The organism is Streptomyces xingningensis, assembly GCF_054957865.1.
In genome coordinates this window covers 1-53,429 of sequence record NZ_JBDJPF010000053.1, presented here as the reverse complement: position 1 = coordinate 53,429, position 53,429 = coordinate 1, and the positions used below count along the sequence as shown (strand labels likewise).

53 protein-coding genes and 1 pseudogene are annotated in these 53,429 nt (G+C 71.0%); 27 read left to right on the top strand and 27 right to left on the bottom strand.

The window, feature by feature from the left end; genetic code table 11:
- The first annotated feature begins 84 nt into the window (after positions 1-84).
- The 7 genes from ABCR83_RS24395 (at position 85) to ABCR83_RS24365 (ending at position 5,993) form a co-directional block, all read left to right on the top strand.
- Complete coding sequence (locus ABCR83_RS24395; RefSeq protein WP_462697304.1) at positions 85-723, top strand: HAD family hydrolase; 639 nt, start codon at positions 85-87, stop codon at positions 721-723.
- Positions 724-829: 106 nt separating this feature from the next.
- A complete protein-coding gene (locus ABCR83_RS24390; RefSeq protein ID WP_462697303.1) occupies positions 830-1,990 on the top strand; it encodes a helix-turn-helix domain-containing protein in 1,161 nt (386 codons plus the stop codon).
- Between the two features lie 401 nt (positions 1,991-2,391).
- Positions 2,392-2,913 carry a hypothetical protein gene (locus tag ABCR83_RS24385; RefSeq protein WP_462697302.1) on the top strand — a complete coding sequence of 174 codons (522 nt, stop codon included), beginning with the start codon at positions 2,392-2,394 and terminating at the stop codon, positions 2,911-2,913.
- Between the two features lie 256 nt (positions 2,914-3,169).
- Positions 3,170-3,469, top strand: coding sequence for a putative ATP-grasp-modified RiPP (gene tgmA, locus ABCR83_RS24380; protein WP_462697301.1), 300 nt, complete (start codon positions 3,170-3,172; stop codon positions 3,467-3,469).
- 6 nt (positions 3,470-3,475) lie between these two features.
- Complete coding sequence (gene tgmB, locus ABCR83_RS24375; protein WP_462697300.1) at positions 3,476-4,441, top strand: ATP-grasp ribosomal peptide maturase; 966 nt, start codon at positions 3,476-3,478, stop codon at positions 4,439-4,441.
- Positions 4,438-5,652, top strand: coding sequence for a methyltransferase domain-containing protein (locus tag ABCR83_RS24370; RefSeq protein ID WP_462697299.1), 1,215 nt, complete (start codon positions 4,438-4,440; stop codon positions 5,650-5,652). Before tgmB ends, ABCR83_RS24370 begins: the two co-directional genes overlap by 4 nt.
- A gap of 62 nt (positions 5,653-5,714) precedes the next feature.
- Positions 5,715-5,993 carry a CopG family transcriptional regulator gene (locus ABCR83_RS24365; protein WP_462697298.1) on the top strand — a complete coding sequence of 93 codons (279 nt, stop codon included), beginning with the start codon at positions 5,715-5,717 and terminating at the stop codon, positions 5,991-5,993.
- 71 nt (positions 5,994-6,064) lie between these two features.
- On the opposite strand, the gene ABCR83_RS24360 is transcribed toward ABCR83_RS24365, so the two are convergent.
- The 12 genes from ABCR83_RS24360 to ABCR83_RS24305 all read right to left on the bottom strand — a co-directional run bounded on the left by ABCR83_RS24360 (position 6,065) and on the right by ABCR83_RS24305 (position 16,248).
- A complete protein-coding gene (locus tag ABCR83_RS24360; RefSeq protein ID WP_462697297.1) occupies positions 6,065-6,817 on the bottom strand; it encodes a sirohydrochlorin chelatase in 753 nt (250 codons plus the stop codon).
- A 10-nt stretch (positions 6,818-6,827) separates the two neighbouring features.
- Positions 6,828-7,697: an ABC transporter permease gene (locus ABCR83_RS24355; protein WP_462697296.1), complete on the bottom strand. Its 870-nt coding sequence runs from the start codon at positions 7,695-7,697 to the stop codon at positions 6,828-6,830.
- Positions 7,684-8,487 carry an ABC transporter ATP-binding protein gene (locus ABCR83_RS24350; RefSeq protein ID WP_462697295.1) on the bottom strand — a complete coding sequence of 268 codons (804 nt, stop codon included), beginning with the start codon at positions 8,485-8,487 and terminating at the stop codon, positions 7,684-7,686. The genes ABCR83_RS24355 and ABCR83_RS24350 overlap by 14 nt, the downstream gene beginning before the upstream one ends.
- 35 nt (positions 8,488-8,522) lie before the next feature.
- On the bottom strand, positions 8,523-9,620 hold the full coding sequence (locus ABCR83_RS24345; RefSeq protein ID WP_462697294.1) for an aliphatic sulfonate ABC transporter substrate-binding protein: 1,098 nt from the start codon (positions 9,618-9,620) through the stop codon (positions 8,523-8,525).
- A gap of 113 nt (positions 9,621-9,733) precedes the next feature.
- Positions 9,734-11,059: a sulfate adenylyltransferase subunit 1 gene (locus ABCR83_RS24340; RefSeq protein ID WP_462697293.1), complete on the bottom strand. Its 1,326-nt coding sequence runs from the start codon at positions 11,057-11,059 to the stop codon at positions 9,734-9,736.
- Between the two features lie 68 nt (positions 11,060-11,127).
- Positions 11,128-12,036, bottom strand: coding sequence for a sulfate adenylyltransferase subunit CysD (gene cysD / locus ABCR83_RS24335; protein ID WP_462697292.1), 909 nt, complete (start codon positions 12,034-12,036; stop codon positions 11,128-11,130).
- On the bottom strand, positions 12,033-12,617 hold the full coding sequence (gene cysC / locus ABCR83_RS24330) for an adenylyl-sulfate kinase (RefSeq protein ID WP_462697291.1): 585 nt from the start codon (positions 12,615-12,617) through the stop codon (positions 12,033-12,035). Before cysC ends, cysD begins: the two co-directional genes overlap by 4 nt.
- Positions 12,614-13,324 (bottom strand): phosphoadenylyl-sulfate reductase, encoded by a 711-nt coding sequence (locus ABCR83_RS24325; protein ID WP_462697289.1) that lies wholly within the window; start codon positions 13,322-13,324, stop codon positions 12,614-12,616. Before ABCR83_RS24325 ends, cysC begins: the two co-directional genes overlap by 4 nt.
- Positions 13,311-13,487: a hypothetical protein gene (locus ABCR83_RS24320; RefSeq protein WP_462697288.1), complete on the bottom strand. Its 177-nt coding sequence runs from the start codon at positions 13,485-13,487 to the stop codon at positions 13,311-13,313. Before ABCR83_RS24320 ends, ABCR83_RS24325 begins: the two co-directional genes overlap by 14 nt.
- Before the next feature lie 85 nt (positions 13,488-13,572).
- Entirely contained in the window at positions 13,573-15,267 is a 1,695-nt protein-coding gene (locus ABCR83_RS24315) for a nitrite/sulfite reductase (protein ID WP_462697287.1), read from the bottom strand.
- Between the two features lie 199 nt (positions 15,268-15,466).
- Positions 15,467-15,550: a putative leader peptide gene (locus tag ABCR83_RS24310; RefSeq protein ID WP_462697308.1), complete on the bottom strand. Its 84-nt coding sequence runs from the start codon at positions 15,548-15,550 to the stop codon at positions 15,467-15,469.
- A 104-nt stretch (positions 15,551-15,654) separates the two neighbouring features.
- Positions 15,655-16,248 (bottom strand): GNAT family N-acetyltransferase, encoded by a 594-nt coding sequence (locus ABCR83_RS24305; protein ID WP_462697286.1) that lies wholly within the window; start codon positions 16,246-16,248, stop codon positions 15,655-15,657.
- A gap of 111 nt (positions 16,249-16,359) precedes the next feature.
- On the opposite strand from ABCR83_RS24305, the gene ABCR83_RS24300 reads away from it, so the two are divergent.
- The 4 genes from ABCR83_RS24300 to ABCR83_RS24285 all read left to right on the top strand — a co-directional run bounded on the left by ABCR83_RS24300 (position 16,360) and on the right by ABCR83_RS24285 (position 20,913).
- Positions 16,360-17,550, top strand: a complete 1,191-nt coding sequence (locus tag ABCR83_RS24300) for a YihY/virulence factor BrkB family protein (RefSeq protein ID WP_462697285.1) — start codon at positions 16,360-16,362, stop codon at positions 17,548-17,550.
- Positions 17,551-17,743: 193 nt separating this feature from the next.
- Entirely contained in the window at positions 17,744-18,835 is a 1,092-nt protein-coding gene (gene rsgA, locus ABCR83_RS24295) for a ribosome small subunit-dependent GTPase A (RefSeq protein ID WP_462697284.1), read from the top strand.
- 93 nt (positions 18,836-18,928) lie between these two features.
- Complete coding sequence (locus ABCR83_RS24290) at positions 18,929-20,416, top strand: DNA-3-methyladenine glycosylase 2 family protein (protein WP_462697283.1); 1,488 nt, start codon at positions 18,929-18,931, stop codon at positions 20,414-20,416.
- Positions 20,417-20,418: 2 nt separating this feature from the next.
- Positions 20,419-20,913, top strand: coding sequence for a methylated-DNA--[protein]-cysteine S-methyltransferase (locus ABCR83_RS24285; protein WP_462697282.1), 495 nt, complete (start codon positions 20,419-20,421; stop codon positions 20,911-20,913).
- Here ABCR83_RS24285 and ABCR83_RS24280 read toward each other — a convergent pair.
- Positions 20,856-21,635, bottom strand: a complete 780-nt coding sequence (locus ABCR83_RS24280; RefSeq protein WP_462697281.1) for a helix-turn-helix transcriptional regulator — start codon at positions 21,633-21,635, stop codon at positions 20,856-20,858. The genes ABCR83_RS24285 and ABCR83_RS24280 overlap by 58 nt on opposite strands.
- A gap of 103 nt (positions 21,636-21,738) precedes the next feature.
- Here ABCR83_RS24280 and ABCR83_RS24275 point away from each other — a divergent pair, with 103 nt between their 5' ends.
- Entirely contained in the window at positions 21,739-23,217 is a 1,479-nt protein-coding gene (locus tag ABCR83_RS24275) for a protein phosphatase 2C domain-containing protein (RefSeq protein ID WP_462697280.1), read from the top strand.
- Positions 23,218-23,552: 335 nt separating this feature from the next.
- Positions 23,553-23,999: an ATP-binding protein gene (locus ABCR83_RS24270; protein ID WP_462697279.1), complete on the top strand. Its 447-nt coding sequence runs from the start codon at positions 23,553-23,555 to the stop codon at positions 23,997-23,999.
- 72 nt (positions 24,000-24,071) lie between these two features.
- Here ABCR83_RS24270 and ABCR83_RS24265 read toward each other — a convergent pair whose 3' ends face one another.
- Both ABCR83_RS24265 and ABCR83_RS24260 read right to left on the bottom strand, forming a co-directional pair.
- Entirely contained in the window at positions 24,072-25,136 is a 1,065-nt protein-coding gene (locus ABCR83_RS24265; RefSeq protein WP_462697278.1) for a DUF2637 domain-containing protein, read from the bottom strand.
- 198 nt (positions 25,137-25,334) lie between these two features.
- Positions 25,335-26,138: a (2Fe-2S)-binding protein gene (locus tag ABCR83_RS24260; protein ID WP_462697277.1), complete on the bottom strand. Its 804-nt coding sequence runs from the start codon at positions 26,136-26,138 to the stop codon at positions 25,335-25,337.
- Between the two features lie 115 nt (positions 26,139-26,253).
- Here ABCR83_RS24260 and ABCR83_RS24255 point away from each other — a divergent pair, with 115 nt between their 5' ends.
- Complete coding sequence (locus tag ABCR83_RS24255; protein ID WP_462697276.1) at positions 26,254-27,063, top strand: GntR family transcriptional regulator; 810 nt, start codon at positions 26,254-26,256, stop codon at positions 27,061-27,063.
- On the opposite strand, the gene ABCR83_RS24250 is transcribed toward ABCR83_RS24255, so the two are convergent.
- Together ABCR83_RS24250 and ABCR83_RS24245 are read right to left on the bottom strand one after the other, a co-directional pair.
- Positions 27,060-27,848 carry a hypothetical protein gene (locus ABCR83_RS24250; protein WP_462697306.1) on the bottom strand — a complete coding sequence of 263 codons (789 nt, stop codon included), beginning with the start codon at positions 27,846-27,848 and terminating at the stop codon, positions 27,060-27,062. The genes ABCR83_RS24255 and ABCR83_RS24250 overlap by 4 nt on opposite strands.
- A 488-nt stretch (positions 27,849-28,336) precedes the next feature.
- Positions 28,337-29,161, bottom strand: coding sequence for an endonuclease/exonuclease/phosphatase family protein (locus ABCR83_RS24245; RefSeq protein ID WP_462697275.1), 825 nt, complete (start codon positions 29,159-29,161; stop codon positions 28,337-28,339).
- A gap of 330 nt (positions 29,162-29,491) precedes the next feature.
- Between ABCR83_RS24245 and ABCR83_RS24240 the strand changes: the two genes are divergently transcribed.
- A complete protein-coding gene (locus ABCR83_RS24240) occupies positions 29,492-30,289 on the top strand; it encodes an SGNH/GDSL hydrolase family protein (RefSeq protein WP_462697274.1) in 798 nt (265 codons plus the stop codon).
- A 66-nt stretch (positions 30,290-30,355) separates the two neighbouring features.
- On the opposite strand, the gene ABCR83_RS24235 is transcribed toward ABCR83_RS24240, so the two are convergent.
- Together ABCR83_RS24235 and ABCR83_RS24230 are read right to left on the bottom strand one after the other, a co-directional pair.
- On the bottom strand, positions 30,356-32,302 hold the full coding sequence (locus ABCR83_RS24235) for a hypothetical protein (RefSeq protein ID WP_462697273.1): 1,947 nt from the start codon (positions 32,300-32,302) through the stop codon (positions 30,356-30,358).
- Between the two features lie 63 nt (positions 32,303-32,365).
- A complete protein-coding gene (locus ABCR83_RS24230) occupies positions 32,366-34,066 on the bottom strand; it encodes a PucR family transcriptional regulator (protein ID WP_462697272.1) in 1,701 nt (566 codons plus the stop codon).
- 255 nt (positions 34,067-34,321) lie between these two features.
- On the opposite strand from ABCR83_RS24230, the gene ABCR83_RS24225 reads away from it, so the two are divergent.
- The 5 genes from ABCR83_RS24225 (at position 34,322) to ABCR83_RS24205 (ending at position 40,803) form a co-directional block, all read left to right on the top strand.
- The gene (locus tag ABCR83_RS24225) at positions 34,322-35,212 is read left to right on the top strand and encodes an FAD binding domain-containing protein (protein ID WP_462697271.1); all 891 of its coding nucleotides are present in this window, start codon (positions 34,322-34,324) and stop codon (positions 35,210-35,212) included.
- Entirely contained in the window at positions 35,203-35,691 is a 489-nt protein-coding gene (locus ABCR83_RS24220; protein WP_462697270.1) for a (2Fe-2S)-binding protein, read from the top strand. The genes ABCR83_RS24225 and ABCR83_RS24220 overlap by 10 nt, the downstream gene beginning before the upstream one ends.
- A gap of 1 nt (position 35,692) precedes the next feature.
- Complete coding sequence (gene pucD, locus ABCR83_RS24215) at positions 35,693-38,080, top strand: xanthine dehydrogenase subunit D (protein WP_462697269.1); 2,388 nt, start codon at positions 35,693-35,695, stop codon at positions 38,078-38,080.
- Between the two features lie 121 nt (positions 38,081-38,201).
- Positions 38,202-39,668, top strand: a complete 1,467-nt coding sequence (locus ABCR83_RS24210; RefSeq protein ID WP_462697267.1) for an NCS2 family permease — start codon at positions 38,202-38,204, stop codon at positions 39,666-39,668.
- A gap of 1 nt (position 39,669) precedes the next feature.
- The gene (locus ABCR83_RS24205) at positions 39,670-40,803 is read left to right on the top strand and encodes an XdhC family protein (RefSeq protein WP_462697265.1); all 1,134 of its coding nucleotides are present in this window, start codon (positions 39,670-39,672) and stop codon (positions 40,801-40,803) included.
- Here the strand turns inward: ABCR83_RS24205 and ABCR83_RS24200 are convergent.
- From ABCR83_RS24200 to ABCR83_RS24185, 4 genes and pseudogenes are all read right to left on the bottom strand, one after another.
- Positions 40,800-41,660: a hypothetical protein gene (locus ABCR83_RS24200; protein ID WP_462697264.1), complete on the bottom strand. Its 861-nt coding sequence runs from the start codon at positions 41,658-41,660 to the stop codon at positions 40,800-40,802. The genes ABCR83_RS24205 and ABCR83_RS24200 overlap by 4 nt on opposite strands.
- A gap of 65 nt (positions 41,661-41,725) precedes the next feature.
- Positions 41,726-42,166 (bottom strand): N-acetyltransferase family protein, encoded by a 441-nt coding sequence (locus ABCR83_RS24195; protein WP_462697263.1) that lies wholly within the window; start codon positions 42,164-42,166, stop codon positions 41,726-41,728.
- A 159-nt stretch (positions 42,167-42,325) separates the two neighbouring features.
- Positions 42,326-43,357, bottom strand: a complete 1,032-nt coding sequence (locus ABCR83_RS24190) for a hypothetical protein (protein WP_462697309.1) — start codon at positions 43,355-43,357, stop codon at positions 42,326-42,328.
- A 126-nt stretch (positions 43,358-43,483) separates the two neighbouring features.
- Positions 43,484-43,696: pseudogene (locus tag ABCR83_RS24185) on the bottom strand (helix-turn-helix domain-containing protein); the annotation flags it as partial.
- Positions 43,697-43,870: 174 nt separating this feature from the next.
- Here ABCR83_RS24185 and ABCR83_RS24180 point away from each other — a divergent pair.
- The 4 genes from ABCR83_RS24180 (at position 43,871) to ABCR83_RS24165 (ending at position 45,851) form a co-directional block, all read left to right on the top strand.
- Positions 43,871-44,203: a hypothetical protein gene (locus ABCR83_RS24180; protein ID WP_462697262.1), complete on the top strand. Its 333-nt coding sequence runs from the start codon at positions 43,871-43,873 to the stop codon at positions 44,201-44,203.
- A 36-nt stretch (positions 44,204-44,239) separates the two neighbouring features.
- On the top strand, positions 44,240-44,539 hold the full coding sequence (locus ABCR83_RS24175; protein ID WP_462697261.1) for a hypothetical protein: 300 nt from the start codon (positions 44,240-44,242) through the stop codon (positions 44,537-44,539).
- Between the two features lie 102 nt (positions 44,540-44,641).
- Positions 44,642-45,346, top strand: coding sequence for a phytanoyl-CoA dioxygenase family protein (locus ABCR83_RS24170; RefSeq protein ID WP_462697260.1), 705 nt, complete (start codon positions 44,642-44,644; stop codon positions 45,344-45,346).
- A gap of 43 nt (positions 45,347-45,389) precedes the next feature.
- On the top strand, positions 45,390-45,851 hold the full coding sequence (locus ABCR83_RS24165) for a hypothetical protein (protein ID WP_462697259.1): 462 nt from the start codon (positions 45,390-45,392) through the stop codon (positions 45,849-45,851).
- 55 nt (positions 45,852-45,906) lie between these two features.
- Here the strand turns inward: ABCR83_RS24165 and ABCR83_RS24160 are convergent, their stop codons facing one another.
- Positions 45,907-47,160, bottom strand: coding sequence for an MFS transporter (locus ABCR83_RS24160; protein ID WP_462697258.1), 1,254 nt, complete (start codon positions 47,158-47,160; stop codon positions 45,907-45,909).
- Between the two features lie 150 nt (positions 47,161-47,310).
- Here ABCR83_RS24160 and ABCR83_RS24155 point away from each other — a divergent pair, with 150 nt between their 5' ends.
- On the top strand, positions 47,311-47,853 hold the full coding sequence (locus ABCR83_RS24155) for a class I SAM-dependent methyltransferase (RefSeq protein WP_462697257.1): 543 nt from the start codon (positions 47,311-47,313) through the stop codon (positions 47,851-47,853).
- A gap of 233 nt (positions 47,854-48,086) precedes the next feature.
- Here the strand turns inward: ABCR83_RS24155 and cyaB are convergent, their stop codons facing one another.
- From cyaB to ABCR83_RS24140, 3 genes are all read right to left on the bottom strand, one after another.
- Positions 48,087-48,683, bottom strand: a complete 597-nt coding sequence (gene cyaB, locus ABCR83_RS24150; RefSeq protein WP_462697305.1) for a class IV adenylate cyclase — start codon at positions 48,681-48,683, stop codon at positions 48,087-48,089.
- 115 nt (positions 48,684-48,798) lie between these two features.
- Positions 48,799-49,338: a flavoprotein gene (locus tag ABCR83_RS24145; RefSeq protein ID WP_462697256.1), complete on the bottom strand. Its 540-nt coding sequence runs from the start codon at positions 49,336-49,338 to the stop codon at positions 48,799-48,801.
- Positions 49,335-50,678, bottom strand: coding sequence for a hypothetical protein (locus ABCR83_RS24140; protein ID WP_462697255.1), 1,344 nt, complete (start codon positions 50,676-50,678; stop codon positions 49,335-49,337). The genes ABCR83_RS24145 and ABCR83_RS24140 overlap by 4 nt, the downstream gene beginning before the upstream one ends.
- Before the next feature lie 140 nt (positions 50,679-50,818).
- Here ABCR83_RS24140 and ABCR83_RS24135 point away from each other — a divergent pair, with 140 nt between their 5' ends.
- Both ABCR83_RS24135 and ABCR83_RS24130 read left to right on the top strand, forming a co-directional pair.
- Positions 50,819-51,352: a hypothetical protein gene (locus ABCR83_RS24135; RefSeq protein WP_462697254.1), complete on the top strand. Its 534-nt coding sequence runs from the start codon at positions 50,819-50,821 to the stop codon at positions 51,350-51,352.
- A 114-nt stretch (positions 51,353-51,466) separates the two neighbouring features.
- Complete coding sequence (locus ABCR83_RS24130; RefSeq protein WP_462697253.1) at positions 51,467-53,272, top strand: trypsin-like serine peptidase; 1,806 nt, start codon at positions 51,467-51,469, stop codon at positions 53,270-53,272.
- The last annotated feature ends 157 nt before the right edge of the window (positions 53,273-53,429 follow it).

The window sequence follows — 53,429 nt, the reverse complement described above, 5'->3', positions numbered from 1 at the left end:
TCCGTCTCGTGTTCGCCATGACTCCCAACTTCCCTTGCACTCACGGTCTCTACGCTACGAGGGGAAGGCCATAAGCTGCGTGGCGTGATCGAAACAGTGGTGCTGGATGTCGGAGAAACGATCGTCAAGGACGACCGTGGCTGGGCCTCCTGGGCCGACTGGCTCGGAGTCCCCCGACATACGCTCTCCGCACTCGTCGGTGCTGTCGTGTCCCAAGGACGAGACAACGCCGACGCCATCAGGCTGATCCGGCCCGGGATCGATCTGAAGTCCGAGATCCAGGCCAGGGAGGCGGCCGGCTTCGCCGAGCACCTGGACGATAGTGACCTGTACCCAGATGTTCGGCCGGCGCTCCAGTCACTTCGTTCCGTCGGCCTGCGAGTCTTCCTCGCAGGCAATCAGACCGCCCGCGCCGGGGAATTGCTGAGTGCCATGAACCTGCCCGTCGATGGCATCGCCACTTCGGCGGAATGGGGGGTGGCCAAGCCAGCAGCAGCCTTCTTCGATCGCGTGATTGACCTTGCCAAGACGGCACCCGATCGAACCGTCTACGTCGGAGACCACCCAGCCAACGACTGCGTCCCGGCAGCCGCCGCAGGGCTGCGCACGGCGCACCTTCGACGCGGCCCCCTGGGCCATCTGTGGGCGGACAGCTCAGAGGCCGCCGCGGCTGACTGGCGTATCGAGTCCCTGACGGAGCTGGTCGGCCTTCTCCGGCCGTAGCCCATGGGATCGAGATAATGAGACGACGGTGCACCGGCGAATCCGTGGGTGCCGTGCAGGCAAGCGCTTCGAACGGAGACTCACTGTGCCCTCATCACATAGTGGGGTGGGGAAGTACGTTGCCTATCAGCGTCGCCTTGCCAAACTGACCCAACAGCAGCTTGCCGACGGGGCAGGGCTGGCGCTCGGGACTCTCCGCAAGATCGAGCGGGACGAGCGCGGGGCCAGCGACACGGTCCTTGAAGCTCTTGCCGAGGCGATGGGCGTCGACCTGTCCAAGCTCCTTCCCCAGCGATCTCATGCCGACGCTCGCGTCCACAACGCCATGCCTGCCCTCTCGGCAGTCCTCGCCACGTACGACATGCCCGAGGACGGGCCGGTCCGATCGTTCCCGGAGCTGCGGGATGCCGTGGCGAAGGCGGAGTCTTGGCGGCTCGGCGCCCAATACATCTTGATCGCCCGCAAGTTGCCCGGTCTTCTCGCTGAACTCTCGCGGGTGCTGCACACGGCACAGCACGCGGAGCGCCGGGAGGCGGCCGGCCTGTTGGTATCGGCTTACCGCACCGCGGACGCCGTCGCCTTCAAGTACGGTGCCCGGGACCTGTCGGCCCGGTTGATCGGCCTCATGAAGTGGGCCGCGGGCGCGGCTGACGACCAATTGTTGGACGCCACCGTCGCGTACGTGGGTACCGAGATCTACTTTGCTGCACGCACATATCGGACTGGTCTCCGAGTCCTGGAGACTGCTATTGACGCTTCGCCTCCGCCCACAAGTGCCGGTGTCACAGCCGCACGTGGGGCCCTTCACATGCGCGCTGCGGTCATCGCCGGCAGGGCGGGCGACGCCGATGCCGCCGAACTGCATCTCCGCGAGGCCCGGACGCTTGGCGATCGTGTGTGCGAAGGCGTCTACGCAGGTACTGCCTTCGGTCCGCATTCCGTGCGCACTCATCAAGTGTCCGTAGCTGTAAGTCTGGGCGGCAATTACCTCCAGGGTGCATTGGATGTGGCCCGTGAGTGGGCTCCGCCGCAGGACATGCCAGCAGAGCGGCGCTCCGGGTTCTACATCGAACTGGCCCGTGTTCAGCTGTGGACAGGACGGCCCGATGACGCCTTCGAATCCTTGAAGGTCGCTCGCCACATCGCTCCCCAACATACGCGGGAGCACCCCTGGGTTCGTGAAGTCGCTGGCACCTTGCGGCGGTTGAGGCGGGCCGACGCCGAATCTCTCACCCACTTCGCCGAGTGGTGTCACGCCACCGGATAACCGTACCGGCCTACCCCTCGCAGGGGTACTTGTCCCATCCACGGTGGGTCACCATCTCCATGCCCGCGCATGAACGGGCAGGTAGGAGAGGCAATGACCAAAGTAGTGCTCGTGACCCGTCGTCCTGCCCTGCACATCACTGAGGATTGCCGGACCAGCCGCCACCGCTCGTGCCACGGTGCCACGAGTATCCGCTGTATCTCCGGCGACAGCTCCGACCGCTGCACCGAGTCGTTGCCGTGCACCTGCTCGTGTCATCAGCAGGTGCACGGATGACCGACGGCACTGGCCGCTTGACGCCACCCGAAGATCTCCGCGCTGCGCCGGCCTCCCTCGCCAAGTGCGGGCGGAGCCCGCATGAACCGCAACACGTTCCCTCCACCTCAACAAGAGGCATTCCCATGATGGTTCATCCCCCTTTCTTCGACCCCTTCGCGCTCACCAACGACGCCGGTTTCCTCGACCACAAGTCCGCCCAGTGGCTCACGTCCGGGGAAGCGCACCCGTACGACGTGCTGAGCACATGGCGCAGGAAACTGCCCGCCACACTGCGCAGCGGTCACCGCTTCGACGTCGTTCACCTGCCTGCCGCGCTCGTCGAGGCCGGAATCGACGGCGTCCAGGACAAGGACACGATCGAAGCCCACTTTCGCGCCGTCGGCATCACCAACTCGGTGACCGTCTCCCGCACCGGCCACCAATACACCGTTCTCGTCCCGCCCGGCACCACACAGCAGTGGAAAGAGCCGGGCACCACCATTGCAGGCGAACTCGGCTATGTCTCCCTGCCCACACCCGTCCGCCACGGGCCGCCCGGCGCCTACTGGCTGCTTCCAGCGCCGGAGGACGAGAGCATGCTCTGTGACCCGGTGAACCTCCGGCTGCTCATCGGCCAGAGCAAGGCTCGGGGGCGCGAGAGGTAGCCGGTTCATCCGTCCCACGACAGCACGGGCAGGGCCGTCGTGATCCGTCTCCCGCACACGGAGCTTTCGTCTTGTGCGGGGCCCGCGTTGTCCGGCGTTGGGTCAGGCCGTCGAAGACCGGACGAGAGGATCGGTATGACCTTCCTGCCTTCGGTGGATCCCTCACGGCGACGCTGCCCGTACCAGGCGTTCGCGGGGAACAGCCCGGCAATCTAATCCCCGTCCTATCGACCAACAACCAACGAGAGAACTGCAAATGACCACTGTTACGCACCCGCGGGAGGCGTTCCCGCTTGTTCCCGAGGGAGGACGGCTCATCAACAGCAGTGAGCCCCCGACCCACTTCACCACCCGCCCGTGGCTCCTGCGATTCGCGGTAGCCCCTGACCCCACAACGGCCACCGTCAAACCGTCCGCAATCTACGACGAGCAGGCGCAGATGTCCGTCGGCCTGTATGACGGACCGCTGCCCTACATGGGCAATACGCACAGCCCCACCGTCCCGGACGGCAGCGCCGAAAACCCGCCGCCCCTCGACGAGGGACCCAAGGACTGAGTGACCGTGACCCCCGTCCTCGTGATCGCAGCCCAAGACGACTGGCCCACGGACCGTGTCGTGAAGGTGCTCACTGAGCGCGGGGTGGAGGTGTTCCGTATGGACACCGCCGAGTTTCCGCAACGACTCACCCTTGCAGGGCGTATCGATGCCCGGCAAGGGTGGGCCGGCGGACTCTCCACCCCGCACCGCACCGTCGACCTCGCCGAGATTGGTGGCGTCTACTACCGCACACCGAACATGTTTCGCCTCCCGGAGGGCATGTCCGAGCCAGAACGCAGGTTCGCCGCAGCTCAGGCCAGAGCAGGACTCGGCGGCATCGTCTCGGCCCTGGACTGCCGATGGGTCAACCACCCAGCCGCCATGTCGCGTGCCGAATACAAGCCACTCCAGCTCGCCGCAGCCCGCGAGTGCGGTCTCATCATCCCCCCAACCCTGATCACCAACAGCCCCGACGCCATCCGTGCATTCGCCGACGACGTCGGTGGCCCTCTGATCTGCAAGCCCATCGCCTCTCCCGTGTTCATCGAGGCCGACGAGCTCAAGCTCGTCTACACCCACAAACTCACCAGGCACGACCTCGCCGACCTACGTGGCATCGACACAACCGCCCACCTCTTTCAGGCATGGGTTGACAAGGCGTATGAGGTACGGCTGACCGTGGCCGGTGACCGACTGCTCGCCGCCGAGGTCTACGCCGGTAGTGCTCAGGCGCACACGGACTGGCGCAGTGACTACCGTTCGTTGACCTACCGGGCGACCGATACCCCCGACGACACGGCGGAAGGGGTGCGGCGCTTGATGAGGCGGCTTGAACTCCGGTTCGCAGCAATCGACTTCATCGTGTCACCCACCGGAGAGTGGACGTTCTTGGAAGCGAACCCTTGCGGGCAGTGGGACTGGATACAGCACGCCACGGGCCTGCCCATCGCCGAAGCCATCGCCGACGAACTGACAGGAGTCGCCGCGTGACCGCTCCCACCCTTGAAGCCGCACGCCCGTACATGGCCGCGCTCGCCGTCGAGCTCAGGAAGGCCGGCGCGGTCCGGTCGCCCCAGTGGGCCGATGTCTTCGCCGCCGTGCCTCGGCACGTCTTCGTCCCGGTGTGGTACGAGCAGGAGACCAACGACAGGGGCATCACCGTATGGCGTCGGCATCAAGCAACCACAGCCGACGCTCAGTTGGTCCGTGTCTACCGCGACACCACGCTTGTCACCGCGCTGGACCCCGAGACCGCCGAGCAGATCGACGAGACGGCATGGACCGGCATCCCCACTTCGTCCAGCACGCTCCCAAGCCTCATGGCCAGGATGCTGGAAGAACTCAGTGTTGAGGACGGGCACCGCGTTCTCGAAGTCGGCACCGGCACGGGGTATAACGCGGCTCTTTTGTGCGCGCGCCTCGGGGATCGTGCCGTGCATTCCGTCGACATTGCCCCCGCGCTTGTCCACGCCGCGGAAAGCCATCTCGCCGAGATCGGCTACCGCCCGCTGCTCGCCGCCGACGACGGGCAGGCCGGCCACCCTGCCGGAGGCCCGTTTGACCGGATCATCTCGACGTGCTCGGTACCGGCCATCCCCCAGGCATGGATCGAGCAAGCCAGGCCCGGGTCCGTCATCCACACCGACGTCGCTCTGGGCATCGAAGGCGGACTCGTCCGTCTCACCCTCGACGGGGAGTCCCGCCTCCGCGGAAGGTTCACCAGCACCACCGGTCGGTTCATGGCCGCACGCAGCGACGCCAGTGCCTATCCCCGCCCCCAACAACACACCCTAGCCGCACCTGAAGTCGGCACTTGCCCGACTCCCGTCACGGCGCGCGACATCCAGGCCCACTACCCCTTCCGCCTGCTATTGGCCTTCCGCCTTCCCGGAACCAGGCTCGTCTACCACCTCGACGACACCGGCACGACGTCCTTCCAACTCCAGGGCAGCGACGGCTCATGGGCCCGTGCTCCCCTCACCGGAAGCGGCACCGGGACCGTGACATATGGCGGTACTGCTGACCTCTGGCGGCAGGTCGAGACCGAGTGGAGGTGGTGGACCCGCAACGGCCGCCCTGCCCCGGACCAGTTCGGGTACGTCCGCGAAGCTGACGGCCGTGCGTCCGTATGGCACATCCCCGGGGGCCGACGATGGGAACTCCCCCCTGCTGACCAACAGCCCGCAGCTGTGTACCCCTGAATCGGCTTGTGATCCCCTGATCTGCTGGTAAGGGGAGCGACACCAAGAGCATGGTCTCTTATATGGCGACGAAGAAAGTAACGGTGACGATCCCTGAGGATCTTCTGGACGAGATCCGCGCGGAGGCGGCGGAGCGGGGCCTGTCGGCGTACGTTGCCGAGGCGCTGCGCTTCAAGCGTGACCGGGACCGGCTTGCTGAACTGGTCGACTGGCTGCAGGAAGAACACGGGCCCGTCACTGAGGACGAGCATGCGGCAGTGCTCGACGAGCTGGAGGAACTCGACGCCGAACACGAGCGGCGCCGCACCGACGGACAGCGCAACGCCGGAGAAGCTGCGTGAAGAAGCGAACCGGTGAGCGGCCGCTCCGTGTTTTCGTGAAGGTATAGATCCGACCCGCGCTGGTCTCAGTCTCACGCCGACGCCGCCCGCACCCCCAACACCCCGGCCCGCACCGCCTCGTCGTAGCGGCGCAGTACCACCGACACCACTTCGTCCGCCGCCCCCAGCACCCCTGCCAGGATCTCCGCGCCCCCCGCCCGGGCTCCGGCCGTGATGCGGTCCGGGAGGCGGCCGGGGGCCAGGACGTAGGGGGCGACGGCCACTTGGCGGCAGCCCGCGGCGCGCAGGGCGCGTACCGCGTCCTCGGTGCGCGGCGCGGAGGCGGAGGCGAACGCGGGGCGTACGGCGCGCCAGCCGGTGTGCTGCCACTCCCGCGCGATGTCTGCGATCACCGCGATCGCCTCCGGGTCGGAGGAGCCCGCCGAGGCCAGTACGACCCCGGTCGAGCGCCGGTCGCCGGGGCGCAACCCGGCCTCGTACAGCCGTCGTTCGAGGGCGGCGGTCAGCAGGGGGGAGGGGCCCAGGACGGCGGCCCGGTGCACGGTCAGGCGGGGCAGCCGGGAGGTGGTCGCGCGCAGGATGGCGGGCAGGTCGGTCTTGGCGTGGTAGGCGCGGGTCAGCAGGAGGGGGAGGGCGACCACGTCCCGTATCCCCTCCGCGGACAGGCGTTCAAGGGCCTGGGGGACGGTGGGGACGGCGAAGTCCAGGAAGGCCGCCTCCACCCGGAGCCCCGGCCGCCGGGCCGCGATCCGGGCGCGCAGGGCGGAGACGGTGGCGGCGTGGCGGGGGTTGCGGCTGCCGTGGGCGATGAGGAGCAGGACCATGGTGGCTCCCTCAGCGGAGCCCGCGGGAGCGCAGCACATGGCGCTCCAGGGGGCTGAAGACGATGAGGTCGATGGCGATGCCGACGAAGAGGATCAGGATGATGCCCAGCAGTACGCCCGGCATGTCGGAGTCGGTGCGGGCGTTCTCCAGGTACTGGCCCAGGCCGAGGCCCAAGTCGGGGGAGGAGGCGATGAGTTCGGCGGCCATCAGGGAACGCCAGGAGAACGCCCAGCCCTGCTTGAGACCGGCGAGATAGCCGGGCAGGGCGGCGGGCAGCAGGATGTGCCGGGCGCCGCGCGCGCCCGTGGCGCCCAGGGTGCGTCCGGCGCGCAGATACAGCGGGGGCACCTGGTCGATGCCGGAGACCAGGCCGTTGGCGATGGAGGGCACGGCACCCAGCAGGATCACCGTGTACATCGCCGAGTCGGTGATGCCCAGCCAGATCACGGCCGCCGGCACCCAGGCCACCGAGGGCAGCGATTGCAGGCCGGAGAGCAGCGGGCCGAGGGCCGCCCGGACGAACGGGACGCGGGCCACCAGGAGCCCGAGCGGGGTGCCGATGGCGAGCGCGGCGAGGAAGCCCAGCAGGCCGCGCGAGACGCTGGTCCAGATGATGTCGAACAGGGTTCCGTTCAGCCAGAGTTGGTGCAGGCTGTGCCAGACCGCGGAGGGGTCGGGGAGCTTGTAGTCGTCGGTGACCTCGGCGAGGACCAGGAGCTTCCAGACGACGAGCACCAGGATGACGGCCGTCACCGGCGGCAGGACCTTGGCCAGCAGGATCCGGCGCAAGGGGGTGCGCTCCACCGGTACCGCGTCCAGCGCGTCGAGCCCGGCCTCCAGGCCCGCCAGGTGGGGCTCGGTGGTCTCAGTGCTTGCCATAGCGGCGGATCTCCCCACGCAGTTCCTCGGTTATCTCCACGGACAGGTCCGCGACGGCCGCGTCCTCGATGCGGCGCGGCTGCGGCAGGTCGACCGTCCACTGCCGGGCCACCCGGCCCGGCCGGGAGGACAGCAGCACCACCCGCTGGCCGAGCCGTACCGCCTCGCGGACGTTATGGGTGACGAACAGCACCGACAGGGAAGCCTGCGACCAGACGCGGGTGAGCTCGTCGTGCAGCACATCCCGGGTGATGGCGTCGAGTGCGGCGAACGGCTCGTCCATCAGCAGCAGTCGGCTGTCCTGGGCGAGCGCGCGGGCCAGCGCCACGCGCTGGCGCATGCCGCCGGACAGTTCGTGCACCCGCTTGCCGTGCGCCCCGCCCAGACGGACCAGGTCCAGCAGCCGTTCCGCCTCGGCCCGCCGCTCGTCCCGGGGCACGCCGCGCAGCCGCAGCGCGAGCTCGATGTTCCGGCCCGCGGTCAGCCAGGGGAAGAGGGCGTGCTCCTGGAACATCAGGGCCGGGCGGCCGCCCGCCACCTCGATGCTGCCCGCGGTCGGCTTGTCCAGCCCGGCGACCAGGTTGAGCAGGGTGGACTTGCCGCAGCCGGAGGCGCCCAGCAGGCAGACGAATTCGCCGGGGCGGACATCGAGGGAGATGTCCTCCAGGACCGGCCGGTCCGCTCCGGTGCGGCCGAAGCTCTTGTAGACGTGGTCGAGCCGGACGGCCGGCGGTCCGTCGTCCGTGACGGTGACGGCGCCTGGCTGGTCGGTGGTCGTGGTCGGGGCCATCCGGGACCTCCTGGTGCTGGGGTGGGACGGTGCCGTTACTGCTTGCCGAGCCCGGCCGCGGAGACCGGCGGCCGGCCCTCGGCTTTGAGGACCTTGTTGAGCGGGGTGAGCTCGTAAATGCCGGACAGGTCGGGCTTGTCGAGCAGGCCCGCGGAGACCGCGTGGGCGGCCTCGGCGTCCAGGGTGGCGGCCAGCGGGTCGTCGGTGACCTTGATGCTCTGCCAGGCCGGGTCCAGGATGCCGGAGGGCAGGGCCTTGCCGGAGAGCCTCTTCAGCGCGGTGTTCGCCGCCGACTTGGCCTGGCCGGGGTGGGCCGTGATCCAGGCGTTGGTCTTCACGGAGCCGCGCAGCACGGCCTCCACCACGTCGGGGTGCCGGTCCAGGAAACTCTGCGACACGATCACATTGGTGATCACGAACTTCCGGTCCGGCCAGAGCGTCGACTCGTCCAGCAGTACCTTGCCGCCCTCGGAGACCAGCTTGGAGGCGGTGGGCTCGGGCACCCAGGCGCCGTCCACCGAGCCGGACCTGAAGGCGTCCGGGGTGACCTTGTTGTCCGTCCGGACGACCGAGACATCGCCCTTGCCGCTCTGCGGGTCGACCTTCCAGCCCTGCCCGGCGATCCAGCTGAGGAACGCCACGTCCTGGGTGTTGCCCTTCTGCGGGGTGGCGATCCGCTTGCCCTTGACCTCGTCCAGCGAGTGGATCTTCTTGGGGTCGACCACCAGCTTCACCCCGCCGGAGGCGGAACCGGAGATGATCCGCAGGCTCTTGCCCCTGGACTTGGTGTAGCCGTTGATGGCGGGCGAGGGGCCGATCCAGCCGATGTCGATGGAGCCCGCGTTGAGCGCCTCGATCTCGGACGGGCCCGCGTTGAACGTGGCCGACTTCAGGGTGGTGCCGCCCAACTCCTTTTGCAGAATGCCCTGTTGCTCGCCCACCAGGGGGGTGGCATGGGTGATGTTGGGGAAGTAGCCGATCCGCACGGTGTCGGCGGAGAGCTTCTTGCCGCCGGCCGCGGCGGCGGACGGCTCGTCGGACGACTTCTGTGAGCCATAGCCGCAGGCGGCCAGGGCCAGGGTCAGCAGCGGCAGGGCGGCAACGGCCGCAAGGGCACGGCGGGTTGCGGACATGAGGGGGGCTCCTCTGGGGGACGGGGCAGCGGCGGCGGCACGGGCGTCAGCGCACACATCGGCCGACCCCGCCGAGGCCCCGGCCGGGCGAGTGGAGTGAGGTGCCCGCCATGTCAGAAGTCCCAGCCCTCGTCGTCGGCCGCGGGTGCTGCGGTGGCCGCGGCGAAGGAGTCGCCCGCCATCCCGGCGGTCAGCGTCGTTCCATCGGCCGGGTCGATCAGCAGGAAGGAGCCGGTGCGCCGGGAGGTGGCGTAGGGGTCCAGGGCGAGCGGGTCGGCGGTGCGCAGCACCACCCGGCCGATGTCATTGGCGGCCAGCTCGCCGGGGGACGGCTGCTGGGACAGGTCGGCCAGGTTCAGCCGCGACGGCAGCGCCTTGACCAGGGCCCGGACCGTGCGGGTGGCGTGCTTGAGCAGCACCCGGTCCCCGGCCCGCAGCGGCCGGTCGGCCACATGGCAGACGGTCGCCTCGATGTCCCGGGTGGTCGCGGGCGCCCCGGCGGCGGGGGTGATCAGGTCGCCGCGCGAGATGTCGAGGTCGTCGGCGAGCAGCACGGTCACCGACTGCGGGGCCCAGGCCACCTCCACCGGTTCGCCGAGCGCGTCGATGCCGGTGATGGTGCTGGTGCGGCCCGAGGGCAGTACGGTGACGCGCTCGCCGACCCGCAGCACCCCGGAGGCGATCTGGCCCGCATAGCCGCGGTAGTCGGGGAGTTCGGGGGTCTGCGGGCGGATGACGTACTGCACGGGGAAGCGGGCCGGGTCGCCGGTGGGATCGGCGACCACGGGCACCGACTCCAGGTGCTCCAGGACGGTCGGGCCGCCGTACCAGTCCATGTGCGCGGACGGGGTCACCACATTGTCCCCGGCGAGCGCGGACACCGGGATCGCGGTCACCTCGGGTATGCCCAGGGAGGTGGCATAGGCGCCGAACTCCTCGGCGATCGGCGCGAACACGGACTCCGCATAGCCCACCAGGTCCATCTTGTTGACGGCCAGGACCACCTGCGGGACCCGCAGCAGGGCGGCGACGGCGGCGTGCCGCCGGGTCTGCTCGACCACTCCGTTGCGGGCGTCCACCAGCACCACGGCCAGTTCGGCGGTGGAGGCGCCGGTGACCATGTTGCGGGTGTACTGCACATGCCCGGGGGTGTCCGCGAGGACGAACCGCCTGCGGCCGGTGGCGAAGTAGCGGTACGCCACGTCGATGGTGATGCCCTGCTCGCGCTCCGCGCGCAGCCCGTCGGTGAGCAGTGCCAGGTCGAATCCCTGGTGGCCGCGGCTGCGCGAGGCGTGCTCCACGGCCTCCAGCTGGTCGGCCAGCACCGACTTGGAGTCGTGCAGCAGCCGCCCGACCAGCGTGGACTTGCCGTCGTCGACGGATCCCGCGGTGGCGAAGCGCAGCAGGGCGGTCGCCCCGATCTGTTCGGCTGTCGTCATGCTGGTTCCTCTGCGTTTCTCTGCATTCCTCTGTGGAGCCGGTGGAGGGTCTTGGGCCGAGACCGGGGTCAGAAGTACCCCTCTCTCTTGCGGTCTTCCATCGCCGCCTCGGAGAGCCTGTCGTCGGCTCGCGTCGCCCCCCGCTCGGTGATGCGCGACGCGGCGATCTCGGCGATCACGGCGTCGATCGTCGTCGCATCGGAGTCGACCGCACCGGTGCAGGACATGTCGCCGACGGTGCGGTAGCGCACCAGCCGCTTTTCCACCGGCTCGCCGTCGCGGGGACCGCCCCAGTCGCCGGAGGCCAGCCACATGCCGTCGCGGGCGAAGACCTCCCGCTCATGGGCGAAGTAGATCGCCGGGAGCGCGATCCGCTCCCGGGCGATGTACTGCCAGACGTCCAGCTCGGTCCAGTTGGACAGCGGGAAGACCCGGACATGCTCGCCGGGGGAGTGGCGCCCGTTGTAGAGCTGCCACAACTCGGGGCGCTGGCGCCGGGGGTCCCAGGCGCCGAACTCGTCGCGCAGCGAGAAGACCCGCTCCTTGGCCCGGGCCTTCTCCTCGTCCCGGCGGCCGCCGCCGAAGACGGCGTCAAAACGGTGCCGCTCTATGGCGTCCAGCAGTGGCAGGGTCTGCAGCGGGTTGCGGGTGCCGTCGGGGCGCTCGCGCAGCCGGCCGTCGTCGATGAACTCCTGTACGGAGGCGATGTGCAGGCGCAGCCCGTGTTCCCCGACGGTGCGGTCGCGGTAGCCGATGACCTCCGGGAAGTTGTGCCCGGTGTCCACATGCAGCAGGCCGAAGGGGAGCGGCGCCGGGGCGAACGCCTTCAGCGCCAGGTGCAGCATCACCATGGAGTCCTTGCCGCCGGAGAACAGCAGCACCGGGCGCTCGAACTCCCCTGCCACCTCACGGAAGATGTGCACCGCCTCGGACTCCAGCGCGTCCAGGTGCGACAGGGTGTATGGACTGTCGTTCATGCCGCCAGCACCCCCCGCTCGCCCAGCAGCGCATACAGCGAGTCCGCGGACTCCCGCACGGACTGCCGGTGCGCCTCGATGCGCAAGTCCGGCTCCAGGGGCTCCTCGTAGGGGTCGTCGACCCCGGTCAGGCCCGATATCTCGCCGGATGCCTGCCTGGCGTACAGGCCCTTCACATCGCGGGTCGAGCAGACGCCCACCGGGGTGGCCACATGGACTTCCAGATAGCCGGTGGCCAGCTCCTGGTGGCGCTTGCGCACCGCCTCCCGCGCGTCGGCATAGGGCGCGATCACCGGGACCAGCACCGTGACGCCGTGCGCGGCGAGCAACTGGGCGACAAAGCCGATCCGTTGGACGTTGGTGTCCCGGTCGGTGCGGGAGAAGCCCAGACCGGCGGAGAGGAACTCGCGGATCTCGTCCCCGTCGAGCACCTCCACCCGGTGTCCCTCCGAGCGCAGCCGGTCCGCCAGGGCCTGGGCGATGGTGGTCTTGCCCGCGCTCGGCAGGCCGGTGAGCCACACGGTGGCGCCACCCGTCATCGGTTTCCCCCGTTCGCTTTCGTCCGTCACCGCGGTCGTCATCCGTGCAGTCCGCACTCGGTCTTGGCCAGTCCTGCCCAGCGCCCGGCGCGGGCATCCTCGCCCGCTGCCGTCCGGCGGGTGCAGGGGGCGCAGCCGATCGAGGTGTAGCCGTCCATCAGCAGGGGGTTGGTGAGCACCCCGTGCTCCGCGACATAGGTCTCGACGTCCTCCTCGGTCCAGCGGGCGATCGGCGAGATCTTCACCTTGCGCCGCCGTTCGTCCCAGCCGACGACCGGGGTGCCCGCCCGGGTGGGGGACTCGTCCCGGCGCAGTCCGGTGGCCCAGGCGGCGTAGGGCGCCAGTCCCTCCTCGAGCGGGCGGACCTTGCGCAGCGCACAGCACAGGTCGGGGTCGCGGTCGTGCAACCGGGGCCCGTACTCGGCGTCCTGGGCGGCGACGCTCTGGCGCGGGGTGAGGGTGTGGACCCGGACGTCCAGCACGGCCGCGACCGCGTCCCGGGTGCCGATGGTCTCCGGGAAGTGGTAGCCGGTGTCCAGGAAGACCACATCCACGCCGGGCAGGACCCGGGAGGCGAGGTGTGCCACGACCGCGTCCGCCATGGAGGAGGTGACGCACAGGCGCCGGCCGAAGGTGTCGGCCGCCCAGCGCAGGATGTCCAGCGCGGGGGCGTCCTCCAGCTCCCGGCCCGCCCGCTCGGCGAGCCGGGCGAGGGCGTCGGCGTCGTCAACGTCGTCAAGTTCGGTCATCCGAGGCTCCTTTGCTCAGGCCGCGGGCGAGGAGTCCGAGGAAGGAGAGCTTGAAGGCCCGATTGCAGGCCCTGCATTCCCAGGCGCCATGGCCCTGTTCACCGGGCCGCAGGTCTTCGTCGCCGCAGTAGGGGCAGTAGAACGGGGCGGCACGCTCGCTCATCCTTCTGTCCTCGCTTCTCCGCCCGCGCGGCGCAGAGGTGCGGCCATCGTTGTCGTCTGCGGCCCGGCGGCCGCGCGCGCGACGCTCATGAGAGGTCCTCCTCGCTCGCCCGTGCCGTCCAGGTGGCAAACCGCTCGCCGTCCCGGCGCTGTTCCGTAAAGCGCCTCAGCAGCCGCTCCACATAGTCCGGGAGCTCCGCCGAAGTGACCTTGAGGCCACGGACCTTGCGGCCGAAGCCGGGCTGCAGCCCCAGTGCCCCGCCCAGGTGCACCTGGAACCCCTCGACCTGGTTCCCCCGGTCGTCCAGGACCAGCTGGCCCTTGAGACCGATGTCCGCGACCTGGATGCGGGCGCAGGCATTGGGGCAGCCGTTGACGTTGATGGTGATGGGTTCGTCGAACTCCGGGAGGCGGCGTTCCAGTTCGTCGATCAGGGCCGCGCCGCGTGCCTTGGTCTCGACGATCGCCAGCTTGCAGAACTCGATGCCGGTGCAGGCCATCGTGCCGCGCCGGAAGGGGGACGGGCCGACCCGCAGGTCCAGTGCCTCGAGCCCGGCCACCAGCGAGTCGACCCGGTCCTCGGCCACATCGAGCACCACCATCTTCTGCTCGGCCGTGGTGCGCAGCCGCCCCGAGCCATGCCCCTCGGCCAACTCCGCGATCTTGGTGAGGGTGGCGCCGTCGACCCGGCCGACGCGCGGGGCGAAGCCGATGTAGTGGCGGCCGTCCCGCTGGCGGTGCACGCCGACGTGGTCGCGCCAGCGGTCCACGGGCTGTTCGGGCGGCGGGCCGTCGGCGAGCGGGCGCCCCAGGTACTCCTCCTCCAGCACCCGGCGGAACTTCTCCGGGCCCCAGTCGGCGACCAGGAACTTCAGCCGGGCGCGAGTGCGCAGCCGCCGGTAGCCGTAGTCGCGGAAGATGCCGATCACGCCGCCATAGACATCGGGCACGTCCTCCAGCGGCACCCAGGCGCCCAGCCGTACGCCGATCCTGGGGTTGGTGGACAGCCCGCCGCCCACCCACAGGTCGAAGCCGGGACCGTGTTCGGGGTGGCGTACGCCGACGAATGCGACGTCGTTGATCTCGTGCGCCACGTCCAGCAGGGGCGACCCCGAGACCGCGGACTTGAACTTCCGCGGCAGATTGGAGAACTCCGGGTCACCGATGAAGCGGCGGTGGATCTCCTCGATGGCCGGGGTGCCGTCGATGATCTCGTCCTCGGCGATGCCGGCCACCGGCGAGCCCAGGATCACCCGGGGGGTGTCGCCGCAGGCCTCGGTGGTGGACAGGCCCACCGCCTCCAGCCGCCGCCAGATCTCGGGCACGTCCTCGATCCGGATCCAGTGGTACTGGATGTTCTGCCGGTCGGTGATGTCCGCCGTGCCGCGGGCGAACTCCTGCGAGACCTCGCCGATCACCCGCAGCTGCCGGGTGGTCAGCCGTCCGCCGTCGATGCGCACCCGCAGCATGAAGTACTCGTCGTCCAGCTCCTCCGGCTCCAGGACCGCGGTCTTGCCGCCGTCGATGCCGGGCCTGCGCTGGGTGTAGAGGCCCCACCAGCGCATCCGTCCGCGCAGATCGCTGGGGTCGATGGAGTGGAAGCCGGTCTTGGAGTAGATCGTCTCAATGCGTGTCCGCACATTGAGACCGTCGTCGTCCTTTTTGAACTGCTCATTGGCGTTGAGCGGGGTGAAGTGGCCGACGGCCCATTGGCCTTCGCCGCGGTGGCGGCCGGTTTTGCGCCCGGGCCGGGCGGCGGGAGGCTCTGCGGTGGCAGCCATGGCGGTCTGTCCTTCTGGGGTGTCCTACGGCGGCGCACGGCCGCCCCAAGGCGTCGCCGAAGAACCCCAGTCACCTCAAGTGACCTGCGTATATGCGGGGTTCCGGCGGCAGCGGGGTGCGGCGGGGCCAGAGATCGGGAAGCGTTCGCCCGTCCGCGGCGGTGGGGAGGGCGAGGAGGAACGGCGGTGCTGAGACTGTTCAGCTCGTCGGACAGATGGCGCTGGACACGCGGACGAGATCGACGTGGCGTCGACTCACCAAGGCAATTCCAGCTCGGGACATGACGGAAGCGTGGCATGGCGGTCTCCGGCCAGTCCACCATTGTCCATAATGTGGGCTACACCGTCCCAATATTTGGGACGGTGCGCTGCTCGTCCAGGCCTGCCCTATGCCGCGGCGTCCCGGTGCGCACCGGGCCAGGGGCCGGGCATGGGCATGTCCGGCTCGTCCTCGGTCCTGATGTCGAAGACCCGGAAGCCGCGCCGCTCGTAGTTGGCCATCGCATGCGGTCCGTCCTTGCTGCAGGTGTGCACCCACACCCGCCTGGTCGGCTCCAACTGCGGCCACCGCCCGGCCAGATCCCAGGCCCGGGCCGTGCCGTAGGCCAGCAGATGGCCGCCGATGCGGCGGCCCCGGAAGGCCGGGATCAGCCCGAAGTAGCTGATCTCGACGGCCCCCTCCGGCCCGGCGTCGAGCTCGATGAAACCGGCCGGCGTCCCCCGCTCATAGGCGACCCAGGTCTCCACCCCCGGCCGCTCCAGAAACGCCCGCCACCGCTCGTACGGCCACGGCAGCCGGTCCGTCCAGGTCACATCCCCGCCCACGGCGGTATAGAGAAACCGGCTGAATTCGGGCGAGGGCACTTCGGCCCGTATGATCCGGACCTCCGAGCCCGGCTCGGGCTCGGCGGCCGGGACCAGGTCGTCCGGTGAGGTCATGTGCAGCCACCAGGTGGTCACTGAGATCTTTTCGTCGCTCATGCCGACACCCAATCACGCCCCTGTGAGCCCCGGCCCCCACCCCCGTAACCAGCGACATCGTGCGGACCGCCGAAGATGAACCGGGCCGTCGGCGGCGGATACGGTTAGGCCGTGCAGGCAGCAAACGAACCACCAGGTCCACGCACCGGCCGGCTCCACAGGGCACGCGTCCTGTACCGGAATGTCTCCAAGCGCCGGATGGCCTGGCTCCTCCTGAAGGACACCGTCAACTCGTGCATCGAGTACCGCGTCACCGGACTCGCCGCCGAGGCCGCATTCTTCACCCTGCTGTCCCTGCCGCCGCTGCTGCTCGCCCTCATGGGTCTGCTCGGCTATCTGGACTCCTGGTTCGACACCCACACCATCAAGAGCCTCCAGGACAACATCATCAAGGCCTCCACGGCCGTGCTGTCCAACAAGGGCGTAACGGAGATCACCGAGCCCCTGCTCCACGATGTGCGGACGGGCAGCCGCCGGCTGGACATCGTCTCGGTCGGCTTCGCCATCGCCCTGTGGTCCGGCTCCCGGGCCGTCAATGTGTTCGTCGACACCATCACGATCATGTACGGGCTGGAGGGCAAGCGCGGCATCGTCCGGACCCGGCTGCTGGCCTTCCTCCTCTACCTCGTCGCCCTGCTGATGGGTGCGGTGGTGCTGCCGCTGATGGTGGCCGGGCCGGAGACCGTGGTGGATGTGGTGCCCTGGAGCGGGGATGTGGTGTGGGTCCTGTACTGGCCCGTGGTCATCGTGCTCTCCATCGCCTTCCTCACCACGCTCTACCACGTGTCGGTGCCGGTCCGTTCGCCCTGGCAGGAGGACATCCCGGGGGCGTTCGTCGCCCTCACGATGTGGGTGTTCGGCAGCTTCCTGCTGCGCGTCTACCTGACCCACACCATCGAGGGCCCCACCATCTACGGCTCCCTCGCCGCCCCCATCGCCGTGCTGCTGTGGATCGGCGTCTCGGCCTTCGCGGTGCTGGTGGGCGCGGCGGTCAACGCCGCGATAGACCGCGTCTGGCCGTCCGTGGCCACCGCCGCGGCGCGCGCCGAGGTCGACCGGCAGCGCGAGGCGGCGGCCGCCCAGGCGGCCGCCGAACGGGCGGCGCTGGCGCTGGTGCACGAGCTGGACGACGATCCCGCCGCCGCGGACGACGGGGTGACGGGCCAGGACCGGGAGCCGCCCTCCGAGTTCCCCGAGCGCTGGGCGCAGTTCCTGCCGCCGGAGGATGTGCGCTCCCGCATCCAGCACGGGAAGCCGGAGCGGCCGCCGCACCAGCCGAAGCACGCCAAGCGCCGGGATTAGGGGTGTTGTCCGCCCGGAAAACCACTCGCGGCGTGCTGCGGGCGACGCCTATAGTCGCCGACGCAACCGCGGCCCACACCGGCCGCCCACGGACAACAAGCAGGAGGTGAGCCCGGGATGACTGTCCTCGCCACGGGCACGGCCCGCACCCGGAAGCCGGAACTCACCCACTCCCTCCTGAAGGACCACCACCTTGTCCGAGCACCCCACTGCGCACCCCCTCACCCGCTACGGCTGGGACCAGGGGTTCGCTGACAGCTTCGCCGAGTACTCCGCCGAGGGCGTCGTGCCCGGGCGGATCGCCCGCGTCGACCGCGGCCGCTGCGATGTGGTCGTCGCCGACCACGGCGGCGTACGGACCGTCCGGGCCGACACCGCCCTCGTCACCACCGGCGACCCGCTGCACATCATGTGCACCGGCGACTGGGCGGCCGTCGATCTCACGGCCGGCCAGATCCGGGCGCTGCTACCCCGGCGCACCGCCTTCATCCGCTCCACCTCCTCCAAACGCTCCGACGGCCAGATCCTCGCCGCCAACGTCGACCACGCGGTGATCGCCGTGTCCCTGGCCGTCGGCCCGGATCTCGGCCGCATCGAGCGGTTCCTCGCCCTGGCCTGGGAGTCCGGTGCCGAGCCCGTCGTCGTCCTCACCAAGGCCGACCTGGTGCCCGGCCCCGAGGCCCTCGGCCAGCTCCTCGCCGACACCGAGGCGGTGGCCCCCGGCGCCCAGGTGCTCGCGGTCAGCGCGGCGACGGGCGAGGGCATCGACGTCCTCGCCGCCGTGCTCGCCGGGGGCACCTCCGCACTGCTCGGGCAGTCCGGCGCCGGCAAGTCCACGCTCGCCAACGCCCTGCTCGGCGAGGACGTCCAGGACGTCCGGGCGACCCGCGACCGGGACGGCAAGGGACGCCACACCACCACCACCCGCAACCTGCTGCCGATACCCGGCGGCGGCGTGCTGATCGACACCCCGGGGCTGCGCGGCGTGGGCCTGTGGGACGCGGAGGACGGCGTCGCCCAGACGTTCGCCGAGATCGAGGACCTCGCCGGCCGCTGCCGCTTCCACGACTGCGCGCATGCCGCCGAGCCGGGCTGTGCGGTCCTGGCGGCCGTCGAGAGCGGGGAGCTGCCCGGCCGCCGCCTCGACAGCTACCGCAAGCTGATCCGCGAGAACCGGTGGATCGCCGCCCGCACCGATGCCCGGCTGCGCGCGGAGATCCGCCGCGGGTGGAAGCAGGCACAGGCGGAGGGCCGCCACATGATGGAACGCAAGCGGGGTCGCTGAGCGACGCGGCCGTCGGCGCCCCCCGAGGGGGGACCGACGGCCACGTCCGATTTCCGCCGGTCCCACCGTCGCCGACCCCGCAGACTGGAAGGCGTGACAGACACCGCGGCACCAGACGACGAGCGCCGGTACCAGGCAGTGAGCAGCCGGGACGCACGGTTCGACGGCGAGTTCTTCTTCGCCGTCTCGACCACCGGCATCTACTGCCGGCCCAGCTGCCCGGCCGTGACGCCCAAGCGCCCCAACGTCCGCTTCTACCCCTCGGCCGCCGCCGCCCAGGGCGCCGGATTCCGCGCCTGCCGCCGCTGCCGCCCGGATGCCGCCCCCGGCTCGGCGGAGTGGAACGTCCGGGCCGACCTGGTCGGCCGCGCCATGCGGCTGATCGGCGACGGAGTCGTCGACCGCGAGGGCGTGAACGGGCTCGCCGTCCGCCTCGGCTACAGCGCCCGCCAAGTGCACCGCCAGCTCACCGAGGAACTGGGCGCCGGGCCGATCGCCCTGGCCAGAGCCCGGCGCGCACACACCGCACGCATTCTGCTGCAGACCACGGACCTGTCGGTCACCGAGATCGCCTTCGCGGCGGGGTTCGCGAGCGTACGGCAGTTCAATGAGACCATCCGCGACATCCACGCCTGCACCCCCAGCGCCCTGCGCACCCAGGCCCGGCGGCCCGCCGAGGTCGCCCATGCGCCGTCCGGCATTCCGCTGCGGCTCGCCCACCGCGGCCCGTATGCCGCGCGGGAGGTCTTCGACTTCCTCCAGCTGCGCCTGATCGCGGGCATCGAGGAGATCACCGGCGCCCCCGGCAGACGCCTGTACCGCCGCACCCTGAACCTGCCGTACGGCGCCGGCGTGGCCGAGGTCCATGAGCGGCATGCCGCCGGCCCGCGGCACGGCAACTGGCTCGACTGCCGGCTGCAACTCTGCGACCTGCGCGACCTGTCCACCGCCGTACAGCGCATGCGACGGCTCTTCGACCTCGACGCCGACCCGTACGCCGTCGCCGAGCGGCTGGGCGCCGACCCACGGCTCGGCCCCCTGGTGGCCGCCCGGCCGGGGCTCCGGTCGCCCGGCGCGGCGGACGCGGACGAACTGGCGGTACGGGCCGTGCTGGGCCAGCAGGTGACCGTGGCCGCCGCCGCCCGCCTCGCGGGCACCCTGGTCGGCGCGTACGGCAAGCCCCTGCCGGTGCCCGACGGCGGACTCACCCACATCTTCCCCGACTCCGGCACGCTCGCCGGGGCCGCACTCGACGAGCTCGGCATGCCGGGCGCCCGCCGCACCGCCCTGCGCACGCTCGCCGCCGCACTCGCGGACGGCACCCTCGGGCTCGGCCCCGGCGTCGACCGGGAGCACACCGAGCGCACCCTGCTCGCCCTGCCGGGCATCGGCCCCTGGACCGCCGGATACATCCGGATGCGGGCCCTCGGCGACCCCGATGTCTTCCTGCCGGCCGACGCCGGAGTACGGCACGGGCTCGCCGCGCTGGGCGCGGGGGCCGACGCCGCCGAAGCCTGGCGGCCCTGGCGCTCCTACGCCCTGCACCACCTGTGGAACCACCAGCCGGACAAGGACGACTGACCATGCTCTACACCGAAATCGACAGCCCGCTCGGGACACTGCTGCTCACCGGCCTGCCCTCCGCCACCGCCCCCGGCGGTACCGCGCTGGCCTCGCTGTCCGTACCGGGACAGCGCAACGCCCCGGCCGCCGGGCCGGACCGGCGGCGCGCACCGGCGGCCTTCGCGGAGGCCGAGCGGCAGCTCGCCGCCTACTTCGCGGGGGAGTCCAAGGAGTTCACCCTCGAATTCGCCGTATCGGGCACGGAGTTCCGCCGCAGGGTGTGGGACGCCCTGGACACCGTCCCCTACGGAGCCACCACCAGCTATGGCGAACTCGCCGGGCGCCTCGGTGTGTCGCGCGCCGCGGTGCGCGCCGTCGGCGGCGCGATCGGGGCCAATCCGCTGCTGGTGGTGCGCCCCTGCCACCGGGTGATCGGAGCGGATGGCTCGCTCACCGGCTACGCGGGCGGGCTGGAGCGTAAGCGGCTGCTGCTCGCGCTGGAGTCCGCCGGCTGACCGGACCGGGCCCGGACGGTCGTCCAGCCCCGCTCGGCCGCCGCCCAGCCCAGCTGCAGCCGGGTGGTCACCCCGGCCAGCCCCATCAGCCGCTTCACCCGCCGCTGCACCGTCCGCAGGCCCAGCCCGAGTTGCTTGGCGGCGCTCGCATCGGTGAGCCCGGCCAGCAGCAGGGACAGCACCGCCAGATCGGTGGCGTCCGGCCCGTCGGTGGGCCCGGGGCGGGCGGCCGGATCGTCGGCGGGCCGCGGCGGACGGCCCGCACGCCACACCTGTTCGAAGAGATCCAGCAGGGAGTCCAGCAGCAGTCCGGCCCGCACCACCAGGGCGGCGGGCTCCTCGGCGCCCGGGCCCAGCGCGAGCACCGCCACCTCGCGGTCGGCGACCAACAGCCCGGCGGGCACCCGGTCCACCACCCGGACCCGGGCGGCGGCCGGCCGCTCCCGGGCGCGCTCGGCCGCCCCGCGCTCCACCACCACCCGATGCAGCACCCCGCTCCCGGCCTCCAGGGGAGCGGCGGCCGCGTCCCAGGGGCCGGACGTCAACAACGCGCACACCTCGTCTACCGCGTCCCGCCACAGCCGTGACAGCCGCCGGGCGACCGCCTCGGCACCCGTCACCACCTCCACCGGCCCCTGGCCGGCGGGCGGTTCGGCGCTCCGCACACCCGGCCTCGCCTGCGCCGTCTCCCCGACGAGGGCCGGAACTATGACACCGGGCACCTGACACCACTCCCCACCACCGTGTTGCGATCCGGGTCATCATCCCTGTGCGGTGCCCGCTGTGCACTCTTCCCGTATGCCCAGCAGTGTGGACAATAAGGGCATGAGTCAGATGGGGGATCAGGGACAAGAGGACGCCTGGTGGGCGGAGTTGTACGGCTGGAGCTCGGCCGACCTGGGCTCCGCCACCGAGAACGACAGCCTCGACGACCGGTTCACTTCCGCCGCCGCGGTGGTCAGGACCGATCCACCACACCCCGGATCCACCGATCCGGCCGAGCCGCCCGGCCCCCCGCCCCGGCCCGCCCGCGGCCGTCCGCCTTCTCCCCTCACCGGCCGGGATCTGCCCCGCACCCCGGGGCTGCCGGGCCCCGCCCAGTTCCCGCCACTGCCCGACCTCGCGGGCCCGCTGTGCACGTCCCGGCCCACCGAGCCCCTGTGGGAACTCGGCGAACCACCCGTACCCCCCTTCGACCCGAGGCGGCGGGGAGCCGGGCCACCGCCCGCCGTCCCGGCCGAGACCTCCGCCGTGCCCGGGGTGCCGGAGGCGTCGGAGTCGGCGGCGGCCCTCGAGGCGGCGGTCGTACCCCAGGTGCCCCGGCCCCGGCGGCAGGACGGCGACCGGCCCCGGGCACCCGAGTACGTCGGGCAGGGGCCGCCCACCTATGAGGCGGAGCCCACCGTCTGGCCGCCCGCCGACCCGGGGGAGCTCGAGGACCTGGTGCCCGACACCGTGCTCGACGGGGCGCGCTACGGTGCGATGACGCTGCGCGCCCTGTCGCTGCGCGGCGACTCGGCGCGCTACCGCGGGGAACCCCGGCGCGATGCGCTGCTCACCGCGCGCTTCGGCGCCGGGGACGCCGCGCTGCTGCTGGTCGCCGTGGCGAGCGGGGCCCGGGCCGCCGAGGGCGCGCACCGCGCGGCGCGTGACATCTGCGCCTGGATGGGTGCCGCGGTCGGCCGCAGCCACACCCGGCTGGCCGAGGACATCCGGGCGGGCCGCCGCGGCGAGCTGCGCACCGGGCTGCACCGGCTGGCCGACCGCTCCTACGGCCGACTGCGGTCCCGGGCCGCGGAACTGGGGCTGCGCCCGGCCGAGTACACCGCCGCCCTGCGCTGCCTGCTGCTGCCGGCCGACGCCCGCTGCCGCACCCGGGTGTTCTTCGGGGTCGGCGGGGGCGGTCTCTTCCGGCTGCGCGAGGGCGTATGGCAGGACCTCGAACCCAAGCCGCGCGAGGCGGACCCCGTCGGCGACCCGGGCCGCGCCCCGGCCGACGACCGGATCACCGTGGACCTGGGCATCCCCACCCCCGGCACCACGCCCGTCATCGACCCCGCCGAGGTACCGAGCGAACCCTTCCGCTTCCGTGCCGCGGTCGCCCGGCCCGGTGACACCCTGCTGTTGTGCAGCGCGGGCCTCGCGGATCCGCTGCGCGGTGAACCCGCGCTGCGGGAATTGCTCGCCGAGCGATGGGGCGCACGCGCCCAGCCACCGGGATTGGCCGAATTCCTCTCGGACGCGCAGTTGCGGGTGAAGGGTTACGCCGATGACCGCACGGCATGCGCGGTCTGGGAGGCATAGCCGGAACGTCCGCACAACCGCCGGGAGTTTATGGCCACCGGAACTTCTGCCCGCCCGAACGCCCGAGGAGTGACCGGCCGACCGGCATACGGCCATTCTCCGGCGGCGCCAACCCCGGCCGCCCGGCGGCCCTTTCAGTCATATCACCATGTTGATGCGTCAACAGGAGTCGTGTCGGCGTGGGCGGGGCATGCATTTGCCGTGAGCGTGTTCGATGCCGGGGGGCCGGGGAGGGGTCGGGGCGGACGGGAATGAAACGGCGGACTGCACACTGGATGGCGGCCGGGAGCCGCGAAGGTCGGGACGGGTCCGCGGATGGCACGGCTTGGGAGGAGGTGGGGAGTGAGGAAGGCGCCGGGCCCTGCTGGGAAAGACCGCTGCGGCCGGATGACCTGACCGCCGTCGCGGAAGTGCGCGCCGCGCTGCGTCGGCTGCTGATGTGCTGGGGGGCACCCGGGCGGGCGGAGACCGCCGAACTCCTGACGAGCGAGCTGGTCACCAATGCGCTGGTGCACACCGATGGCGGGGCGCTGGTCAGGGCCAGGGTCATGGGTGGTGGTGCCGCGTCGGCCAAGGGCCGACTGCGGGTGGAGGTCAGGGACTTCGCCTCCGGGCACCCGGTGCTGCGCGGACCGGCGAGGGGGCCGGGCGGGGAGGCCGTGGCCGATACCGCGACCTCGGGGCGCGGGCTGTTGCTCGTCCACTCCCTCGCGGACGGCTGGGGCGTGCGCGCGCACGGCGTGGGGAAGGCCGTGTGGTTTGAGCTGGGCGCCGAGGGCTGAACAACGAGCCCCGGTGGCCTGCGCCGTCGGGTGTGCCCTGAGCCGCGCGGTGACCGGCCCAGGGCGGTCGGTTCAGCCGAACTTCCGCTCGATACGGGCGAGTTCCTCCTCGAGCGAGTCCAGTCGGCGGATGGGCTGGGTGTCGTCCTCGGCGGTGAGGTCGATCGGGTCGGACCGGCCCACCGCCTGGAGCGACCGCGCGCGCAGCGGAAGAGACTCCGCGTCGGTTATGGAAGAGGGCTCTGCCGCCGCCTGCGAACCGAGCTGCGGCGGCTGCGGTGCGGCCGACACCGCGGTCGCGGTCACCTCGACCTGCCGCCCGGCCCGCACCCGGCCCCACAGAAACCGGTGCTGCCTGCTGTAGGCCTTGAGCCGGGCCCGCTCGAGCTTGCCCGCCTCCCGTCGGCGCAGCCTGGTCTGCTGCCGCTGCCGCTTGTCCTCGCGGACCTCGTCGACCGCCTCGTCCAGCGTCCGTACGCCCTCCAGCAGCATCAGCGACCAGGCGCCGAAGGTCTCGCGCGGCGCCCGCAGCCAGCGGACCATCCGGATCTGCGGCAACGGCCGGGGTACCAGCCCCTGTTCACGCAGTGCCGCCCGGCGGGTCTGCTTGAGCGCGCGGTCGAAGAGGACCGCCGCCGACAGCGACATGCCGGCGAAGAACTGCGGGGCCCCGGCATGGCTCATGCCCCGTGGCGCGTGCACCCAGTTGAACCAGGCCGCCGCGCCCGCGAAGGTCCACACCAGCATCCGGGAGCCGAGCGCCGCGTCGCCGTGACTCGCCTCGCGCACCGCGAGGACCGAGCAGAACATCGCGGCGCCGTCCAGCCCGAAGGGCACCAGGAACTCCCAGCCGTCGTCCAGCCCCAGGTTCTGCCGCCCGAAGCCGACCAAGCCGTGGAAGGAGAGCGCGGCGGCGACCGCCGCGCAGCAGAAGAGGAGCACATAGGAGGCGCTGCCGTAGACGGCTTCCTTGCGTCGCCTGCGTTCCTCGTTGCGTTCCCAGGAATCCGTACCGGTCGCACTGTCGTCCGAACTGCCGTGCCGGCCGCGCGTGAACACGGTCACCGCCACCACGGCCCCGGCGAGCGCCACGGCGCTGGGCAATACCCAATTCAGCGGTATGTCGGTCACTCTCATCTTGCGTCCCTCGTATCGCAGTAGGGCCTTTCGCGCGCCATCTTCGCGGAAGTGGCCCGGACGCCAAGGGGTTTCTGGGCAAGTCGCCGCCAATGGACGCCAAGGACATACGGATAGGTGCGTATCATTTCGAACACCGCTGGCTGGCAGGGGAATTGGGTTCTATTCAATCCACTCGATCGGGTGGATTGACGGTAATCAGCTTGTGGACATCCGATGGATGCGGTCCGTATCGCAGGTGCGAGGACAGGTAAGGCAGGTGTCGGTGGGGCGCAGGCTGTAGGCGAGGCAGCAGCTTGCCCGGTCCCGGGTCGGCAGCGATTCGCCTCCGCGGCCGGTCAGTTCGCGGAACGCCGCACCGCCGGCATAGGGACCCGTGGCGCCCGGCAGCAGCAGCCCCAGCTCATGCCGCGCACGTCCCTCTTCGCCCAGCAGCCGCCCCACATGCCACAGCCCCTCGGCGGCCGCATCCGTCAGCAGCCCCCACAGCGCCCGCGGCCCACGCCGGGTCCGCGGCCCGAAGCCCTCCAGCACCGGCCCGAGATGAGCGGCCAGCGCCGCCCGCACCTCCCTGCGCAGGGCCCCCTCGTCCGGCAGCACGCGGGCACCGGGTCCGGCGGCCCCCGGATCCCCGGGCAGACAGCCGAACTCGGTGACCGCGGCCGTCATCGCCGTGCCCTCCGCGCGATGGACAGAGACCGCCGTCACCGGCAGCCATGGCACCCGCCCCTGCAGAAACCAGGGGAGCGTCACCAGGAGCGAGGCCGCCCAGGCATAGCGGTAGAGGCCAAAGCCGGCAATGACGTCCGGCCGTGCCCGGCGGCCGTGCTCGCGCAGCACCTGATCGTCGTCCCAGGCCAGGAACGCGTCGATGTCGCCGCCCGCCACCAGCCCGGCGGCCGTGATCCAGCCCTCGCGCGGGGGTCCGCACTCGACGGTCAGCGTGGGAAGGACCTCGGCCAGCCGGGCGTAGGCGTCGGCGACGGGCGAGGCAGCCGACATGGAGACCACCATTCGGGATTCAGCAACGAGTAAGGCTTACCTTACCCAGGTGGACCGGGGTTTGAACTGCCGGACCTGCCGCCTATGGTTCGGTTGGACACCCAGGAGGACCCCAATGGAGCAGGGCAGATCCCACACCGCGAGGCCGCGCCCGGACATCGGCGCGCCCGCGCGGGCAACGCCCCCGGACGGCACGGCGGTACGTGGCGAGCATGTGCACGGCGAGCGTGTGTGCGGCGAATACGGGCACGGCGAACACGGGCACGGCCACCTCCCCGTCTGCGCCCCGCCGCCCGAGGACCGGCCCGGGCGCCGGATGCCCCAGCGGTACTCCGTACGCGGCCAGGTGCTGGACGCGCTGCGCAAGGCCCTGGTCAGCGGAGAGCTCATCCCCGGCGAGGTCTACTCCGGGCCCGCCCTCGGCGAGCGCTTCGGGGTGTCCGCGACCCCGGTGCGCGAGGCCATGCAGCAGCTTGTCCTCGAAGGCGCCGTGGAGGCCGTCCCCAACCGGGGCTTCCGGGTCACCAGCCGCTCCGCCCGCGACCTCGCCGAGCTCGCCGAGGTCCGTACCCTGCTCGAGGTCCCTGCCGTACTACGGCTGGCCCGCACCGTCCCCGCACCCCGCTGGGCCGAGCTGCTGCCGCTGGCCGAGGCCGCGGCCGCGCTGGCGGAGGGCGGCGACCGGGCCGGCTACGCCGAGGCCGACCGCGCCTTCCACCGTGCGCTCCTCGGCCTCGCGGGCAACCGCCAGCTGGTCATGATCGCCGACGAGCTGCACCGCCGTGCCCAGTGGCCGGCGCCGGGAGGGGCCGCCGCGGACCTGGTGGCCGATGCGGCCGAGCACCTCGCCCTGCTCAGCGCACTCGCCGCGCGGGACAGCACGGCGGTGGAGACCCTGCTGAGGGCGCACTGCACGCGGCCCTAGCCCGCCGCCGCCAGCTGATCGGCGAGCCAGGCCGGCACCCCGCCCAGCAGCCGCACCAGCCGCCCCGCCTCCACCCGCAGCCGCCCCGCCTCCACCGGATCCGTCAGCACCCCGGCCAGCGAGGCCAATGCCGGTGCGATGCCGATCAGATAGCCCAACTCCTCGCGGATGCGCAGGGATTCGGCATAGCCCTGACGGGCCTCGCCGAGCCGCCCATCGTGCTCGGCCATGGCCGCCAGGTGCCGCCAGGTGCACGAGAGCAGCAGCCGCCGCCCATGCGCGGTCGCCCCCGCGTGCGCCCGCTGGAAGGCGGCCGTCGCATCCGAGGGGTTGTCGGACAGGTGCTGGGCGATCAGACCGCGCCGGAAATCCAGCAGCGGACGGCTGGGCGAGTGCGGCCCCAGCAGCGCGGCCGCCCGCCCCAGCGCCGAGCGCGCCTCGTCGGCCCGGTCGCGTACCCCCAAAAGAGTGGACGCATAGGCGAGATGACCCCGTTCACACGCCGCCGCACCACGCTCCTCGTCATCGGTGGCGAGCGCCTCCGCCGAGCGCAGCGAGTCCTCGGCGGTCACCCACCCGTCCGCCGTGAACATGCACCGCTCGATCAGCACCGCCGTCCGCCTCCGGGCCGCTTCGGGCCTTGCCGCCGCGTGCGGGGCCAGCAGCGCGGCCGCGTCCTCCCAGCAGGCGCGCGAGCGCAGCCGCCAGACGGCCCGCTCGAGTGGATCGTCCTGCGGATCGGGCCCCGGTTGCCCCGATGGCTCCGGCAAACCGGACTTCCGCATGGCGGTGTCCACCACAGTGCCCTCCCCAAGCGCGCCGTCGAGCTGGAAACCTGCCCGCATCTCAACACGAAGACCCGGGCCCGGCCAAGAGCCAGGTGTGAAGTGGTTCACAAACCTGTTGGACCGCCGAAGTCCGTCCCGGGCAAGCGAGTTGACCATCGGCGGTGACGGCAGGTTACCGAACGCAGACGATCGTGCACGCCAGGCGAAGGCCCCGGCACGCCGCCGGCCTCGGCCTGACCGGCTTCGACCCCCGCTTCCTCGGCCACTCCACCCCCATCGGCTGCGGCCCGGCCCCCGGCCCCGATCGGCCGGACGACCACCACCCACCAGGGCACCGCACTGCAGAAGGACGTGGACGCGATCCGGGCCACCGGCGCCACCGCCGCCGTCTTCACCCTGCGGATGGGCGGGGACGCACAGCAGGCACAGTCAGCCGCATCGCTCAGCCTGGTCGACAACGCGCTGCGCCGGGGGGAGGGCCGGCCTCACTCGAGCCCGTTGCCCAACTCCGCGAGAACCGCCGCATGATCGGAGGCCCATACACCGTCCACAGGCCCGTCGGCCACCCGCCGCACTGACCGCACATGGCCGAGCCCGCCCGGACCGGGCGGGCCGACATGGATGTAGTCGATGCGCTCGCTCGGCCCGAACGTGGCCCCGACGTAAGGGTTCGCCCGGTCCCATGTCATGGACGGTGCGGTGGGATCGGCGTACTCCCAGGCGTCCACGAACATCTGGCCGGGCACGACCGGTGCCGTCCGATAGCCACCCAGCAGACGCATCTCATCCGAATCCGACAGCGAGTTGTAGTCACCGGTCAGCACGGCAGGGAACGCCGTCCCGCCACTGTGGGCCGCCACGAACTCCGCGAGCGCCGCAACCTGCGCGCACCGCACGGCTGACTCATGCGGCGCGGAGTTCAGGTGCGTGGTGAAGAACGGCACCTGCCCCGCAGGCGCGTCGACCCGCGCATGCACCGAGGTGCGCCCGTCGTCCTGCCCGCCCTCCGTCGGCAGCCGCAGCACCGCACGGTCCACGATCGGCCACCGGCTGAGCACCGCGTTGCCGACGTCGAACGAGGAGTCCCCAACCCGCTTGTGCCATCTGACGGGTGCGTCGGAGGCCGCCCACATCCAGTGCATGTCCAGCTCCCTGGCCAGCCACTCGGCGAGGTTCTCCCCTCCGTGGGCCCACACCTCCTGGAGACCCACCAGGTCGGGCCGCAGATTGCGCAGGATGCTCAGGATGGCCGTGCGCCGTTCCTCCCACGGCCCAAAACGCCACCACACATTCCACGTCACCACACGCATCTGTGGCCCCTTCCTCACCTGTGTTCAGTCCTGGATCATGTGTACCACTGTGGCCCGGACCGTACCGGATCGGTAGATGGGGCGACGCCTGGGCGGACGCCCTGGCACGGTGAGGGCGTCCCCTCGCCGCCGGGTACGGCCCCCACTCGGGTGACAGCGGGCGAAACACGGGCCCGCGTCGGCGAGATGGCTGTATGACGAGCGGTACAGCTGGTCTGCCTTGAACCGCCTCAGCGTTGGGAGCGCTCCATGCCAGTTCTGTGCCGTCCGTTCAGCCGTGGCTCGCGCCCTGCCTCCGGGGCGGCGCGTCCCCTTCGATGGGCCGCGCTCATGGCCGGGGCGCTCCTGGCCCTGAGCGCCGTGGGCCCCGCGCCCGCCGCCGCCCTGCCCCGGCCGGTGAGATATGTGGCGATGGGTGACTCGGCTGCCTCCGCGGCCGGTGTGCCCCCGCAGACGGACCTGCCGTGCCTGCGCTCGGGCAACAACTACCCCCACCTGCTCGCCCGCGCCCTCCGCCCCGCCGCCTTCACCGATGTCACCTGCAGCGGCGCAGAAGCCGCCGCCCCGGACTCCCAACTCGGCGCTCTCTCACCGGACACCACGCTGGTCACCCTCACCATTGGAGCCAATGACGCCGGCTTTTCCGACGCCATCCAGCGCTGCACCCTGCTCGGGCTCCTGAATCCCCACGGCGCCCCCTGCCGGGCCAGTTACCGGCAAGGAGGCCAGGACGAGATCCGGCACGCGGCCGAGACGGCCGGGGAGCGGACCGCCGCCGAGTTGTCGGCCATCCACCACCGCGCCCCGCACGCCCGCGTCCTGCTGGTCGGCTATCTGAAGGTGTTCCCCGACCATGGCTCCTGCCGTCCCCGGGAGACCTTGGCCGACGGCGATCTGGGGTATCTCGCCCACGCCGAGAACCACTTGAACGCCGTGCTGGCCCACGTAGCCCGGGCCGCCGGCGCCGAGTTCGTCGACCTCCACCCGGCCAGCACCGGGCATGACATCTGTGCCCCCGACGGCGTCCGCTGGAGCGAAGCACTCCTGCCCACCCGGCCCACGGTGCCCTTCCACCCCAACCTGGCGGGTGAACGAGCCATGGCCCGCGAGGTCCTGGCCCGGCTGTGACGGCAGTGGCCCACCGGGGTGGCGGGCCGCGCGCAGGTCAAAGGAACAGTGCGCCGAGGCTCGTGATCACTTCGCGGCGTCGGGGCAGACGCCCAACAAGGCCGCGAAGGACCCGGTGCCATCGGCCAACGCTCTCGCACTGGCGAGGCTGGCTCTGACGTCGGGGTGGACGTTGGAGCCGAGCTTGTCGTCCTCGCGCTGCTGGGTGCCGGCCTTGCTGTTCCAGTCGCCTGCCTGGGCCTGGAGCGCGGACTTCACCTTTGGGTCCGTTGCCTTCGCGGCCGCGGCGCTCAGGTCCGACGACATCTGCCGGTAGGGGCCGACAAGTTCCCGATGGGTCCGCACGCCCTCTGTTCGCTTGAGATAGACCTTGTGTGCCTGGCCGGCCTCGGCGCACCCGGCGGGCATCCCGCCCCCGCCGCCGTCCGTTGCCACCACCACGACACCCGTGGTGGTCGCGGCCGCCACGGCGGCGGCCGTCACCGTGATGCCGACCTTGGTGGAGACGGTGGCGGTCAACTTCCCCAGGTAGGCGGCCACTTTGCCGGTGTTCGCCACCGCCGCCTTGCCGACCGGCGGGGCGAGCACCAGCAAAGCCGCGGCCGCCGCGACCTTGTCGCCCTCCAGCAGATTGCGGGTCAGCTGCTCGCTGCGGGCGTAGTACTCCAGGTCCGCGGTCATTCCACTGCGGGTGGCCGCCAGTCTGCCCAGCACATAGAGCTGGAGTGCCACCTGCCCGCGGCCCTCCGTCAGCGCGACCGGCACGGCGAACCTGATGAAGTACGAGGCCAGTCCCCACTGTTGGGCATCCCGCAGGGTGCGGGCGACGGCCAGGAGAAGGCCGGGGTCCGGACCGGGCGGCCCGCCCCTTTCGGCGAGCGCCGCCAACAGCCCCTCGGCGGCAGTGGCCGCCGCGGTGGGGGCCCAGTTCTGGCGGCGGACCGCGGCGACCGCGTCCGCGGTGATGTGGTAGGCGTCGCCGTGGTAGGTGACCAGGCGCCGGTCGTAGAGTTCCAGCCCGGCGTAGGTGTCCTGCAGAAATCCGGTGACCGGTGCGAACCATGCGGCGGGCAGCGGGGTGCCGAATGTCGCCAGCGCTACCAGCACCCGCCGGGCCGGTTCGCTCAGGGCGACGGCCAGGGCCTCCGCTTGCTGCTGCGGGCTCAGCTGCGCCGGATCGACCGGCGGCGGCTGGTCGTGGGGTTCCTCGGTCTTCCTGGCCCGCCACTCATCCGATCCCTTGATGAACTCCGCGTACTGGCGCAGGCGTTGCGGCTTTCCCTCGGCCATCCGGTAGGCGTGGTCGAACTGCAGGTTCTGTAACCCGGCCGGGCCCAGCGGGAGCCCCAGCTCGGCGCTGAGCAGCTCGATCGCGGCCGTGCGGGCCAGCGGCTGGACGTGATGGGCGGCCGCGGTGTCCGGCAGGGTCGGGTACGGGGACGTCAACAGGAAGGTGCAGCCGGGGAAGGTCTGCAGCAGCCGGGCCAAGTCCTCCCGGTCCAGGGCGCATTCGATGACGGTGATGTGTACATGGGCGACTTTGGCGACGGCCGCGTGCAGCATCGTCTCATCGACCCCGCGCAGGAAGTTCTTGCCGAAGAACGCCCCGGCCAGCCGCTCGTACAGGGTGTTCAGCGTGCCCGTCTCCCCGGCGCGGGGGTACAGGATGTGGCCCCGTTGCCCGCGCGCGGCCAGTTTCCGGTGCACCGCTTTGGCGATCGCCTTCTTCCCGACGCCCGTTGCCCCGTACAGCTGCACGCTGATCCCCCCGGTCAGCTGTCCGAAGACCTGTGCCACGATCTCGTCACGGCCGAAGAGGCCGGCCGGGGCGGGGGCGGCGGACAGCACCGGGGGCTCGCGTAACGGCAGGTCCAGCAGGCTGGGGAGCTCGACAAAGCCGCGCTCGTCATGGATCACATTGATGGCGTGGTGGCCGGTGCTGATGATGCCGTGGTTGTCGCCGCCGACCACGACCGACGGCTCGGTGCCGCGAGGGCTCGGATTCTCAGACACGACTGCCCCTCATGGTCGCTGCATCAAAGCTCATACCTGAGGTTAGGAGGTGTCGAAGGAATCTCAACCCATCCGCAGCGCCAGGAAGAAGTCCAACTTGTCTTCCAGCCGGGACAGATCACGGCCCGTCAGCTGCTCGATCCGGCCCACCCGGTACCGCAGCGTGTTCACATGAAGGTGCAGCCGGGTGGCGCAGCGCGTCCAGGAGCCGTCGCACTCCAGGAACGCCTCGAGGGTCGGGATGAGCTCGGCCCGGTGCCGGTGGTCGTAGTCGCGCAGCGGATCCAGCAGGCGGGCCGTGAAGGCACGGCGGACGTCGTCCGGGACGAAGGGGAGCAGCAGGACGTGGGAGGCCAGCTCCTGGTGGCCGGCGGCGCTGACCCGGCCGGGGCGGGCGGCGGCGACGCGGCGGGCGTGCCGGGCCTCTTCCAGGGCGCCGCGCAGGCCCTCGGCGGAGTGGACGGCGGCGCTGACGCCCAGGGTGAGACGGCCGTCGCCGTCGAGTCCGCGGGAGAGGGGTTCGTGGATCGCGGCGAGGAGGGCGTCGGCGTGCAGACCGGAATCCAGCGGAGCGGGCTGGTCCGTTCCGGTGACGGCGGCGGTGGTCGCCGCGGCGACGGTCGGCAGCGGCACCAGGGCGACGGCCTCGTCTCCGGCGTCGGCGACTGCGATCCGGTCGGCGGGTTCGGTGCCGGAGGCGTCCGGGGCGATCAGCACCTCCTCGAGCAGGGCCTGGGCGATGGGGCCGCCGGGGAGCTCGCAGTCGTCCCATTCGACCCGGGCGACCACCACCTGCCAGTGCGGGGCGGTGCCCGGTCCGGGGAGCAGGACGGGGGCGGCCACCCGCAGCCTGGCCGCGATCTCGGCGGGCGCGGCGCCCGCCTGGACGAGCTCCAGGACCTCCTGGGCCAGGCGGCGGCGCACCGTGCGGGCGGCGTCCCGGCGGTCGCGTTCCACCGCGATCAGCTGGGTGACGCCGTGCAGCAGGTCCAGTCGTTCGGCGGGCCAGTCCCCGGCGTCCGCCTGCACGGCCAGCAGCCAGTCGGACAGCACGGTTTCACGCGGGTCGCCCGGCACCGGGCCGCCCCCGCGGATGGGGAACAGGGAGTAGGTGTCGCCGTCGGCGAAGACCCGGTGCGGGTCGGGGCGGCCGGTGCGGGATGCGGCCAGGTGTTCGCCGGCGAGCAAGGAGCCGACCTCCGTGGGCAGGGCCGGGCCGGCGCCCGCCAGGGTGGAGCCGGCGATCGGACGGCCGGCGGGGGAGAGCACCCAGGCCCGTAGGTCGAGGTCGGAGCCGAGCAGGTCGAGGACCACCTCGGGGCCGCCGCCCGCCGGGCCCGAGGTCATCAGCCGACGGTGCCGGTCCACGACCGCCGCCAGGTCCCCGGCGCGCTCGCCGGAGACCTGCCGGACCACATGCTCGGTGATGGACGCGAAGGAGACGTCCTCGTTGACGGAGAACAGCGGCAGCCGGTGCCGGGCGCAGGCCGCGACCAGGTCGTCCGGCGTGGAGCTGATCTCCGCCTCGCCCGCCGCGAGCCCGGCCACCCCGGCGGTCGCCAGGATGCGTACGAACCGCTCGGAGTCCTGCGGCTCACGCCGCCAGGCCAGGCCGGTGAGCACCAGCTCCCCGCCGGAGAGATAGCGGCTGGGGTCACGCAGATCGGTGGTCATCACGCCGCGCACGGTGCGGTCGAGCTCGTCCTCGCCGCCGAGCAGTCGAAGGCCCAGCGCCTGGGTCTCCAGCAGTGCGCGCAGCCGCATCGTGGGTCGCCGCCGATCTCTCTTGGTGCCTGTTGTTGCCGGTGGGATGCCGGTGGAATGCCGTGAGGTTTCCGCACCCCGTCTTTCGTTCGAATCTACAAGACCAGGGCCCTGGCCAGCCAACCGCTTCATGGTTTCGGTGACTGCACCGGGGCATCGGCCCTCCCCTGTACTGGGCCCACGCAGCGTGAACGCCAGATGGACGGCCCCACCGGACACCCCCCTCGAACGGCTTCGAGCTCGAGAAGAGACGTCATGGATTTCCTGCGCCCCGCCGGCTGGGAGGAGGCTCTCGCCGCCAAGGCCGAGCACCCCACGGCTGTGCCCATCGCGGGCGGCACGGATGTGATGGTCGAGATCAACTTCGATCACCGCCGGCCGGAGTACCTGCTGGACCTGACCCGCATCGGCGAACTCCGCGCCTGGGAAACCGGCGAGCAGGACATCCGGCTCGGCGCCGCCGTCCCCTACACCACGATCATCGAGCAACTGCGCGGCCCGCTCCCCGGGCTCGCGCTCGCCGCCCACACCGTCGGCTCACCGCAGATCCGCAACCGCGGCAGCGTCGGCGGCAACCTCGGTGCCGCCTCCCCGGCCGGGGACTCGCACCCCGCACTGCTGGCAGCGGGCGCGGAGGTCGAGGCGGCTTCGGTGCGCGGCACCCGCCTGATACCCGTCGGGGAGTTCTACACCGGGGTGAAGCGCAACGCCCTGGCGCCGGACGAACTGATCAGGGCCGTACACATCCGCAAGGCCACCGGGCCGCAGCAGTTCGCCAAGGTCGGCACCCGCAATGCGATGGTCATCGCGGTGTGCGCGTTCGGACTCGCCCTGCACCCCGGCTCGCGCACCGTCGGCACCGGCATCGGGTCCGCCGCGCCGACGCCGGTCAGGGCCCGCGCGGCCGAGGAGTTCCTCGCCGCCGCGCTGGCGGAGGACGGCCTGTGGGAGTCGGGGCGGCCCATCCCGCCGTCCACGGCGGCCCAGTTCGCCGAGCTCGCCTCCGGCGCGTGCAACCCGATCGACGACGTACGCGGCAGCGCCGCCTATCGCAGGCGTGCCGTGGGAATCATGGCCCGGCGCACACTCGGCTGGGCCTGGGACGAATACCGCAACACGGGGGAGAGGGGCGCGCGGTGCGCGTGAATTTCACGGTCAACGGCCGGCCACAGGAGGCGGACGACGTATGGGAGGGCGAGAGCCTGCTGTACGTCCTGCGCGAGCGGCTGGGCCTGCCGGGCTCCAAGAATGCCTGCGAGCAAGGGGAATGCGGCTCCTGCACGGTACGCCTGGACGGCGTCCCGGTCTGCGCCTGCCTGGTGGCGGCCGGACAGGCCGAGGGCCACGAGGTCGTCACCGTCGAGGGCCTGGCCGCCCACGCCGGAGCCGCCGAGGGACAACTCGCCCCGGTACAGCGGGCGTTCATCGACGCCGGCGCGGTGCAGTGCGGCTTCTGCACCCCCGGCCTGCTGGTCGCCGCCGATGAGCTGCTGGAGCGCAACCCCGAGCCGTCCGACGCGGACATCCGGGAAGCCCTCTCCGGCAACCTCTGCCGGTGCACCGGCTATGAGAAGATCCTCGACGCGGTGCGCCTGGCGTCCGCCCGCGCCGGAAGGGTGGGTTGAGATGCGCGACCCCGGCACGCCCGGACCGCTCACCCGGCACGACGGCGGAACGCTCGGCGGAATCGGCGAATCCGCTCTCCGCCCGGACGGCACCCGCAAGGTGACCGGCGAATTCGCCTACGCCTCCGACCTGTGGCACGAGGACATGCTGTGGGGCTTCACCCTCCGCAGCCCGCACACCCACGCCCGGATCGTCTCCATCGACGTCTCCCAGGCCCTCGCCACCGCCGGTGTGCACACCGTGCTGACGCACCAGGACCTCCCGGCCGCCACCCGCTACGGTCTGGAGATCCAGGACACCCCCGTCCTGGCCGACGGCGTGGTGCGTCACCATGGCGAACCCGTCGCCCTGGTCGCCGCCGACCACCCCGAGACCGCACGCCGCGCCGCCGCCAGGATCAGGGTCGAGTACGAGCAACTCCCCGTCGTCACCGACGAGAAGAGCGCCACGGCACCCGGCGCACCCCTCCTCCACCCGGGCCGCACGGATCCCCACGCGGACCATGTCCCGCACCCCAACATCGTCCACCGCCAGCCCGTCCTCCGCGGCGACGCCGAGGCGGCCCGGGCCCGGGCCCATGCCATTGTCTCCGGCAGCTATGCGATGGGCATGCAGGACCAGGCCTTCCTCGGCCCGGAGTCGGGCCTCGCCGTACCCGCCGAGGACGGCGGCGTCGACCTCTATATCGCCACCCAGTGGCTGCACGCCGACCTGCGCCAGATCGCCCCGGTCCTCGGCCTGCCCGAGGACAAGGTGCGGATGACCCTGTCCGGCGTCGGCGGCGCCTTCGGGGGCCGCGAGGACCTGTCGATGCAGGCCCATGCCTGCCTGCTGGCGCTGCGCACCGGCAAGCCCGTGAAGATCGTCTACAACCGGTTCGAGTCCTTCTTCGGCCATGTCCACCGCCATCCGGCCAGGCTCGACTATGAACACGGCGCCGACCGGGACGGCAAGCTCCTCTATGTCAAGGCCCGCATTGTGCTGGACGGCGGCGCCTATGCCTCCTCCTCCCCGGCCGTGGTCGGCAATGCCGCCTCGCTCGCCGTCGGCCCCTATGTCGTCGACCATGTGGACATCGAGGCCGTCGCCCTTTACACCAACAACCCGCCCTGCGGCGCCATGCGCGGTTTCGGCGCGGTCCAGGCGTGCTTCGCCTATGAGGCGCAGATGGACCGGCTCGCGGCCGAACTCGGCCTCGACCCGGTGGAGTTCCGCCGCCGCAACGCCATGTCCCAGGGGTCGGTCATGCCGACCGGCCAGATCGTCGACTCCCCGGCCCCGGTCGCCGAACTGCTCCGCCGGGTCAAGGCCAGGCCGCTCCCTCCGCAACGGCAGTGGGAGACCGCCGGCGGCGCCCCCGACATCCGCGCCCTGCCCGGCGGCCTGTCCAACACCACGCATGGCGAAGGCGTGGTGCGCGGCGTCGGCTATGCCGTCGGCATCAAGAACGTCGGCTTCTCCGAGGGCTTCGACGACTACTCCACCGCCCGGGTGCGGATGGAAGTGGTGGGCGGCGAGCCGGTGGTCACCGTGCACACCGCGATGGCCGAGGTGGGCCAGGGCGGGGTGACCGTCCACGCCCAGATCGCCCGTACCGAGCTGGGCGTCGGCCAGGTGACCATCCATCCCGCGGACACCCGGGTGGGCTCGGCGGGTTCGACCTCCGCCTCCCGCCAGACCTATGTCACCGGTGGCGCGGTCAAGCACAGCTGCGAGGCGGTGCGCGAGCGGGTGCTCGAGCTCGGCCGGGCCCGCTTCGGCAGCTGCCACCCGGCCTGGGCGACCGCCGAACTCGTGCTGGAGGGCGGCAAGGTGATCACCGACGGCGGCGAGGTCCTCGCCGACCTGGCGGACATCCTCGGCGAGGAGGTCGTGGAGGCGGAGCTGGAGTGGCGGCACCGCCCCACCGAACCCTTCGACCTGACGACCGGGCAGGGCTTCGGCCATGTCCAGTACTCCTTCGCCGCCCACCGCGCCGTCGTCGAGGTCGACACCGAGCTGGGCCTGGTCAAGGTCGTCGAGCTCGCCTGCGCCCAGGACGTCGGCAAGGCGCTCAACCCGCTGTCCGTGACCGGCCAGATCCAGGGCGGGACGACCCAGGGGCTGGGCCTCGCCGTGATGGAGGAGATCGTCGTCGACCCGGCGACGGCCAGGGTCCGCAACCCCTCCTTCACCGACTACCTCATCCCCACCATTCTCGACACCCCCGCCATCCCGGTCGACATCCTTGAACTCGCCGATGAGCACGCCCCGTACGGGCTGCGCGGCGTCGGCGAGGCGCCGACCCTCTCCGCCACCCCCGCCGTGGTGGCGGCCATCCGCCAGGCCACCGGCCTGGCCCTCGACCGGGTACCGGTCCGTCCCGAACACCTCACCGGGACGTCCTGACCGTTCCCTGCACTCCTCCGCCCGGCGGTGGCGCCCCCCAACCGCCGGGCGGGGCAGTCCCGTTCCGTCTCGGGCCGTCCCCCGGGTCGTGCAGCCTCATGGCATCCAAGGAGCAGGCACCATGACCCACTCATCCGTGCAGCCGGCGACCCCGGCCGGGGCCGCGGGCGCGGGCTCGCGCCCCCCGGCCGGGCGGTCCTGGCCCGACCGCTACTTCCACATCTCCGACCGGGGCTCCACTCTGGCCCGGGAGGTGCGCGGCGGCATCACCACCTTCATGGCGATGTGCTACATCCTCCTGCTCAACCCGCTGATCCTGTCCGGCAAGGACGTCCATGGGCATGCCCTGGGCCATGCCGCGCTGATCACCGGCACCGCCCTCGCCGCGGCGGTGTGCACCCTGCTCATGGGGTTCATCGGCAGGGTTCCCCTGGTGCTGGCCGCCGGACTGGGCGTCTCGGGGGTGCTCTCCACCCAGGTGGTCCCGCATATGACCTGGCCGCAGGCGATGGGCATGTGCGTGATCTATGGCGTCGTGATCATGCTGCTGGTGCTCACCGGCCTCCGCGAACTCATCATGAACGCCATCCCCTTGGCCCTCAAGCACGCCATCTCCATGGGCATCGGCATGTTCATCGCCCTCATCGGACTGGTGAAGGCGGGCTTTGTCCACGCCTCAAGGGGCGGCGGCCCGGTCACCCTGGGTCCCTCGGGCGAGCTGGCGGGCTGGCCGGTCCTGATCTTCTGCGTCACCCTCCTGACTGTCTTCATGCTCCAGGCCCGCAAGGTCTCCGGCGCGATCCTCATCGGCATCGTCATCGGCACGGTCCTCGCCGTCATCGTCAACGCGGTCGCCGACCCCGGTCCCACGGCATGGCAGAGCGGGCCCCCCGAACTCAAGGACAGCGCCGTCTCGATGCCCGACTTCTCGCTCTTCGGCCAGGTCGAGTTCGGCGGCTGGGACTCGATCGGCGCACTGAGCGTGAGCATGATCGTCTTCACCCTGGTGCTGGCCGGCTTCTTCGACGCCATGGCCACCATCATCGGCGTGGGCACCGAGGCGGGCCTCGCCGATGACCGGGGCCGGATGCCCGGCCTGAGCCGGGCGTTGCTCATCGACGGCGCGGGCGGTGCGATCGGCGGCGTCAGCGGGGCGTCCGGGCAGACCGTCTTCATCGAGTCCGCGACCGGGGTGGGCGAAGGCGCCCGCACCGGCCTTTCCTCCGTCGTCACCGGCCTGTTCTTCGCCGCGGCCCTGTTCCTCACTCCGCTCACCCGCATCGTGCCGGGCGAGGTCGCCGCGGCCGCCCTGGTGGTGATCGGCGCGATGATGATGAGCAACGCACGGCACATCGACTGGAACGACCGCGGCGTGGCGATCCCGGTGTTCCTCACCACGGTCCTGATGCCGTTCACCTACTCCATCACCGTGGGCGTCGGCGCGGGCGTCATCGTCTACACCGCCATCAAGACGGCGGAGGGCAAATGGCGCGAACCGGGTGCCTTCATGTGGGCGCTGACGGCCGTCTTCGCCGTCTACTTCGCCCTGCATCCCATCGAGCACTGGCTTGGCATCAAGGGGAGTTGACGTGCTGGACATCGCCGAAGAGCTGCACCAGTGGTGTCGGCAGGGCCGCGACTTCGCCGTCGCCACGGTCGTCGCCGTGCACGGCAGCGCCCCCCGGCAGCCCGGCGCCGCCCTCGCGGTCGACGCCGACGGCACGGTGGTGGGATCGGTGTCCGGCGGCTGCGTGGAGGGCGCCGTCTATGAGCTGTGCCGGGCCGCCCTGGAGAGCGGCGAGGGCGTGCTGGAGCGCTTCGGCTACTCCGACGAGGACGCCTTCGCCGTGGGCCTGACCTGCGGCGGAGTCATCGACATCCTGGTGACCCCGGTCCCGGCCGCGGCCCCCCAACGCCCGCTGATCGCGGCCGCGTTGGCCGCGGCGGCAGGAGGCGAGCCGGTGGCGGTGGCACGGCCCCTCACCGGCCCCCCGGGCGCCCTGCTGATACGAGCCGACGGCACTTGCACCGGCACCCTGGGCGGCCCCCCGGAACTCGACCGCACGGCAACGGCGGAGGCGGCCGCACTGCTGCACACGGGCCGCACCGGCACCGTGGAACTCGGATGCGGAGAGCGGGCCGTCCTGCTCGTCGAATGCGCTGTCCCACCACCCCGGATGCTGGTCTTCGGCGCCATCGACTTCGCCGCGGCCCTGGTCGGAGCCGGGAAGTTCCTCGGCTACCGGGTCACGGTCTGCGACGCCCGCCCCGTCTTCGCCACGGCCCACCGCTTCCCGGACGCCGATGAGATCGTCGTCGACTGGCCGCACCGCTACCTGGACGCCCAGCGGCTCGACTCCCGTACGGCGCTGTGCGTCCTGACCCATGACCCGAAGTTCGACCTCCCCCTGCTGGAACGGGCCCTCCGGCTGCCCGTCGCCTATGTCGGCGCGATGGGCTCCCACCGCACCCACCGGGACCGGCTGGCACGCCTGCGCGAAGCAGGCCTGAGCGAGGTGGAGTTGTCCCGTCTGCACTCCCCGATCGGGCTCGACCTCGGGGCCCGCACACCGGAGGAGACCGCGCTCTCCATCGCCGCCGAGATCGTCGCGGTGCGCCGGGGCGGGTCGGGGGTGCCACTGACGGGGTCGGGGGTGCCGATCCACCACGATGGGGCGGTGGTGGGGTCGGCGGTGTGCGGGCTGGTCCAGGCCGCCGGCTAGGACGACAGGGGTACGCGCATCTCGTCGCGCACTGTGGCGGTCTTCTTCGCGAGTGCGTCGAGGTCGGCCTTCTCGGTGAGGCTGGGGAAGGTGACGGTGGCCACCGTGCTGTGGTCACTCCACCCACAGACGTATATGGAGGCTGTCCCTCCGGACCGGGTGAGTTCCATCACCTCGCAGGTGACGGGCTCTTGGCTGCCGGACGGCGTGATCTCCCGGGCGGGCGTGGTGACATGCACCCCCTGGCTTTCGGACATCCCCCGGAGCATGCTGTCCAGCGCGGACTTGGGGTTGGTGACCTCGCCATAGATGCCGGCGGCAACCAGGCTGGCGGACTCGGCGCCGGAGGCGCCGGTGTACTGACCGCCCACCCCCTTCATATGGCGGGCAAACAGGCCGCTGCTCTGCCCCTTTATGCCGTCCTGCATGGTCTGGCTCACGTCCTTGGCCAGGACGTACTGGCCGCCCGCCAGGGAGTGCGGCACCGTGAGCCGGTACCGCTGGGAGGACGGAGCGGGACCGGCCGTGCCCGGCGAGCTGTTGCCGGACGGACGGCCGGAGGGGTGGTCCGAGGCATGGGTCTTCCGGTCGTCCTTCTTGTCGTCGGAGGTGGCATAGAACAGAACCCCGCCCAGTGCCACCACGCCCACCAGTGCACCGGCGACGATGGCGACGATCGCCCCGGCCCCCAGCCCCCGGCGCGGCGGGGGCGGCGGCGGTATCGGTGGCGCTCCCCAGGCTCCCTGCTGTGGATAGGCCGGGTGCTGCGGGTACTGGTGCTGCGGTGCGCCGTATGACGGCGGCATCGGGGGCTGCTGCGGCGGCTGAGGCGGCTGCTCAGGCGGTGGCATGGTCATGAATCGGACTTCCTCTCGTTCCCGCGCTCGAGCACGTACGGTATGCCACCGCGTGAAGGGCCGGACTACGGGCACAGATAGAACAGCTCAGGGTCCCCCTCGTCCAGGCCGTGCACCATGCCGACCGGGCGCCAGCCGACGCGCTGCAGCAGCCGCTGCATCGGCTGGTTGGAGAGGTTGGCCGAGGCGAACAACTTGTCCGTGGCGCAGGCGGCCTCCGCCGCCGTGAGTAGCCGCGCACCCACGCCCCGGCCGCGGGCGGCCGGCGCCACCATCAGCATGCTGACAAAACCCTGCTCGAAGAAGGTGTACTCCAGCACGCAATAGCCCAGTGGCCCGGCCGGACTCTCCGCCATGATCACCGCGTTCCGCGTACACCAGCGCCGGATGCGCATGCTCCGCTCGCGGTCACCGCCTGCCACCACCGAGTCGATCGCGCTCAGCGCCTCGGCATCCGCCTCGCCCGCGCGGCGCAGGGTGAGCCCGTCAGGATTCGCTGGTTCCATGCGGGCCATGCTGCCAGCCGCTCATGGATTGGTCTTCGTGGCGGTTAAGTTCGCCATGGTGCTGACGCCACCGGCGAGGGCGTCAAGCCGAAGGCGGAACGATCAAGTATGGGCGCGGTCCCCTCAATTCGTCTGAGGGGGCCGCGCTTTGCTATGCGGTCAGGCAGGCAGCTGTGGCGGCTGCGAGGAGGACAGGACTTCCCGTAGATCGCGCGCTGCCGTCAATTCCCGGGCCCCGCGTGGCAGGCCGGTTACGAGTTCCTGGCCCCGGCGGGCGATCAGGCCGGTCCGGTACGAGGGCGGGAGAGTGGTGATGATGTGTACCGCTTGGGTGCACGCGCTGTCGTGGTCGCCCTTGGCAGCCGTGCACAGTGCCTCGTCGAGGTGGATCAGGGCCGGGGACATCACGGACGCAGGGCTGATCAGTCGTAGAGCCTCGGCCTGCATCCGGTCGGCCGGGCCGGTGTCGCCGATGGCCGTGTAGGCGCGGCTGGCATGGACGAGGTGCTGCTGGACCGGGTAGCCGTACCAGGTGCCTGCCGCGTCCGTGTCGCGCAGGCGCTCGCGGGCGCGCTCGGCATCGGCTATCGCCTTGCGGGTCTCGTCAACGTGGCCGAGGGCGGCGTGGGCGCGGGCCTGGGCGGCGGCGGCCAGTGCTCCGGCGGCCGAGATGCCGTCGCCTGCCAGGCTGCGGGCGCGGTCGGCGAGGCGGAGGGCGGCGGCGGGCTGGCCCCAGTTGAGAGGGACCATCGCTTCCCGCGCGGTCACCCATGCCTGCACCGTCGTGTCCTTGCTGGCCTGGGCGGCAGCAGCGGCGTTGGCATACCAGCGGTGCGCGTCGCGTGGGTACCCCATGTCGCCGAGGACGAGCGCGACGATGCCGGACATCTGCGCGGAGACGCGCAGGACCCGCTCGCGCTCGCCTTCGTCCTCCAACTCGGTCAGGAAGCGGTGGAGGTCTTCGAGGTCGAGGAGGGCATCGTGCAGGACGGCGATGGGGGCGCGTCCGCCGTAGCCGCAGCCGTAGCGCCAGGCGGTCTCCTCCCAGCGGCCGATGAGCACGTCGCGTCCTGCGGCGGTGGTGATGGCGGATTCGGCCCTGGCCTGTTGCCCGGCAAGGAGTTCGAGAACCGGCGGGGACAGGACGGCGCTGGTCCCCAACGCCGCGCGGAGGATGGTGCGTCGTTTCATGTCGTCGTCTCCCTCCTCTCCCGCCGAGGGAGGTGCCGAAGCGCCGTCGCCGAGAGAGCTTCTGGTGTGGGGTGGGGAGGGGCATTCACCGGCTGCCCAGGGCCGGAGGCGCGAAAGGGCGCCGCCTGTCTCCAGGATGATGTCGCACGCCGCGAGCATGTCCTCCGACAGAAGGTGCCTACCCGATTCGGCCAGCGAGATGAGGGATCGGTCGCAGTGGAGCCTGTCGGCTAACCCCTGCTGCGACAAGCCACGGAACGTGCGCCACTCGTACAGCTCCCCGCCCAGGTACTCGGCGAAGCTGTCGTAGCGGTTGAGCTTGCGCGGACGCCGCCCCACATGGCCCTCCCCGGTGGTGAATCCACGGTTCACATTCCTTCACGATGCCAGGACTACCGGGCGCGCGTTGACCAGTCCAGCCTGCGAGATATCCCCCAACGCCCGTACACCAACGGGCTGTTCAGCATGGCGTGAATCTGCCCATCCCGCATCAGTAGAGGAGTTCTTCTCCCCATGGCCCACGCGTTCTCCCCTGACCCCATCGAGCACCAGGCTGCGGCCCCCACCGACGGGGCCGGTGCCAGAGAGGTGACCCGCAGCACCACGGCCGGCCAGGCGGCCTCCAGCACCTCCGCGGGGTCGCGATCGGCGTTCATCGACCACGTATTGCCGCTCAAGCGGGACCTGACGTACGACCCCCACCGGGCGAAGGCTGTTCTGCCGGTCGAAGTCTGCTTCCGCGACGGCCGCACGGTGACGACGGCTCTCGTTCTCGACCCCGACCAGATGTCGGTGGTGTCCGTTCAGTTGGAGCGGGCCATCGACAAGCGCAACCGAACGCGATGACCTGACCTGTCCCCTTCACGGAGCTGGAGGAGCACGATGCCGCACCACATCCACGAGGACGCCGAGCGGATCGGGCCCCTCATCCGCTCCCGGCGTGAACAGCTCGGCCTGTCCGAGGACGACGTCGCCCGCCGCTTGGCCGAGCGGTCGGGACGCAACACCGTGGTCCGCAACGACGTGTGGCGGTGGGAGACCGAGTACGAGGGGCGCACCCCCACCACTTGGTGGCTCGTGCACCTGGCGGCCGTCCTCGACCTTGCCGAGGACCGGCTGCGGCGGGCCCGTGCGGCGTCGAGGGGGGCCCGACGCCAGGCCGTGCCGACCGCTTCTGGATGACGGATTGGCAGACGCCCTGGCACTCTCCCGGCCCCCGGCCGGCTCCGTACGGTTCTCCACAGCAAGCCTCAAGGCAGCAGCGCCGACCACGAGGAGGCCGCCGTGCACCACGCCGAGGACACCCGCACCGGGCCGCTGGGCGAGAGCGGGTTCACCACGGGACTGCGCTGGGCCAAGGCTGCGGACGCGGTCGCCCTCGCCGGTTCTCTGATCCGGCGCCTGGAGGGCCGGGAGGTGGTGAAGAACCCCCACGCCACCATGGGGTGGGCCCGTGAGGCCGTGCGGGCCCCGGCCCTGGTCGAGACGGTCACCGCGCTGATCGGCGGTTCGGTGGCCGTGGAGAACACGTTCCTGATCCTCAAGCCCCCCTCCGGTGCGTTCACGGTGCCGTGGCACCAGGACGGCATCAACGAACGGCTGGAGCTCGACCCCGTGCGGGCGGTGACGGCTTGGCTGTCGATCAGCGGTGCCGACGCCGACAACGGCGCCGTCGCGGTGCTGCCCGGCTCCCACACGGCCGGATGGCGGGCGTTCACCGTCGACACCGACTCCGGGTCCGAGGGCAGCGGCCGGGGGCGTCCCCTGTCCATCGCCGAACCTTCGGACGCCGACCGGGCCCGCGTCGTCGCGGTGTCGGCCGGTGAGGCGCTGCTGATGGACGTGCGGCTGCTGCACCGCTCCGGGCCCAACACCACGGCCCGGCACCGCATCGCCTTGAACATCCGCTACGTGGCCCCGGGCGGCGTCCGTCCGCGCGGTGGCCACCCCATGCCCCAGCTCGACCCCGTGTGCGGGCCGGGCTGGTGAACGAAATCCCTACCGGCACCAACCGAGACAGGGAGGAACGATCATGTCCGTGACGACCATGCTCGACCAGGACACGCAGCAGATCACGCGCGTGCGGGTCCTGGTCGGCGAGGACGGCGACGCCGGACGGCGCGGCGACAAGACGCCCGTGGCGTTCAGCGACTGCCACTACTACTGCCCCGACCGGGCCATCGTCGAGCAGTGCATCGAGCACCTGAAGGACTCCGACGACCGCCTGCGGGCCCGGCCCGAAGAGCAGATGCTCTGGGACTGGCAGTGCACCTACTTCGAGGCCGACCCCGACAACAAGGCCGGCGGCGGCACGATCATCCTGGGCGTCGCCTGGTACGACCGTGAGTTCTTCGACGACCGCCGTGAGGCGTGGTTCGGCGCCATGCACAAGCGGATCTACCAGCAGATCGGCGTGCCGCTGGAGAACATCACCGTCGAACACTGGCTGTCCCTGAACCACGCCGCGTGGAACCTCAGCGCGGACGCGGCCTGACCACCGCACGACCGGGCCCCCGCCTGCCTCGTACCCGGGCGGACGGGGGCCCGGTTCACGCCTTCGGCGCCGCCGCGATCTGCGGTGCGGCAGCAGTCGTCGGGACGGGACGGTCTGTCAGCCGGCGCCCGGCCCACCATCCGGCAAGGGCGATCGACGACAGCAGGACACCGGCGCCCACGAACGTCCTCGCCGGGGCCGCGTCCACCGCGAAGGGCAGCAGCAGCATCCCGGCCGTCCCCGCCGTACGGATGGCCGTCTGGTCCACCGTCAGCAGCCGCAGCCGCACCGGCCCGGGGAACCGCGACAGGTGCGTACGCAAGGTCACCGCCGAGACGGGGACCAGGAGGCCGGAGGCCACGCTGAGCGCGAGCACGGCGGGAAGCGTCGTAGCCATCCCGAGCCCGGCGAGCATCACCCCCGCCGCCGCCCAGGCCCCGCAGTACGTCCCCAGCCAAGGCCATCGGTCGGGCAGGTTCCCGATCAGCAGGTTCCCCGCCAGCGCCCCGGCCGCCGTCGCCGCGAGCGCGAGGCCGTACCCGGCGGCGCCCTGCCCCATCCGGTGGGCAAGCAGCGCAGGCAGCCCGACCGCTGAGACGGCCGCGACGAACAGCCCGGCCGCGTGCACCGTCACCGCGACCCCGACCCTGGGGTGCTCGCGCAGGACCGGACGCACCCGTACCGGCTCCCGTGGCCCCGCCTCCTGGGCCGTGTCCGGCACGGCGGAGGCGACCGCGCGGCGGCCGAGCCAGCTCAGGACCGCCGCCGACACCGCGAACGTCGCTCCGTCCAGGGCGAACAGCTGGATCTCGGAGACCACCAGGAGCAAGGCCCCCACGCTGCCCGGGCCGGCGACGGCGGCGAGCCGCGTCGTCAGGTCGAACAGGCCGGAGACGTGCTGGACCTCATCGGCCTCCACCAACTCCGGCACCAACGCCCCGAGGTTGGGGTCGAAGACCGCCCCGAGCACGCCCAGCACCAGCACCAGGACGAGCAGCACCACGAACCCGTCGAAGGTGGGCGACCACACCAGCGGCACCGCCACGGCCACGAGCGTGCGGGCGGCATCTACCCACGCCAGGCGCCGCCAGGACGCGAACCGCTCCATCAGGCGCCCGGCACCGCCCAGAACGATGTACGGCAGCGACTCCACCACAGCGACCAGGCCCATGAGCGACGCCGAGTGTGTGGACTCGTACACCACCCACATCACGGCCAGTCCATACAGCCGGTCGCCGAAGGTCGAGAGCGCCATCGAGAGCCACAAGCAGAGCACGGACCGGCGGCGCAGAAGCCGCATGTATCCCATCGCGCACGTTCCTCCGGCACCCGGTTCCCGACGGCAGGTACGCCACCCTAGGACCGGTCGCCCCAGCGCCACCGGCAAACCCCGAATCCGACCGGAGCCCCACCCGTGCGCGGGAACAGCACCGGTCATACCCGAGCACTGGAGGCAACCTTGAGTGCACAATCCGACGCCCAGGCACGTATTTGGGATAAATGGGCCGACCACTACACGGCCGATTCAGCCGGACACCTCCCACCCGAGGAGGCGGTCAAGGCCCTTACCGGCCTTGCTGCTGGAGGTCGCGCGCTGGAACTCGGCGTGGGAGACGGCCGGCTGGCCCTCCCCCTGGCCGCCGCCGGGATACCGGTCACCGGCATCGACGCCTCGCCCCGGATGCTCGACGTGCTCCATTCCCGGTGCCGCGGCCTGTCGGTCCGTACGGTGCTCGGCGACATGGCCGAGCCGGACCTCAGCGACGACCCGTACCAGCTGATCTACTGCGCGGCCTCGACGTTCTTCCTGCTGCTCGATCAGGACCGGCAGACCAGCTGCATCCACAACGCCGCCCGACTCCTCGCACCCGGCGGCGTCCTCGCGATCGAGGCCGCCGTACCGGGAGGCCGGGCCCTCCCGCTTCAGGACCACACCGCCGTCCGGGACATCGGCACCGACCACGCGAAGGTCACCTTCGCTCTCCACGACCGGCTCGCTTAGACCATCCGGTCCCAGGAGATCCGGATCACCGAGCAGGGCACGCGGATGCTGCCCGCGACCAAGCGGTACGCATACCCGAGCGAGATCGATCTCATGGCTCGCCTCGCCGGGCTCGCCATCGCCGAACGCTGGGCGAACTGGCGATGCGCAGAGTTCACCAGCCACAGTTCCCACCACGTGAGCCTGTACCGGCATACCGACCGAGGCAGGTGACGGCGCCGTATCTGGGTTAGTTAGGCGGAGCGAGGTGGTACAGGACCTTGGCCGTGCTTCTGTTGCCCGCGGCGGGAAGCCACAGCGTCGGTGTACAGCTCGGTTGTCAAATCCTGTTCATCGATGCCGAGGTCTTCGAGTACAGCCCTGACGTCGGCCAAGGCGTACCGCACATCATCGCCGTTGACCAGCGTCTCGACCTCGATGAAAGTACCTTCGATCTCCGGAACTTGGACGAGTGTGGCCGTCATGCGGCGACCGCGCGTCTCAAACGAGTAGTTGCGGCATCGCTTTTCGAAGGTGATGGAGGGGACGTAACCGAGGCCGCGCAGCGTGGCATGGATTGCGGCTGGGTCGTCAACTCGAGTCTCATGCTCCGGCTTGGAGCCGGAAGCTTTGTCGACGCCGGCCTCCTTGTAGGTGAGAAAACTTCGTGTGCCATCCGATGCGTGCACGGTCCGGACTCGCAGTTCGCGGTCTTCGTCGGCAAGGGTGCCTGTCGCGGTGTCGTAGTACGTGTCCTGGTACACCTCTGCCCGTCCGATGGCGCGCTGTTCAAGGTGGTGCATGACGGCTTCGGGGTCGCGGACACGGGCTTTGAGCTCTGCCTCGATCATCATGCTTCCTCGTTCGGGTAACGCGGTCGGCGGGGTCGGTGATCGCCTCACCCGCGCGGCTCAGGGTGAGCTCCCCAAGGTCCGCTGGTTTCATGCGGGTCATGCTGCTGGCCGCTCATGCCGTCAGTACCTCCAGAGTCAAGTCCCAGGGGTAGTGGTCGATTTGCTTGCCACCTGTTCCAGGTGCGTGAGGTGCCCATTCGCCCGGACCGTGCAGGATGCGCACCCCCGCTGAACGCAGGGTTTCGATCGAGCGCTGCGTTGCGGGGTGTTTTTGGAAGGCGGTGGACCAGAAGGGGAGGGCCACGATGGGAAGCCCGAGCCCAATGGCCTCGCAGAGCAGGCCCAGGGCGTAGGTATCCGCGATACCGGTAGCCCATTTGTTGGCGGTGTTCATCGTCATCGGAGCGACGACTATGGCGTCGGCAGGAGGGTTGCGCTTCGCTTCGTCTGCCTGGCGCCAGTCGGAGCGAAGGGGCCGTCCTGAGATTTCCTCCAGCGCGGGACGGTCGATGAATCCTCCGGTCGCTGCAGCGGGTGTGGCGATGACGCAAACGTCCCAGCCGCGCCTGACCGCGGTTTGGACCAGCTGAATGGCGTCTGTTGCGGGTCCGGCGGCGCAGATGACGTGGTAGAGGACCTTGCCGGAGTTCATACGACCACCTGAGCTCGGGCTGCCAGTGAGCGCAGGACCGGCACACGTCCACCTCGATCACGCATCAGAAGTTCTCCGATCAGATTACGCACCACAGGGCGTGACTGTACCTCTTCGGGCGCTTCACACTCAGCCGCGAGAAGGGCTGCGGTCGCCTTCTGTGTGTGTCCGCAGCCGTACAAGGCGCGTGCCACGTCGGTCCAATAGACGGCTCGGCGTTCCGCTACTGCCAAAGTGCCGACATTGACTTTCCGCGCTTCATCCAGGGCACGGCCTGCGTCACCCAGAGTAAGTGCGATGGAGACCCTGTGCAGAGTCACGTTGCCGGCTTCGAAGGCGGTCCATTGACGGTTTCCGCTCGATCCATTGATCAACTCGGCTGCTCTGTCTGCGTCTTCCAATAGAGCCTCAGCCGTGTCTCGATCTCCGGCTGTTGATGCCGCCCATGCCCCTCTTAACAGCAGGGAACCGAATACCGATACTCGGTCGGGATCGTTTCGGTTGATTCCTCCGCCGAGCTGGTCGGCTGCGTGTGTGACTACTCGGATGGCTTGACGATGGTGGCCAACGGATGCAATCGCGTGGGCGAGGATGCGCGAGGCCGTGGCAAACGCGGCGGCGCACTCCGCGCGACGGGCGGTTGTCATGGCTTTCTCAGCGGCGATCCAAGCGGAGGCTGGATCATTGGACTTGAGGAGCAATGAAGCGGCTACGTGGTAGGCGTTTGCTGCGGCGACGTCGATCTGCCGTTGTTCACGGTCATGTTCGTGGCGGGTTTGCAGTTCGATCAAGAGGCTGGGCAAAGTCCGAGTGAGCTGGGCGTAGCGGCATGCCTGGATGTGGCGCTTGGCGGCAGCGGTTGCTTTGAACAGTGCGTCGGGACTCCTGGGTTCGGCGGTGAGGGCGATTGTGCCGGTGAGTGCGTTCCTCAGTGGGTCCATCGGGTCTGTGGTGACGTAATCCAGTAGATCTTCGGGGGTAGCGGGCACGCTCACGGCAGTGATCGCGGCAAGTGAACCAGCCATGAACTCACGTCGTCTCACGGGGTCATCGTGCGCCTCGGTGGGCGAGGGCGAGGGCTTGACCCCCTTGATCGGGCGTGCAAACCCCAACTGCTCGATGGGGCACTGCAGCAGGGCCTGAAGAACCGTCCGCGTTCCTGGGTGGGGCCAGCCAGGTGCCCTGGACTCCCAGCGCCGGACCTGGCGGACGGACACACTGAGCCTGGTCCCCAGTTCGACCGCCATCGACTCGAAGGCTTCGACGAACTCTTCCTGGGTGTGGATGCCTCTGGCGATGCGTGCTTGTACGAGCAGGCGGTTGCCATATGGACCTGACATGTACTGCCTCCGAGCGTGGCGTACGGCACAACGTATCCCGCGGATTGGCTTGCGGATATGGAAATGTCCTCCGAAACGTCCTCCTGGATGACCTCCCCTCTGGCCTGGTCCCGGTCGTCGTGGAGCGATGTTCTTGAGTCATGAAATTCTCGGAGGAGAAGTCAAGGTGCCTGTATCCGGCCGTAGATGCGGCCTCGTGGCTCGTCTCACGCGAGCTCCACCCCCGCACCGCCCGTGAGGCATGGATGCGCGACGCCCCCGCCATGCTCCGTATCGGTGTTCACTTCGACGCGATCCGCCTCCCTGCCGAGCTCGTCCACCATTTCGCTGACAGCGAGAAGCGCGAGATGGTCGAGCGTGCCCTCCGTGAGGCGGGCATCGGCGGTGCCGTCATCGTCGATCCCGCGCGGCGCTGGTATTACGCCCTCGTGCCGCCCGGCACCGCTGCCGGCTGGCGCGAGCCCGGCGGTACGGCGCTGGGGGAGGACCACTACCTCGGCGTCCCGGCCCCGCACCGCGCCGAGCCGCCCGGCACGTACTGGCTGCTGACCCCGCCGAGCGGCGGAGGTGATCTCTGTGTGCCGGGCGCCGTGCGTGCCGTGATCAAGGCGGGGCTCCGGCGGCGGCCCGCGACGGTGCGGACGGTCAACTGGGGGCGATCGAGTGCGCTTTGAGCAAGAGGATCTTGAAGAGGAATAGATCCCTCCGGGCCCCCGGCGACCGACGGGCAGTTGTGCCGTGAAAACATTCTCCGAACACTTGTCCCCCAAGTCGGAGATCTGCTCGCCTTGACGCCTTCCAGATGGTCCCGGAGTCTCGCCATAACCCTGGCCATGGCCGCCTGTGGCACGGCGGTCACCGCCACTGCGGCCACCGCCGCTCCCGCACCCGGCGACAGCTCCGCCGCCGAGAAGTACTGGACGGCCGACCGCATGGCCGCCGCGCAGCCCGTCGACGCCCAGCGCGGTACCGTCCCGCCGTCCGGGTTGGCCCGCTCCCGACGTGCAGCGGCCGGCGCGCCGGCCGGGACTCCGAAGGGCACCTTCGGTGACGGACTGCCCATGGTCGGCACGTTCTTCTTCAAGGACGTCGCGGGCGACACCTCCTGCACGGCCAGTGTGGTGCGCAGTGGCGGCCGCGATCTGATACTCACCGCCGCCCACTGCATCAAGAACAAGGACTTGAGCAAGAAGGCGTACCCGATATTCGTGCCGCAGTTCCGCAAGGGCAAGAGTGCGGCGCAACAGCCGTTCGGGGTGTTCCCGGTGGGTGGGAAGAAGTTCATCGATCCCGGATACAAGACGGCCAATGGCACGGGCCAGGACTCCAACCTGGACTTCGCCTTCCTGCGGGTGGGTCCCAACAGGCAGGGCAAGAAGGCCGAAGACGCCGTCGGGGGGCTGCGGCTGACGAATACGCCGCGCATGACCAACACGGTCACCGTGGTCGGCTACCCCAACAAGAGGTACAACCCCACCCAGCGGGCGGTCAGTTGCAGCACGGGGACCAGTCAGCTCCCCGGCTACCGTCAGCTGCGGCTGCAGTGCGAGAACCTCTTCGACGGAGTCTCCGGCGGCCCCTGGATCATGAACTATGACGCCAGGAAGCGCACGGGCGATGTGATCGGCATCGTCGGCGGTTCCGGCGGCGGTGGCAATGTCCACTGGATCAGCTACTCCCCGGTCTTCGACCAGTCGATACAGCGGCTCTACGCGGACGCGGTCAATGGCCGTGACCCGGTCGGCGGCGGACTGGCCACACAGGTCGCCCCCGCCCTCCCGGAGCAGGCCAAGTACATGCGGTCGGCGCGGTTCCTGGTGGCCGGTGACTACACCGGTGACGGCCGCGAAGATCTGCTGGTGGTCTGGAAGGACGGCGAGGCCACCCTCTACCCGGGCAATGGCTCGGGCGGCTTCGGCGCGGGACGCAGGATCGCGGACCAGCACAGCCCCCTGGAGCGGGCCCTGTCCGTCACCGGTGGCAACTTCACCGGCGGCACCGGCGACCTCGTGGTGCTCTGGGGAGACGACAAGGGCAGGAACACCGGCAAGCTCAGCCTCTTCGCGGATGTGGGCAAGGGCGTCTTCACCTCGTCCCGGGAGTATGTGCTGGGCCGCGCCGGGTCCATGTGGAAGGACGCCGTCAAGCTCACCGGCGGCGGGTTCAACACCGCGGGCAACTCCACCGACCTGGCCGCGGTCTGGCGCGATGGCGAGGTCACCCTGCACAGCGGTGTCAGCGCCTCGGGCACCGGCAAGGAGCGCACGCTCGCCAAGAAGGGCTCCGGCTGGCAGGGCGTCACCGCCATCACCGCCGGCCGGTTCTCCGGACGGACCGGTGAGGACCTGATCGCCCGCTGGCCGGACGGTCAGCTGCAGGCCTGCGCCGGTACCGACTGCGATCCCAAGGCGCGCACCACGGTGCAGGCGGGGAGCTCCTCCACCAAGGACGGCTCCGTGATGGTCGCCGGCGACTTCTCGGCCTCCGGCCGCCGGGACGACCTGGTCGTCCGCTGGAGCAATGGCGAAACCTCCCTCTATGACCGCAGCACCGCGCGCGCTCTCGGCATCTGGAACCCGCTGGTGGCACCCTGATCGGCGGCTGAACCCAGGCCGACGTGGGGGGGGGCCCCCGCGCCGGCCGGGGCCCCCCCCCCCCCCCCGGCCCCGGAATTGGCCCCGCCGGGTGCCCGTAAGCGCCCGGTGGGACAGGGGGGGCGCCAGTGGGCCCCCCCCGCCCCCCCCGCCGCCC

Bases quoted from the DNA above. Each gene is read 5' to 3' on its own strand.
- ABCR83_RS24245 (WP_462697275.1), bottom strand. From the start codon at position 29,161: ATGCGTGTGGTGACGTGGAATGTGTGGTGGCGTTTTGGGCCGTGGGAG.
- ABCR83_RS24340 (WP_462697293.1), bottom strand. From the start codon at position 11,059: ATGACGACAGCCGAACAGATCGGGGCGACCGCCCTGCTGCGCTTCGCC.
- ABCR83_RS24225 (WP_462697271.1), top strand. From the start codon at position 34,322: ATGGATTTCCTGCGCCCCGCCGGCTGGGAGGAGGCTCTCGCCGCCAAG.
- ABCR83_RS24250 (WP_462697306.1), bottom strand. From the start codon at position 27,848: ATGCGGAAGTCCGGTTTGCCGGAGCCATCGGGGCAACCGGGGCCCGAT.
- pucD (WP_462697269.1), top strand. From the start codon at position 35,693: ATGCGCGACCCCGGCACGCCCGGACCGCTCACCCGGCACGACGGCGGA.
- tgmA (WP_462697301.1), top strand. From the start codon at position 3,170: ATGACCACTGTTACGCACCCGCGGGAGGCGTTCCCGCTTGTTCCCGAG.
- ABCR83_RS24325 (WP_462697289.1), bottom strand. From the start codon at position 13,324: ATGACCGAACTTGACGACGTTGACGACGCCGACGCCCTCGCCCGGCTC.
- ABCR83_RS24135 (WP_462697254.1), top strand. From the start codon at position 50,819: ATGAAATTCTCGGAGGAGAAGTCAAGGTGCCTGTATCCGGCCGTAGAT.
- ABCR83_RS24345 (WP_462697294.1), bottom strand. From the start codon at position 9,620: ATGTCCGCAACCCGCCGTGCCCTTGCGGCCGTTGCCGCCCTGCCGCTG.
- ABCR83_RS24350 (WP_462697295.1), bottom strand. From the start codon at position 8,487: ATGGCCCCGACCACGACCACCGACCAGCCAGGCGCCGTCACCGTCACG.
- ABCR83_RS24385 (WP_462697302.1), top strand. From the start codon at position 2,392: ATGATGGTTCATCCCCCTTTCTTCGACCCCTTCGCGCTCACCAACGAC.
- ABCR83_RS24165 (WP_462697259.1), top strand. From the start codon at position 45,390: ATGTCCGTGACGACCATGCTCGACCAGGACACGCAGCAGATCACGCGC.
- ABCR83_RS24365 (WP_462697298.1), top strand. From the start codon at position 5,715: ATGGCGACGAAGAAAGTAACGGTGACGATCCCTGAGGATCTTCTGGAC.
- ABCR83_RS24195 (WP_462697263.1), bottom strand. From the start codon at position 42,166: ATGGAACCAGCGAATCCTGACGGGCTCACCCTGCGCCGCGCGGGCGAG.
- ABCR83_RS24210 (WP_462697267.1), top strand. From the start codon at position 38,202: ATGACCCACTCATCCGTGCAGCCGGCGACCCCGGCCGGGGCCGCGGGC.
- ABCR83_RS24310 (WP_462697308.1), bottom strand. From the start codon at position 15,550: ATGTCCCGAGCTGGAATTGCCTTGGTGAGTCGACGCCACGTCGATCTC.
- ABCR83_RS24305 (WP_462697286.1), bottom strand. From the start codon at position 16,248: ATGAGCGACGAAAAGATCTCAGTGACCACCTGGTGGCTGCACATGACC.
- ABCR83_RS24265 (WP_462697278.1), bottom strand. From the start codon at position 25,136: ATGAGAGTGACCGACATACCGCTGAATTGGGTATTGCCCAGCGCCGTG.
- ABCR83_RS24160 (WP_462697258.1), bottom strand. From the start codon at position 47,160: ATGGGATACATGCGGCTTCTGCGCCGCCGGTCCGTGCTCTGCTTGTGG.
- ABCR83_RS24260 (WP_462697277.1), bottom strand. From the start codon at position 26,138: ATGTCGGCTGCCTCGCCCGTCGCCGACGCCTACGCCCGGCTGGCCGAG.
- ABCR83_RS24320 (WP_462697288.1), bottom strand. From the start codon at position 13,487: ATGAGCGAGCGTGCCGCCCCGTTCTACTGCCCCTACTGCGGCGACGAA.
- cysC (WP_462697291.1), bottom strand. From the start codon at position 12,617: ATGACGACCGCGGTGACGGACGAAAGCGAACGGGGGAAACCGATGACG.
- ABCR83_RS24355 (WP_462697296.1), bottom strand. From the start codon at position 7,697: ATGGCAAGCACTGAGACCACCGAGCCCCACCTGGCGGGCCTGGAGGCC.
- ABCR83_RS24140 (WP_462697255.1), bottom strand. From the start codon at position 50,678: ATGTCAGGTCCATATGGCAACCGCCTGCTCGTACAAGCACGCATCGCC.
- ABCR83_RS24315 (WP_462697287.1), bottom strand. From the start codon at position 15,267: ATGGCTGCCACCGCAGAGCCTCCCGCCGCCCGGCCCGGGCGCAAAACC.
- ABCR83_RS24175 (WP_462697261.1), top strand. From the start codon at position 44,240: ATGCCGCACCACATCCACGAGGACGCCGAGCGGATCGGGCCCCTCATC.
- cyaB (WP_462697305.1), bottom strand. From the start codon at position 48,683: ATGATCGAGGCAGAGCTCAAAGCCCGTGTCCGCGACCCCGAAGCCGTC.
- ABCR83_RS24200 (WP_462697264.1), bottom strand. From the start codon at position 41,660: ATGACCATGCCACCGCCTGAGCAGCCGCCTCAGCCGCCGCAGCAGCCC.
- ABCR83_RS24285 (WP_462697282.1), top strand. From the start codon at position 20,419: ATGCTCTACACCGAAATCGACAGCCCGCTCGGGACACTGCTGCTCACC.
- ABCR83_RS24360 (WP_462697297.1), bottom strand. From the start codon at position 6,817: ATGGTCCTGCTCCTCATCGCCCACGGCAGCCGCAACCCCCGCCACGCC.
- ABCR83_RS24255 (WP_462697276.1), top strand. From the start codon at position 26,254: ATGGAGCAGGGCAGATCCCACACCGCGAGGCCGCGCCCGGACATCGGC.
- ABCR83_RS24145 (WP_462697256.1), bottom strand. From the start codon at position 49,338: ATGAACTCCGGCAAGGTCCTCTACCACGTCATCTGCGCCGCCGGACCC.
- ABCR83_RS24180 (WP_462697262.1), top strand. From the start codon at position 43,871: ATGGCCCACGCGTTCTCCCCTGACCCCATCGAGCACCAGGCTGCGGCC.
- cysD (WP_462697292.1), bottom strand. From the start codon at position 12,036: ATGAACGACAGTCCATACACCCTGTCGCACCTGGACGCGCTGGAGTCC.
- ABCR83_RS24275 (WP_462697280.1), top strand. From the start codon at position 21,739: ATGAGTCAGATGGGGGATCAGGGACAAGAGGACGCCTGGTGGGCGGAG.
- ABCR83_RS24230 (WP_462697272.1), bottom strand. From the start codon at position 34,066: ATGCGGCTGCGCGCACTGCTGGAGACCCAGGCGCTGGGCCTTCGACTG.
- ABCR83_RS24240 (WP_462697274.1), top strand. From the start codon at position 29,492: ATGGCCGGGGCGCTCCTGGCCCTGAGCGCCGTGGGCCCCGCGCCCGCC.
- ABCR83_RS24190 (WP_462697309.1), bottom strand. From the start codon at position 43,357: ATGAAACGACGCACCATCCTCCGCGCGGCGTTGGGGACCAGCGCCGTC.